This window comes from Mesorhizobium sp. B2-3-10 (assembly GCF_006442275.1).
Classification (GTDB): Bacteria; Pseudomonadota; Alphaproteobacteria; order Rhizobiales; family Rhizobiaceae; genus Mesorhizobium; species Mesorhizobium australicum.
Genome location: NZ_VFVT01000008.1, coordinates 220,987 through 273,970, shown reverse-complemented (window position 1 = coordinate 273,970; position 52,984 = coordinate 220,987). Strand labels below are relative to the sequence as shown.

Below are 52,984 nucleotides of genomic sequence, written 5' to 3'. Positions count from 1 at the left end.
GATTGGGGTCGCTTCCGTCAGCATGAAACCTTGCGGCCTGTTGGACGTTCATTGTCGGCCAACAGGAGAGTTTCATGGATCCGGCAACCGCGGCGGTGATGATCATGCTGTCGTGCAACGCGTCGCTCTGTCGGCCCATGGAGTCGCGCCCGGTCGTCTATTCATCGATGGCGCAGTGCCAAGCGGCGCTTGAAATCAGATTGGCACCCTGGCCGAGCGGCGAAATGGTCGGCCGGTGCAAGCAGGTCGACCGGATGGCGACCGGCTCGATTGCCCCGGAAGGCTATGCCTCGGTTCAAGTCACGCGTGGAATCGGCGGCGATGCGGTCACCACCAACTATTTCGTTCCGAGAGCCGACGACTGAATCAGAGGCCGGACGCCGGGGCTACCGGGCGGTTGATGACTTCGCCCGCGGACATCGGCAGGTGTTTGAGCCGGACCTCCTGAAACCATTTCATGGACCCCGCGTTGACGACCCGGGGCACCGCCAGACACTGGAGAGAGTCCATGACCGTCAATTGCCGCATATCCATCGACAACAGGCCTGACGCCACCAATGTTACTTTCCAGGCGGTGCCGCGCATTGGCGAGAGCGTGTCCCTGTCGGTCGACGGAAACCCACAGGATCTGCGGGTCTCGCGCGTCGTGCACGTTCCCAACGGTGGACTGGAAGGCGCCGCGATCATCGTCGAAGTGACGACCAGCATCCTCTAGGGATTGGTTCGCGCGGAGATGCCCGGAAAGCCTCACGCTACAGTGATCGGCGGCGATGAAACCTCATGCCGCCCAACGCGTCCCACGGGCTAAACATGGTCTAGGTTCCAATGCAAACTGCACGGTTCTCCAAGCCCGTCGTCGTTTCCGTAGGCGTTGCCGGAGGCATCCGCAACCTGTCCAACACACAACAGGCGATCGAACTCCTGACGACACATTGGCGCGATGCCGGCAGCCTGAAACATCAGTCCGCGCTGCGCGCCTGCCGCAGGGCACTGAGCGGCGACTTGCCCCCCGAAATCGCCAGGGAGGCCTTTGTCGAGGCCGCGCGCGAGGCGCATATCCTGGTCGAGCAGGTGCAGCCCGACAGGGAATAGGGGCGGTGTCCAGACCGGCGGATCGCCCTAGATGCCGAAACCCGGCGAAACACCATCGGCCTCGCTGCCGGCCTGCGCCACGATGATGGAGGCCAGCGGCGCGCTCAGCTGCCATTTGAGATGGCCGGGCGACCGCTCCAGAATGGCGGAGCCACCGAGCGACTGCGGCGCCACACGCTGCAGCACGACAGTGCCGAACCCCTTGCGCGTGGTCTGATCGCGCCGGTCGCCGGGATGCGGTTCGCAGTTTTCCTCCCAGGTCAGCTGGAATTCTCGTTCGCCCGCGGAGCCCGGAGCATGCGCTCCGGAGCCGATGGTCCAGGTAATCTCGACCCGGCCGCCTTCGCTGCCCAGCGCGCCATACTTTGATGAGTTGGTGCCCAGTTCGTGAAAGGCCATGCCGAGGTTCTGCACCGCGTTCGACTGCAGCGTCAGGACCGGGCCGGAGAGCAGGATCTGCTCCTCGAGGCCGAAGGGCTTGAGATGTTCCTGGATAAGGTCGAACAGGCTCGCCCCCGCCCACTCCGAGGTGACGAGCAGATCGTGCGACCGCGACAGTGCCATGATGCGGGCGCGGATCAATTCCTCGAACTCGCCCGGACCATTCGAGCGCTTGCTGGTCTCCCTGACCATCGACAGGATGACCGCGAACTGGTTCTTGACCCGATGGTTGACCTCCCGCATCAGCAGCCTGATCCGGCGCTCGCTCTCCTTGGCGGCGGAAATATCGCGGGCGATTTTCGAGGCGCCGATGATTTCGCCATCGCCGTTCTTGATCGGCGAAATCGTCAGTGAGACCGAAATCAGCGCTCCGTCCTTGCGCTTGCGCGTCGTCTCATAGCTCGCCACGCGGTCGCCGCTGCGAATCTTGCTGATGATCTCGGTCTCCTCGCTCTTGAGGTGATCGGGAATGAGCATGAGGACGGATTGGCCGATCGCCTCCTCGGCGGTGTAGCCGAACATGCGCTCCGCCGCCTGGTTCCAGCTTTGGATGACGCTGTTCAGGTCCTTGCTGATGATGGCATCGAAGGAGGAATCGACAATTGCCGCGAGCCGGGCGTCGGCAGTCGCCCCCTGTCTGTCGCTGCCATCGATGTCGTTCATCGCCACCCGCAATTGCATCTTTCCCGATCAGATAAGGCGCAAACGGATCAAGGCAATCGCCGGCGCGAGAATGGAAGGCTTACCGCGAAAGTTTTACTCCGCCTGTTCCGGCGGGGCCTTGCCGTCGCCATTGGGCAGGAGCACGCCGAATTCCTGCGACTTGGCGCCCACCTCGGCCGTCAGGAAGCCATCGGAGGCAAGGCCACGGCGCAGCAATTCGCGTACCGCCGCCGAGCGGCTGGGCATGCGTTTGTCGAAACGCCAGTTTTCCAGTGCGGCCAGTTCATCCTGGGTCAACATGATCTGCAGTCGTTCCGGGCGTTCCAGGTCAGCCATGTGCGCCTCCAAGCGCAAAGATCAGGCGAGTTAGTAACCGTCTCATTCTACTTACAGTTAGGAATTTCGGCATCCTGCGTCAAGCGCGGTCAGTGGGTGAATGCAGCGTCGTACCAAAGATGATCATCCAACGCAGGTTGCCCATTCGTGTAACTATGCTAACTAGCTGATTTTATTAATTCTTTTTCACTTTTAACTTGCCATGCGCCGCCATGGGGCGCATCCTGCCAGCTTGAGGAAACCAACTCGCTTTGGGAGGTTTCAATGCGATACGATTATTCCACGCGACTGCGTGAAGACGTCTATGCGAGCGTCCGCGCAGCGTTCAAGACCGCGGGTATCATCAACGTGTCGGTGGTGGCGGAAAGGATCAGGGTCAGGAACCTGGCCGAGAACGTCGCCCTCGAGGACATTGAACATCTGGTCCTGCAGGCTGCACAACTGGTTGGCGCTGCGATCGAATTCGACGCTTTGGGCAACGGATTGGCCCCGCCTGGAACCGGATTCGTCGAGAACCGTGATGAGAGCTCGATGATCCCTCTCGGTCTGCATCGATCAGGCTCGATGCAATAACCAGAAGCGCCAAGGTGCGACGGCTCCATGCGCCATGGAACCAGTCCGGCCTTCGGAGATTACCGCATCGTCCAGCAGAGGAGGATGTCGTGAAGGCCCTGCGCAGTCTGCTTGCCGAACTGTCGTCGAGCTGGCTCCAGCGCCGCAAGGCGCAAAAGTCATCCGCTGGAAATCCAGTCAAACCCGTGTCCCGCGTCCCCCGCCAGGCCGCGACGGTGAGGCCGGTACACAAGCCAAGGTCGCCCTCCTCCCGCGATGTCGCTTCCAATATGTGAACGACCGAGATCGACCCAGTCTCGGAGATCAACCGGCACCCACGGCTAGGTCGAGGCCGCCGAGGCCTTTTGGGAGGTGGCGCGCTGTCGCCGCATCCGGCGTTTGGCGACGAGCTTGAGGGCAATTGGCGGCTCGTTCGACAGCGCGCCGACCACTGCGTCCACCATGCCATGCGCCACGAAATCCGCGTTGATGTCACGGGCGAGCTTCGCGGCCGCTTCCTTGTCCTCATTGGGGCCCTGCGACCAGAACACGATTCCCACCCTCAACGCCGCTTTCGCCCGCTTCAGCCGGCGAACCAGAAACCGGGCATGCTTGACGGAATCCCGGTTCAGGAAGCCGACTACCACGGTATCGATGCCTTCGAGCTCGAGACGGCGGATGTTGGCGGGTTCCATATCGGCAAAGCCGGCCTTCGACACCGTCGTGCCCTGGACTTCCAGCACCTGTGCCAGCATCGCCGCGGCGGCATCGTCCAGTTCACCGCGCCCGCCTGTGCAAAGCACCGACAGATCCGTGCCGTCGGGCAGTTCGGTCTCGTCTTCGCCGGACCGATCCTTGTCATCCGGCTCCTCTTCGGCCGCCGGCGGGCCATCCTCTTCCTCTGCTTCCTCATGCGCACTGTCGTCGAGGTTTGCCACCATCACCAGGGCGCTCTCGGCCACCTGACGCCTTTGCTGGTCGCCCATGACACCGCGCGCACGGTCCTGCTCGCCCAGCAGCAGGGCGGGAATGGCCACCTTGTCGTAGAACTCGACCAGATATTTCTCTTCCAGCATCTCCTCGGCGTGATCCGTGGCTTCGTCAGGGTCACCGGCCAGCAGACGCTGGTAGAGGCGTGCGTGGGGTTCGAGCACGGGCTCGTTGCCAAACAGGACATCGAGGAACTCAAACTGCGGCACGTGCCTGCCCAGCACCACCAGACACACGGTGAGCGGTGTTGACAAAACCAGCCCGAGCGGGCCCCAGAGCCACGTCCAGAAGATAGCCGCAACGATGATGGCCAGCGATGACAGCCCGGTTCGCGAGCCATAAAGCCAAGGTTCCACGACATTGCCGGTGATCAGTTCCATCACCACGAACAGGGCGGCTGTCCACAGCACGAGCGACCAGCCTGGCGCCACGGCCAGCGCCAGGAACAGCGGCAGCAGCATGCCGATGGCCGGGCCGATATAGGGAACGAAACGCAGGCCAAGTGCCAGCAACCCCCACAGCAAGGCATTCGGAATGCCCAGGACCCACAGGCCGGCCGCGATTGGTACGGCATACACGATGTTGACGACCAATTGCATCAGCAGGTACCGGCCAACACGCTTGCCGGCATCCTGAAGCGCCTCGGTGGTACGGTGAAGGTCCCCATACCCGACAAGGCGGATGAAGCGGTCGCGCAAATCCTCCCGCTCCAGCAGCATGAAGATGACGACGACGATGATCAGCCCGGCCGATCCGAGCGGGCTGATCAGCGGCCCGACTATGTTCTGCAGAACCTCCAAGGGTCTTTCGCGCGAGACGATCTCGACCGGCACCGGTTCACGCGGCTTTTCCAGGGTGGCGGCCGGCGGCGGCGTCTCCTGCCTGTCGATCTCCTGGCCGACACGTTCGACCACCTTGCTCAACCTGGCAATGATCCCCCCCCCAACGCCAGTCTCCTTGAGCGATCGGACCTTGGTCAGGATGTTGGCCTGGTAGACCGGGATGTTTTGCGCCAGTTCGCTGACCTGCGTGGCGACGATGAAGCTGAACAGGGCAAGTGCGGCGAAAGCCCCCAATACGCTGACGATGACGGCGGCAATCCGGGGAACACCGGCCCGTTTGAGCGCGGACACAAGGGGGGCGAGCGCGAAAGTCAGCAACAGCGCGATCGCTATCGGCAGGAAAACCTCACGCCCGAAATACAGCGCCGCCACCGTGGTGACGATGGTGGCTACATTGGGCAACGACGTTCGGGGGTGCGGGGCGGCGGGCGAAAGAATATCCTCCAAGCCACGCGCGGGCGACGCCATTCCGTTTCGACGATTGGCCGCCATTCCGTGCCTCCCCTGCCAGCCCCATGATCGGGGATATAGAGCCGGCCAGCAACATTAGCCAGAGGTGGAAAGACACGCCGTCCAAAGGGCGGTTTGTCCGATGCGGCGGCCGCTGACTCGGATCAGCGCGCGCCGTGCCGCGCCAGCGCATGCTCGATCAAGATATCGATGACCTCGCTGTAGCCGATGCCGATCGCGGCCAGCGCCTTGGCGTACATCGATATGTCGGTGAAACCGGGCAGCGTGTTGACCTCGTTGACCAGCAGGGAGCCGTCGGCGCGCAGGAAGAAGTCGACGCGCGCCATCGCCTCGCAGCCGAGTGCCTTGAAGGCTTGCCCAGCCATTTCCCTCGCCCGGTCGATCACCGCTGCCGGCACATCGGCGGGCACTTTGACCACCGCGCCGTCGGCGTCGAGATATTTGGCCTCATAGGTGTAGAAGCCGTGCTTGCCGGCCGGGATGATCTCGCCGGGCAGCGACACCGTGAGCGAGCCGTCGGCCCGTTGCAGCACCGAGCACTCGATCTCGCGGCCGTCGACGAACTCCTCGATCAACGCCTTGCCGTCATAGCGGAAAGCCGTTTCGACAGCCTGGTCGAAACCATCCCTGTCGTTCACCTTGCTCACTCCGAACGACGAGCCCTGGCGCGCCGGCTTGGCGAAGAATGGCAGCCCCAGCGCCCCGGCGATCTCCTGGAAGGAACCGACGTCGTTACGATGGACGGTGACCGAGCGGGCGACGGCAAGCCCGGCTCCGTGCATGAGCCGCTTGGCGACATCCTTGTCCATGGCCGCGGCCGAGGCCAGGATGCCGCAGCCGACATAGGCGACGTCGGCAACCTCCGCATAGCCCTGCACCGAGCCGTCCTCCCCAAAAGGACCGTGCAGCACGGGGAAGACGACATCGACCGGCGCCAGGTCAGCCCGCGTTCCCATAGGCGACGCTGAGATCAGCCGGCCCTTGCCGCCGGGCAGCAGGGCTATCTCCACGCCATCCTGCGACACTGGAGCTCCCGCCCCTTCGCCGATGGCCTCGGACGCCGGCTGCAGCAGCCATCTGCCCTCCCTGGAAATGGCGATCGGCACCACCTCGTAGCGCGTCCGGTCGATCGCCTTCAGCACATTGGCGGCCGAAAGCCGCGACACGTCATGCTCGGCCGAGCGCCCGCCATAGAGGATCGCAACCCTGATCTTTCCGGTCATCGAAATCCCTCAACTGTCAAAATCAAGTGGCGACGGCAATGCCGCGATTGGCAAAGAAGCGGTCGAAAGCGGCTGGCGCCAACACTGCGTTGACCTGTGTGGCACTGGTATGGCCGGATGGGTTGTGAAAGCGGAACCCTTCATCCGAGGCGGCGGTGACCAGAACCAAATGTCCGCCCTTCGATGGCGGCTCGCGCTCGGGCCAGCGGATCGAACTGCTGACCGAAGCGATGAAGAACCGCGACCGGCCGAGGATCGACGGAATGTCCGCCGTCGCGACATCGGTCATCACCTCGGCATCGAGGCCGAATTCCGCCTTCACGAAGGTGACGAAGGGCGCATAGATCAGCCCCTTGATCGAGCCTTCATTGACGACATAGCCGCCATATGGAGTGCATCGCCTGGCCAGTTCGATCGTCGGCACGATCTCGCCGCGCGTCGCCAGGATCATCTTGAGACACGCCATGCCGCAGACATTGGCGGCCCAGGCCGTGTATTCATCGAGCGTGGCAGCGCCTGATCCCTGCCATAGCGGATCCCGCCGCAACGCGGCTTCGGCGCCGTCGGCGAGCACTGCCAGCGTCATGTCAGGCGTCTCCCACTGACTGAAAAACGGCACGGTTTCAGGCAATGGACTCATGCGAACTCCCCGGGTCTTCAACTCGTATACGAGCATACAAGATTGGAGAAAAGCCGCTCGGACCTGTCGAGGCGCGCGGCGTCTACTCGACCTTCGTCCAGCCAAAAACCAGCCAGGCGTATTTCGATTTTTCGTCGGGTTCGGCGGTATAGGTCATCTGGATGTCGCCGCCCTTGGCGTAGATATCAAGCCGGGGTGCCGTGTCCAGCTCCAGCCATAGCGAACTCTTGTTGAAGAACCAGGTTCCGCACCAGATGCAGGAACCTGATGCCGGGTCACCGGGCTGATGGAAATTGTAGCGGCCGTCCGCCGTGATCTCCAGATAATCGAACGCGCCGTAAAACGCGGTCACCGTCTGCTGGAACTCATTGGCGGCCGCTTCCTGTTCCGGCGTTGCCGCATCCTTCATGTCGCGCGGCGGCCGGATGGTCGCGCCGCTGAGTTGCCATTTGCCGACAAAGTCCTTCTGGGTCGGAAGATATTCCTCCTGAGCCTGCGCCGAAGATATATGAGAAATTGTTAATATGAATGGTGTGGCCATGCCCAAAATCGTAAGCAACGGCGCGGCGACACGGATCGCCCTGGCTGGTTTTTGCATAAAAATTGTTTCTCCACGGTGGGCAAGAGATGGTCTGTTCGGGATGTTATTGGGAAAGACCTCGCGCATTGCTTTGAGGTCGATTCCCGTCAGCCATTTCCCGGTTAGCACCGCGGCCACCAATCTGGCAACGCAAGGCACGGCTCAACAAGGCTGATCGGCGCCAGTCTCCACCGTCTCGTGCCGCTTGCGAAGGTGCCGGCGCGAGAAAGCCCGCTTGCGGCTGGCAGCCCTGTCATTGACCGGATGTGCCGGTTGTTTCCCGCCTTCTTTCGAGAGCGAAGAGGTCGGTCGGCGCACCGTGCGGCGTCACCTCGCCTTCGAAGCGAAAAACGTGTTTTTCCAGGACGCGCCGCGAAGGCGGCATCGGCCGTGCGACCAGTCCGATAACCCGCTCGGCATGCAGGTCGAAGGCAAAAGCCAGGTCGCGCCTTTCCAGTCGTGCCGCCGGCTCACTTCGTATTGATCACCGAAGCGGCCCGATAGGTGTCCATGGTCGCGCCGTTGCGGTCCTCGTCGAACAGCGTATCGCTGCCGAAGCTGGCGCGCAGGCCGATGACGACCTTGTTGGCTCTGGTGTCCTGCGTGGACGTTTCGAACTTCCTCCGCTCGAATTCATAGCGTCCGAACACCGCCCATGGCGTTTCGTCGAACCGGTACATGGCCTGCACGGCGGCACCGACCACGTCTTCGTTGGTGCCGTTGTAGTCGGTTCGGTTGAAGTCGAGCTCCGCATCGAGGCGAAGATTCTTCCGGACGAAGTAGCGCGCCACCGCGCGTATACCCCATTGGTCGCCATGAAAGTCGCTGATGGTGAGCTGGCCGACACTGGCCTGGCCATAGAGGGTCAGATTGCCGAAATAGAGTTGTGCTTCCGGGCCGACCGCATAGTTGTTTACGGTCACGCCGCTTTCGCCGACAGATGTGTAGGCGGCGAAAATGCCGGCGGCGAAACGGTCGGAATCGCGGTAGAAGCCATGGACCGCACCGCGCGTGTCATCCAGGGGATCGTAATGGCCCCAGATGCGGTCGTAGGTCAGGTCGCCCTGCAAATTCCAGCGCTCGGCAAACGGAATGTTGACGCGCACGGCGCCGCCGCCGGCCCGGGTCGTGTAGTCGTCGCCGACGAAGCGAAGCCCGCCGAGATAGAGCTCGCCGTAGCCCGAAACATGCGGCGTCACCACCGTCTCCGCTGCCAGCGGCTGCTGCGTATCGGCGGCGTAAGCGGAGGTCGCGGCGACCAGCGATGACGCGGCGAAGATTGAAAAGCGATGCATTAGAGCCCTCGAATGCGAATTTCCGGACCAGCGTCCGGCCGTGGAGATCAGAATTTGTACGCCACGCCGATCCGCAGATCCTGTGTCGTCAGTTCGATGGCATCCCGATTGAGGGGAGCGCCATTGGAGAAGGCGTGGCGCACGGAGGTGTGGCGGCCGAAATCGGCGAACCTGTATTCGCCCCGAACCACCCAATTGTCGGTGACGGCGTATTCGCCGCCGGCACCCAGCGTATAACCCGCGACGGTATCTCGGACGTCGGCATAGGGACCGCCCGGAATGTTGGTGGTCGTGTGTTTGTAGCTTGCCACCGCCAGGCCGCCGGTGACGAAAGGAAGCCAGCGATCGATCGCATAACCGGCTCTGAGGCGCACGGTGCCTACCGCCTCAAGCTCGAGCTCGCCACCAAAGGCGGGGTCGTCGACGCCGAGCGCCCGGTAGAGCGTCGTGTCGTTCACGCTTGCAAAGCTGTAGTCTCCCTCGACGCCAACAACCAATCCGCTGTCGAACTGCTTGTTGTAGCCGGCAAACACACCGCCGAAACCGCCGGACGGGCTGTAACCCCAGCCGTAATTGTCGAAGCTGCCCGGCGCGAAAGTCTGTCCGACCCTGGCGTCGCTCCGGGCATATCCGGCCTGTGCTCCGAGATAGCCGCCGGACCAGTTGTAGCTGGCCGCGACCGGCAAGGTCTCGGTGGGGTCGGCGGCCAACGCCATGCCGGCGGGAACGAAAAGAAAGGCAGTGGCGAGAAGAATCGTTTTCATTGCTTGTCTGCTGTCCCCGGGATGCTGCACCACGACCGACATGGTCAGTGGCGGTCAGTCGAAGCTACGGTGTTGCATTGATCGCCGGCGGCGTCTTGGGCTGGACAGCATCGGAATTGTCTTGGAGCGCGCCGCCGCACCCCGCCCGGCCGGTGTGGCCGTTCAGCATCAGCCGCGGCGCAGGCAAAACCCCGGCGCGGACGCCAGGGTTTTGTTCGAACCGGCGTGTCAGAACTTATAGCTGAGGCCGACGCGTAAATCGTGCGTCTTGAGATCGATGTTCGAAACCGTGCCAAGACCAAAAATCGGCACCGAGAGATCCTCTTTGCCAAAGTCGGAATAGCGATATTCGACGCGGGCGATCCATTTGTCGGTGAAAGCGTGCTCGACGCCGGCCCCAACCGTCCAGCCAAGATGGGTTTCGTCGTGGATTGTTACTGTACCGAGGGGACCACTGCTGACCACACTCATTTCATACTTGGCCGCTGCCACGCCGGCACTGATATAAGGCAACGTCCGATCGAACGCATAGCCGGCCCGCAGCCGGGCCGAACCCGACCACTTGAGTTCGCTCGACAACAACGCGCCGGCACCGGCGAAGGTCCCCACCGCATCGACATTGCTGTAGGCAAGGTCAGCCTCGGCGCCGAGCACGAAACGGTTCGCCAATTCCTGATTGACGCCGATATGGATGCCACCAATAAAACCGTCCGGATCGAAGGCAGCATTGACGTCGGTGCCCCCAATGCCGGCGCCGCCGATGAAGAGATTGGATTTCCCGGCTACGTAACCGAAGTGAACGCCGGCATAGAGGCCGGACCAGTCATAGCCGGCAGCAACCGGCAAGGTTTCGTTGACGTCCGCCGCGGACGCCATGCCGACCGGCGCAAGCGCGAGGATGGTGGCGAGAAGAATCGTTTTCACTGTTTGCTACCCCAATGATGTTGCTTCCCCCGGCCGTGGAAAATACTCCGCGGCGACCCGGGTATCGTCGAGGTTTTGCATTGTTCGCGGGCGGCGTCTTGGGCTGAGCCGCATTGGAATTGTCGTGGAGAGCGCCGCGGCACTCGGGGCGATCAGTGTGGCCGTTCGGCATCAGTCGATCGGTTCGAAGACAACTGATCCGACTCGCTTCGAGTCCTTGTCTTTGGTGCCGCGCTTCCGCCCGGAATTGCGAAAACAAGGAGTTAGAGCGGCCATCGATTCTGTGAGACGATGATTCGCTCTAACGGGCGGCGTTCGGCGTCGAGCCGAAGCGGCGGCGGAAACAGCGATTGAAGTAGGAGACGTCGGAAAAGCCGCTCAACAGCGCGATCTCGCTGACCCGCATGCGGTCGTTGCGCCGGTCACGCAGCATGCGGTGGGCCCTCTGCAGGCGCAGTTCGAGAATATGCTCGGCGAAACTCGAGCCCGTTTCCTGCAGGAGATCATGGACGTAGCGCGCGGAAAGCCGCAAACGCTGGGCGATATGCTGGGCCGAGATGCCGGGATCGGCGAAATTGTCCCGCATCGTCTGCAGGATGGCTTGCAGCCTTGCCGCGCGCAGGCCTCGCACGCCCGCCAGCTCGGCGATCTCGCCCTTGGCGCCCGTCGCCAATCCGATCAGGTCGACGATCGTTTCGGTGGCATGGGCGACAAGATCGGGCAAGAGCAATGCCGGCCCCGCTTCCAGGAAGCCGCAATAGCGCTTGAGCATGTCGAGCGCTTCATTGTCGACGCCGATGGTCAGCGCCAGGCGGTCCTCGACATGGGCGAAGGCATTTTCCATGATTTCGCGGGGCACCACGACATTGGTCCAGACATTGCGGTCGCCGCCGGTCATTTCCAGCGCTTCCGAAGCCGAGACCAGCGCGCCTTCGCCCCTGCCGATGCTGTAGTCGCGGCCGGTCTGCACACCGCTCAGCCTGGTGTCGCCATCGTTGACCAGCAGCAGATAGCCGTCGCGGCCGTCGTCGGCGATGTTGCGCGTCTTGCGGCTCGCATGCTTGATCGTCCCGGCCATCCGCCCGAGCACCAGCGGCCCGATGGCGGTGGCTTCGATATCCGCCTGGAACGGCACATTGCCGGAGATGGCATATTCGACCGACCAGATCTCGGCGACATGAATGTCCTGCCAGAGCGCGAAGCGCGCGCGGTCGTCGAGATGCGACGGCAGATCGAGCGAAGAGAAGACGTTCTTTTTCAACGAGCAACCGGCCTTTCCCGCGCACGCGTCTTCCCTGAAGCCGCACCGTATGGGACCGATTTGCCTCTTGTCCAGAGACGGCGCCATCCATGCTCCGCAGGACAATTTCAGTGCCGCCCAGGTCAAGAATCCGATCGGATTGGCCGGTGTGGCGTCCGAGTCTCCGAAATACCCCGGAAATGCGGCATCGGAATCACCTCGCCTCGACGCGGTCGATCCATTGCTCCTAGAACGTGATCTTCACCGACGCGGCGCTGCGGTTGGCCGGGCCGTGGTGGACGGCCTCGATGTTGTTGCCGTCCGGGTCGAGCAGGAAGGCGGCATAATAGCCGGGATGATAGGACCGCTCGCCCGGCGCGCCATTGTCCGTGCCGCCGGCTTCGAGCCCGGCCTTGTAGAAGGCATCGACCATGGCGTGATCCTGGCCTGGAAGGCCAGATGATGACGTCCGGTCAGCTTTCCCAGCGCGGCCCGGCTGTCGGCGCTGGAAATGAACAATTCGTCGGCCCAGAAATAATCCTCGCCGGTGCCGCCGATCGGGACACCAAGGACTTGGAAAACCGCCTCGTAGAAACGCCGGCTGGCGGGGAGATCCCGGACCACGAGCTGGAGGTGGTCGATAAGCCGGCCGCGATGCAATTCCTGGGTGTCCATGAAAGCGCCTCCTCGCAAGGCCTCGAATTTAGGCGCGGTTGGCAGGGCGTCAACGCGGGGCGCGTGCCTCTGCTGACAACCAGCGACAATTTTTCGAGGCCGAATGGAACTTTTGGGCCGATGGCAAGTTTGGTGGGGCGGCGGGAGAATGTCGGTTGGATTGTTTACAGAAGCTTGAAGCGCTGGTCGACGGCGCCAATGCCGATGCCATTGAGGAAGCGAACGCATTGCTGCTCCGCTTCAAGGACAGGTCCGAACAGACGACGCGGGCCATCGACGAGTTCATGCTGGACTTAAAGACATTGGTCTTCGTCGTCGAAGCCGGCGAAGAGGGTTTCCAAAAGCCGATCCGCAAGCTCGCCCGCGCCAGGCTTGCGAAGCTCAAGCAGCTGGTGAACGTGCCGGCTTAGGCGCCTGCCGCTCTTTGCTATTGCGCAATTCCTGGGGAAGGTGCTGCGCGCTTGTCCCGGTAAACCGTTTCACACTTTTCCTGGAATTTGCTCTACCCCTTGAGCAGCGCCGCCAGCCGGGGAATACCCTCGCTCACCGCGCTGCGGGTGGCCAGCGTGAACGACAGCCGCAGCGTGTTGCGCCCGGTGCCGTCGGCGTAAAAGGCGTTGCCCGGCACGAAGGCGACCCGCGCCTCCTTCACCGACCGTGCCAGGAGGTCCGTGGCGTCGGTGCCCTCCGGCAGCGTCACCCAGACGAACATGCCGCCTTCCGGACGGCTCCAGGTCACCCCCTCCGGCATGTTGGCGTCAAGCCCGCCAAGCAGGCCGTCGCGGCGCTCGCGGTAGGCGCCGATGAGTTTTTCCACCTGGCCGTCGAACACGGCTTCGGCGACGCGGTGCATCACCATCTGGTTGACGGACGGGCTGTGCAGGTCCGAAGCCTGCTTCATCAGCACCAGCCTTTCCACCACGCGGCGCGGAGCGCAAACCCAGCCGACACGCATGCCCGGCGACAGAATTTTCGAGAACGAGCCGCAATAGAGCGTGCGCGCCTTGTCGATGCCGCCGGACCTGATGCAGTCGAGCGCCAGGATCGGCGGCACACCCTCGCCGTCATAGCGCAGCGCCCGGTAGGCGGCATCCTCGATGACGGCGATGTCGAGCTCGCCGGCAAGGTCGAGCACTGCCTCGCGCTGCTTTCGGTCCAGCGTGTTGCCGGTCGGGTTGGCGAAATCGGGCACCAGATAGGCGAATTTCACCTTGCCGCCATGAGCGGCGGCGGCAGTGTGGTAGGCATCGGGCGTCATGTTGCCGCCCTCGGGCCGCAGCCGGTCGTAGCGCGGCTCGTAGGCGTTGAAGGCCTGCAGCGCGCCGAGATAGGTCGGCCATGTCACCAGCGCGGTATCGCCTGGCGACAGGAACAGCTTGCCGAGGTAATCCAGCGCCTGCTGCGAGCCGGAAGTGATGAAGATGTTGGCCTCGTCGCAGGCCACGCCGAGCTTGCCCATTTGCCCGGCGAGCCAGCGCCGCAGCGGCAGATAGCCTTCCGAAACCTGGTATTGCAGTGCTGCCCCCGCTTCCGGGCCGCCGAGCACGTCGGCATAGGCATCGCGGATGGCGTCCGCCGGAAACAGCGACGGATCGGGAATGCCGCCGGCGAAGGAGATGATGTCGGGCTGGTCGAGCAGCTTCAACAGCTCGCGGATTTCGGAGGCCTTCATGCGCGATGAGCGCGAGGCCAGAAGCTTCAAAAGGGTCACGACACGCCTCCCCGGACGTTTTTACAATAGGTCAACCTGACTGACCTATATCCGCTTTGCCAGGCGATTTGAATAGTGCCTGAAGGGCTTCCGCTATACGCCAGTCACCGCCAGGCCCGAACCGGCGAGGGTTTCCGCTAAAGGCTCTTCTTGTAACCAATATGGCTGGCACTGAAGCCGAGCCCTTCATAGAAGCGGTGCGCATCCGCTCGTCCCTTGTCGGTGGTGAGCTGCACAAGGCCGCAGCCCCGCGCCCGGCACTCGTCGATCGCCCATTCGAACATCTTCTTGCCGACGCCGTCGGAGCGCCTGTCGCTGACAACGCGAACCGCCTCGATCTGCCCGCGCCAGCCGCCCTTGCGCGAAATACCGGCAAGGAAGCTGATCTGCAGGGTGCCGATTACCTCCGCGCCATCCACGGCCACGGCAAGCAGCTGATTGGGATCGGTATCGATGGCGTCGAAGGCATCGATATAACCCTGCGCCAACGGCAACGAGGCGTCTTCGCGGGCGGCACCCAGCGGATCGTCGGCGAGCATGGCGACGATGGCTGGCAGGTCGGAGGCTTGCGCCTTGCGGAATTGGATGTCGGTCATGGACGTGAGATACGGCCGCCCGGCGCTGGCGGCAAGCCGCTGATGGAATGGATCAATGGGCGGCAGGACAATGAGGGGCGGCGCAACCTCTCGAGGTTCAATCCCCGTCGCCCGCGGGCTTCGCCTTGCCGCACTGCGCCAGCACCTTGCCGATTGCCCCACTGGAACCCTTCAGCGCAAAACTGATCGAACCATATTTGGCAGCGCTGACCGACACGTCCCCCTTGGACCGCAACAGGTCGAGCAGCGGGTCCCCCTTCTCCAGATCGACCACGAAATAATTGTACATCGCCTCCAGCTGCAGGGTTTTCGTCACCGTCTTGCCGTCGGCCTTGAAGTCGAAAGCGCCGCTGATGCCCGGCTCCAGTTGTTGGCCGCTGGCGCCCACATCGTAGCTCAGCACCGGTTTGTCGTAGCAATTGAGCATCAGATAGGCGTCGCCCTTCGGCCCGCCGCAGACCGAAGCGGTCAGCCCGCTGCCGCCCTCGTCTTCCTCCATCTTGGCGCTCCAGCCGCCGCAGGATGCAGCGAAGGCCGATTGCGCGCCAAGCGCCGCCGCCAAGGCACCGGCGGCAACGAGATTTCTTCTCATGACGTCCCCCTCCGGGCCATTTGCAGCGCCCGCCGGCAGCATATAGGAAAAGCCGTTGAATAGCGTTGCCTGAATGGCAGGGCCGCGCGCCTCGGAGAGAGCAGTGTTGAGAGCCTGTGTTCGCCTGTATCTTCCGACCGCCGCCCTGGTGGCCTTCCCGCTTGCGGCGCATGCCGAGTGGAAGCCTGTCGAGAAGGTCGAGACCTACGCCATTTCAGGCCAGTCCGGGCTCGAGCTCTACCGGTCGATCGGCGAGAACGGGCCGAATGTCGGCATTATCCGCGCCATTGCTCACACCAATTTTAAGCTGACCTGGACCAGGGATTATCAGCCGCGTGCCGGAGCCTGCGTGCTGGTCTCGGCCAAGCCAAAGCTCATCATCACCTACACCTTGCCCAGCCCCTCCTCGCCGCTGCCGTCCGCCATCCAGAAGAACTGGGAGGTTTTCCTCGCAGGCGTCAGCGCCCACGAAAAGGTGCATGGCGCGACCATTGTCGACATGGCGCGCAAGATCGAGGCGGCGACGGTCGGCCTCACCGTTCCCGACGATCCCAAATGCAGCAAGATCCGGGTCGAGATGACCAAACGCCTGTCCGCCCTTTCGCAGGCGCAGCGGCAGGCAAGCCGCGATTTCGACCGCATCGAACTCGGCCAGGGCGGCAATCTGCAAAAGCTCATTCTTGCCCTGGTCAATGGCGGCTGAGCCACCGCGCCTCGCGGCGCGGTGGCATATTCGCGGTTCGCTCCGCCCTAGCGGCTGAGATCAAGCGCGGCTGACAAATCCCCCATCGGCGGCTCGCCATTGGCGGCCAGCGCCTTGTCGCGGGCGACGATGCCCGTCAGCACCGGCAGATCGTAGCGCGCGGTGATGAAGCGCAGGATCGACGTCGTATCGTATTGCGTGTGGTCGACCGTGCCCATCCTGGCATAGGGCGAGACGATGAAGGCCGGGATGCGGTTGCCCGGGCCCCAGCGGTCGGCCTTGGGCGGCGCGACGTGATCCCAGAACCCGCCATTCTCGTCATAGGTGATGACGACCAGCATGTGGCTCCATTGCGGGCTCTTCTCCAGATGCGCGACGAGGTCGGCCAGATGCTGGTCGCCCGATGTCACGTCGGCATAGCCTGAGTGCTCGTTGAGATTGCCCTGCGGCTTGTAGAAGGCGACCTGCGGCAGCTTGCCGTCGTCGATCGCCTTGATGAACTCGACGCCATCCAGGCCGCCATCCCTGAGATGCTCGGTGCGCGCGGCGGTGCCGGGCGCGTAGGCGGCGAAATAGTTGAACGGCTGGTGGTGGAACTGGAAGTTCGGCACCGGCGTGGCGTTCTTGCCGTCGAGGGTAGCCTGCCAGGCGCCGGCGTACCAGGCCCAGTCGACCCCCTTCAGCGACAGGAGATCGCCGATGGTGATGTCGTGCTGCGGCGGCAGCGTGGTGGGCGCGGCCGGATCGGCCAGCGCCTTGTCGCCGCCCTCGGCAGGCTTGTTGGCGCTCGGCTGATAGGGCGGCTGCATGGTGTTGACGGCGTAGAAATCGGGCGTGATGGCGCCGTCATTGACGAATTTCGGCACGCCGCCCAGCGCCGACGGCGGCGAATTGTCGGCCACCTTCAAGGTCGTTCCGTCGGCCTCGACCACGGCGATCTGGCCCTTGATCGGACCGGTATCGGCATGCGGATAGACCGGCGTACAGGCGCAGGCGAGTTGGAAATGGTTGAGGAAGGAACCGCCAAAGGCGCCCTGGAAGAAATTGTCCGCCAGCACGTATTTCTTGGCTATCTGCCACATCGGCAGGATCGAGCCGTCATAATGGCCCATGACCAGCCCGCCGGAATCGGCCCAGGCGACGAATTTATCGTTCTTGCCGCCGTCGATCTGCATCTGCTCCTGGTAGAAACGGTGCCACAAATCGTGGGTGATGACATTGGTGCCTTCGTTGAAGCCCTTGGGATCGTCGATGGCGAAGGCGGCGTTGGCGAGATGCGCGGTCTGCGCCTCCGTCACCACGGGCGTGACGCCCTTTCCGGTCAGCCCGCCCCAGGCCGGCGGCAGTTCGGTCAGCGGCTTGCCGTCGCGGTCGAGCTGACGCGCCTGGTCGGCCGAGACATTGGCCAGTCCATTGGCGCCGGGGAAGCCACCATAAAGATTATCGAAGCTGCGGTTCTCCGCATAGATGACGACGACGGTGTCGATCTTGTCGAAGCCGGGAGGGGCGGCATTGGCGGCCGCAAGGGGAAACAAGGCCGAACCGGCCAGACAAAAGGAAGTGAGGAACTTGGGCCTCGTCATGGAAAGACCTCGTGGCTTGACTGTGGCTATGGGGCTTATGCGGCTATGGCGCGGGAACCATGGGCAGCTAACGTGGATGCCTTGTCACCTTTGTGACATCCGCCGCCGCGGCGAACACGGTTTCGTGAGCACTGGGAGCGGTCATCAATCCGTTGCACTGCGTTCTTATTTCCGGGCCAAAGCGGACCGTGCCCCATGATGATGAGACGATGGAAAAGCCTGGTGATCGCGAGTGCCGCGATCTCGACCTTTGGCTTTGCCGCACCCGCGAATACGGCGGGGCCGGATCCCGGTCCGCTGTCGCGTGCGCAAGCCTTCGCACGCGCCGAGGCGCTGACTGCCTTGGGGCGAAAAATGTTCTTCGACCCGGCGCTCTCGGCTTCGGGAAAACAGGCCTGTTCCTCCTGCCACGATCCGCGCCATGCCTTCGGTCCGGCCTCGGCATCTCCCGTCGAGATGGGCGGCCCGAACCTCGACCTGCCTGGCGTGCGCGCGGTGCCGTCGCTGCGCTACCTCGAGGCGGCGCCCGCCTTCACCGAGCATTTCCACGATTCCGAGGACGAGGGCGACGAGAGCGTCGACAATGGCCCGACCGGCGGTCTGACCTGGGACGGCCGCGCCGATCACGGTGTGGACCAGGCGAAAATCCCCCTGCTCTCGCCCTTCGAGATGGCAAACAAGGATGAAGCAGCCGTCTCCGCGGCCTTGCGCAAGTCAGCCTATGCCGACGAGTTCAAGGCAACCTTCGGCAACGATGTCTTCGACCGCCCGGGCGATGCCTTCGACGCCGCCGCCGAGGCGCTTGGCACGTTCGAGCAGAGCGCGGTCGACTTCTACCCCTATTCCAGCCGCTACGACGCCTTCCTCGCCGGCAAGGCGACATTGTCGGCGCGGGAACTGCATGGCCGCGCCCTGTTCGAGGACGAGGCGAAAGGCAATTGCGCCTCCTGCCACCTCAGCGAACCGGCCAATGACGGTGAGCCGCCGCAATTCACCGATTTCGGCCTCATCGCCATCGCCGTGCCGCGCAATCCGGCCATCCCGGCCAACGCCGACCCGACCTATGTCGATCTCGGCCTGTGCGGTCCCCTGCGCACCGATTTCCGTGGCCGCACCGACTATTGCGGCCTGTTCAAGACACCGAGCCTGCGCAACGTGGCGCTGCGCAAGAGCTTCTTCCACAACGGATATTTCCACACGCTGCGCGAAGCGGTGGCCTTCTACGCCAGCCGCGACACCGACCCCGGCCGCTGGTACCCGAAAAACGCTTACGGCACGGTCGACAAATATGACGATTTGCCAAAGGCTTACTGGCCGAACCTGAATCAAGACCCGCCCTTCGACGGCAAGAAACCCGGCGACAAGCCGGCGCTCGACGATGCCGAGATCGACGACATCGTGGCGTTTCTGCAGACGCTGACGGATGCGGATCAGGCGGCGAAGCGGTCGCAGTGAACTGGGAAGCCACGCCATAGGGGTCGCTAGTTGACCTGGCGACTAATCCGAAGCCCTCCCTCGCTTCGTCATCCTAGGGCGGAGCAAGGAGCGAAGCGACGCGGCGCAGACCCTAGGATCCATGCCGCGACGCTTGCGACGGACAAAACGGTGCCGAACCTGGCTCCAACCTCCGACGAAACGCCATCAAACCGCGACCAACCTGTTCCGCGAAACAGCTCGAACCATTCCGGATTGGTCTTCTCGATCAGTTCGATCTTCCATTGTCGCGACCAGCGCTTCAGCGATTTCTCGCGTTGAATGGCGTCACGAATGTCGAAATGTTCCTCGTACCAGACCAACCGCTGCACACCGTAGCGCCTGGTGAAGCGCGAACCTTCGCCGGATTTGTGCTCCGGCATGCGGCGACCGAGATCGTTGGTGACACCGATGTAGATGGTGCCGCCCTTCTGGCTCGCGGTCATGTAAACATAGCCGGTCATGCGTTGACGGTAACCGCCAACCCGTCCGGGGACTATCCTCGTTCGCCGTCTTTTTTCGGCCCACGTCGCGGCATGGATCCTAGGGTCTGCGCGGCGTCGCTTCGCTCCTTGCTACGCCTAGGATGACGAAGGGAGGGAGGGCTTCGGCTAATCTGAGAGGTATGAGATCGCCGCCAGCCGCCTCTCACAGCGCCCGGATCACACCCCCATCCACGCGGATATTCTGCCCGGTAATATACCCTGCCCCGTCCGACGCCAAAAACGCGATCGTCGCGGCGATCTCCTCTGATGTGCCATAGCGCTGCATCGGCACGTTGTCGCGGCGCTCTTCGGTGGCGGGCAGGCTGTCGATCCAGCCGGGCAGCACATTGTTCATGCGCACATTGTCGGCCGCGTAGGTGTTGGCGAAAATCTTGGCGTAGGCGGCAAGGCCGGCGCGGAACACGGCCGAGGTCGGGAACATCGCGTTCGGTTCCGCCACCCAGGCCGTCGAGATGTTGATGATGGCCCCGCCCTTCTGCTTGACCATCTGCGGCGCCACGATGCGCACCGGCCGGATGACGTTCATCAGGTAGACGTCCATGCCGGTGTGCCACTGCTCGTCCGTGATCTCCAGGATCGGCGCGCGCGGTCCATGGCCGCCGCTGTTGACAAGCACGTCGATGCGGCCATAGCGCTCCAGGGTCAGGTCGGCGAGCCGCTGCAGATCGTCATTCGACTGGTTGGAGCCGGTGACGCCGAGCCCGCCAAGCTCCTTGGCCAGCGCCTCGCCCTTGCCGGACGAAGACAGGATGGCGACCTTGAAACCATCCGCCGCCAGCCGCTTGGCCGCCGCCGCCCCCATGCCGCTGCCGCCGGCCACGATGACGGCTGTCTTTTCTACACTCATCGGATTTCCTTTTCAGATTGGCGGGAGCTACGGTTTCAGCGGTCCTATAGCCGGTTTCGCCGCGCAGTTCGAACGAGAAAGCCTGAATCGAGCTGCAGAAAACTTGCGCGGTGAGCTGCGCCCTATCCTTCAACCGTCTCCAGCTCGCTCAGCAGCGTGCCTTCCATGTCGGGCTCGTCGCCGGAGCAGACGCACAGCATCTCGGCGTCGCCCTCGCCCACCGACAGATAGGCGTGGCCCATGGTGGAATCGATGTAGACGCTCTCGCCCGCTTTCAGCCGCACCGGCGCGTACTGGTCGGTATGCAGTTCGATCTCGCCCTTGAGCACGATCAGGAATTCCTCGCCGGCATGCCTGGTCAGCGGGCCGAATTCTTGCGGCGTGCGGGCGCGCGCATAGGCGTGAATCGGCACCATGCGCTTGCGCACCAGGTCGGTGGCGAGATACCGGTAGTCATAATTTCGGGTCAGCTGGCGCAGCGTGTTGGACTGCGAGGTGACCGAGCGGCGGGTGCGCGCTGCCGGCTGCTTGCGGTCGCCGCTGAGCAGTTCCGTCACATGGATGCCGAGCCCCTCGCAGATCTGCAGCAGCTTGTCGTAGGTCAGCGACATCTGGTCGTTCTCGACCTTGGACAGCGTCGACACCGCGACGCCGGTCAGCGCGCTGACCTCCTGCAAGGTCCAGCCATGGGTTTTTCTCAAAGCCCGCAGACAATCACCGAGATTGGGTTGCTCCGACATTGCCAGCTCCAAGGCGCGGGATCGCGCCGCTCCACCCTAGGTAGTCGAACTCCCCGCAGCCATCAACAACACCGAAATTTTCTTATACGCTAAATATTGACTGGATACGAAATTATTTTTACGACTGATGAATGCAGTCAAAGTCCTTCCAAGAGATTGTCGTCATCGGCGGCGGCATTGCCGGCCTCTCACTTGCCGCCGAGGTGGCGGGCTGGGCCGAAGTCACCGTCATCGAGCGCGAGCCGCATCTTGGCTACCACGCCAGCGGACGCTCCGCCGCTCTGTTCACCGAGACCTATGGCAACCGCCTCGTGCGCGGGCTGACGCTGGCCAGCCGGCAGGCAATCGTCGAGGGCGGTTTCGTCGCCCACCGGCGTGGCGCGCTGCATGTCGGATGGACCGGTGACGATGCCGCCATCGACAAGCTGGCTCGTGATTTGCAGGCGCTGGTGCCGTCAGTGCGCCGCCTCTCGGCGGCCGAGCTCCACGCGCTGGTTCCGGTCATTGCCCAGCAAGCCACATGCGGCGGCGTCTATGAGCCGGACGCGGTGGATGTCGACACGGACAAGATGCTTGCGACCTGCGCGTCCAAGCTCAAAGCCGGCGGCGGCACCATCCGCACCGGCGAGGAGGTCCGCGCCATTTCACGCGACGGCAGCGCTTTTAGGGTTGAAACAAGCGCCGGCGTCTACTCGGCTGACATCGTCGTCAACGCCGCCGGCGCCTGGGTCGATGTCGTCGCCGGCATGGTGGGACTCCCGGGCCTCGGCTTCCAGCCGAAACGGCGCACCGCCTTCCTGTTCGATCCGCCCGCCGGGTTGGACATCGCCGGCTGGCCGCTGGTGGTCGACCTGCACGAGCAGTTCTACTTCAAGCCCGATGCCGGCAGATTGATCGGTTCGCTCGCCGACGAGACGGATTCCGAGCCTTGTGATGCGTATCCCGAGGATATCGACGTCGCCATCGCCGTCGACCGCATCGAACAGGCGACGTCTATGCGCATCGGCCGCCCGTCGACGCCGTGGGCGGGCCTGCGTACCTTCGCTCCCGACCGCACGCCGGTCGCCGGCTTCGACCCGCGCCTGCCCGGCTTCTTCTGGCTCGGCGGCCAAGGTGGCTACGGTTTTCAGGTGTCGCTGACGCTGGCCAGGCTGAGCGCGGCGCTGATGCGCGGCGAGCCCCTGCCCAACGACGTCACCGCACTCGGCGTCACCGCTGGGGCGCTGGCGCCCGATCGCTTCCTTACCCCGGCGACGACGCCATGAAGTTCCTTCCCTCAACCCCGAATGTGTCATCAGGAGCGTTTGCGATGAAATCTCTGCGCGCGGTGCTTGCCCCGTCCCTTCTGGCCACGTCCCTCCTGGCCACGTCCGTTCTGGCCTCATCCATCCTTCTCGGCGGACAGGCCTACGCCAAGACGCTGGTCTATTGCTCGGAAGCCAATCCCGAGACCTTCAACCCGGCGATCGGCATCGCCGATTCCACCATGGACGCCGCCGCCAAGACGATCTTCAACCGGCTGGTCGAGTTCAAGCCGGGCACCACCGAGGTCGGCCCGGCGCTCGCCGAAAGCTGGGATGTCTCGTCGGATGGCAAGGCCTACACTTTCCATCTCAGGCACGGCGTGAAGTTTCAGTCGAACGAGCATTTTTCGCCCACGCGCGACTTCGACGCGGACGACGTGCTCTACACCTTCAACCGCCAGCGCGACGCCAACAATCCCTATCACAAGCTTGGCGGCGGCTCTTACGAGTACTTCAACGCGCTGGGCATGGGCACGCTGATCGACAGAATAGACAAGGTCGACGACTACACCGTGCGCTTCACGCTGACGGCTCCCAACGTCACATTCCTGGCCGGGCTGGCACTCGACTATCTCTCCATCCTGTCGCTGGAGCAGACCGAAAAGATGGTCGCGGCCGGCACGCCGGAGCTGATCGACAGCATGCCGGTCGGCACCGGACCGTTCGTGCTTGAGGCCTATGTGCCCGACAGCCAGGTCCGCTACGCCGCCAACAAGGATTACTGGCGCGGCGCGCCGAAGATCGACACGCTGGTCTTCGCCGTCACGCCCGAGCCGACCACCCGCGTCGAGCGCATCAAGGCCAATGAATGCCAGGTCGCCGCCCCGCCGCCGCCAAGTGCCGTCGCCGACCTGCGCAGCGATCCCGACATCACGGTTCTCGATCTCAAGGGCCAGAACATCGGCATTCTCGGCTTCAATGTCGAGCACCAGCCGCTGGGCGACGTGCGCGTGCGCACGGCACTGGCCAAGGCCGTCGACCGCAAGGCGATCGTCGATGCGGTCTATGCCGGCGCCGGCACGGTGGCCGGCAGCGTCGTGCCGCCGGCGCAGCTCGGCGCCGTCACCGATGCCGGCATCGAGTACGATCCCGATGGCGCCAAGAAACTGCTCAAGGAAGCGGGCCATGAAAGCGGCCTCAAGATCAGCCTGTGGGCGATGCCGGTGTCGCGCCCCTACAATCCCAACGCCAAGCGCATGGCCGAGATGATCCAGGCCGACTGGGCGAAGGTCGGCGTGCAATCGGAGATCGTCAGCTTCGAATGGGGCGAATACCTCAAGCGCACCGCGGCGGGCGAACAGGACGCCTTCCTGCTCGGCGGCAGCAGCGACAATGGCGATCCCGACAACATGCTGAGCTATCTGCTCTCCTGCGACGGCGTGAAGGGTGGCTCCAACCGCTCGCGCTGGTGCGACAAGGATTTCGAGAAGCTGCTCGACGAGGGCCGCGTTGCCGCCGACCCGAAAGAGCGCGCCGCGATCTATGGAAAGGCGCAGGCCATCCTGAAGGCCGAGGTGCCGGTGGCGCCGATCGCCCATTCGATGGTGGCGATCCCGATCCGCAAGAGCGTGCTGAATTACGTGCTCGACCCCTTCGGCCGGCAGAATTTCGCCGCCGTCGATATCGCGGACTGAGGCTTGTCGCGCTGGGTACCCCCCTCATCCGGCCGCTACGCGGCCGATTTTGCGAAGATCCCGCGATCCACAAAAAGCGAGACCACCATGCCAAAAGACCTGAACGCTCTTCTCGCCACCTACATCGCCGATGGCGCGGTGGGTGCGTCGCTCGCCTATGCCAGGGGTGACACCACACCAACCGCCCTCACATCAGGCCTCGCCGATCGCGCGCTGGGCACGCCCGTCACGTCGGACCAGCTGTTCAAGATCGGCAGCTGCACCAAGACCTTCGTCGCCGCGGCCCTGGTCAAGCTCGCCGAGACCGGCAAGCTCGACCTCGGCGCGCCGATCGCCTCCTGGTTCCCGGACCTGCCTGGCGCCAAAACCATTTCGGTACGCCAGCTGGTCAACCATCGCAGCGGCCTGCCGGAATTCGAATATTACATTCCGATGGACCCGAGCCGGCAATGGACGCCGCAACAGCTGGTCGACATCGCCTTCGCCTCCGACAAACAGAAGCCACCGGGCGGACCGGCCGTCTACAACAACACCGGCTATGTCCTGGCCGGCATGGTGATCGAGGCCGTCACCGGCCAGAAGCTGGGCGCCTATGTCAGAAGCGCGGTCCTTGAGCCACTCGGCCTGAACAACACCTGGTCGCCGGCGACCGAGGCCTTCCCCGATAAATCGATGGTGCGCGGCTATTACCACCGGCCGCCGCGGGCGCCGAACGCGCCCACCGACATCGCCTCGGGCGGCGAGATGTGGCAAATGGACGGCGTGCTGCCTTACTCCAATGAACTGCAGGATTCCTCCGACTCCTTCCCCTTCGGCGCCGCCTATGGTTGCGGCGACATGGTGTCGACGCCGTCAGACATGGTGGGCTTCATGCGCGGCCTGTTCTCCGGCGGACTGTTGTCACCGCCGGTCTTCGCCGAGATGTTCGAACACCGCGTGCCGGCGAGTTTCCCCGGCACCCGCATGCGCGAGACGGGCGCGGGCATGTTCCAGAGCACCTATGCGGACCGCGCCTTCTACGGGCACCAGGGCAGCATTCCGGGCTATGTCGCCGTCATGCTGCACGATCCCGAGACGGACCTCACCATCGCCATGACCAGCAATGTCGGCTCCGGCAATCGCCTCTCCTTCCAGGCGAGCGGCATGCATCCGGTGGTGGATCAAGCGATCGCGACAATCTTGCGGCTGTGATCTTAGGGAGGGGTAGGAAATCGAACTGCTGCCGTCAGAGGGCCTCACGCGATCTATGCGCGGACGTCAGCCATCTCTGCGCCTCTCGAAGAGCTGGAGGTATCGTTCGAACACGAAAAACCGATTGCGTCTTTGGCCGGTGACTTCGATTAGAACGCCGTGGCTTATGAGATCGGCAATCAATGACGTAGCCGTGTTTGTCGTCGTGTCCAACAGAATGGTGACACCCTTCACGTCGACCAATGGTTGCCTGTAGAGATGTCTTACAAGTTGTTGCGCGTTTCCTTGACGGCGATGGCTGAAGCGCGGCAGCGTTTCCCGTTCTATCCGCTCTTTAAGCACCAGAATTTTGCGGAACACGTCAGCAGACGCACGCGCTGTCTCTTCAACTCCGTGGAGAAAGAAAATCAGCCAGTCGCGCATATGGTTGCCCTCGCGTACGGCCATGAGGTGATCGATATACGCTGTCTTGTTGCGCTCGAAATAGTCGGACAGATAGAGCGCGGGTTTGACAAGAAGCCCCTGCGAGGCGAGGTAAAGCGAAATCATCAGGCGGCCCAGCCGCCCGTTGCCATCCAGGAACGGATGGATGGTTTCGAATTGATAGTGGGCGATCGCAATGCGGATGAGTGGCGGTACGCGCAGGCTGTCGGCATGGATGAATTTTTCCATATCGCTCATGAGCTCGGGAACATGCTCGTGATGCGGGGGCACGAAGACCGCGTTTCTTAGACTCACGCCAATCCAGTTCTGACTGGTTCGAAATTCGCCGGGTTGCTTGGTGTCGCCGCGCACCCCCTGCATGAGGATGGCGTGAGTTTCCTTCAGTAGCCTGTTGGAGAAAGGCAGGCGCTCCAGGCTGGTAATGGCGCTATTGATCGCTTGGATATAGTTCTGCACCTCCTCCCAGTCGTCGCGTGCCTCAGGAGACAAATCTTCGAGCTGCTTGAAAGCGTCCTCGATATTGGTGTGGGTGCCTTCGATCCGGCTGGACTGGGTTGCTTCCTTCGCAACGTACATGCTGATGAAAAAATCGATGTCGGGAACGAGTTGTGCGAATGCATTCAATTCACCCAATGCTCGATCGGCGCGGCCAAGCACCTCTATGATGTTCGGGTCGGAGACGATCCAGGGATGATTGATCGAGGTCGGCACGAAGCTGCGATGTTCCAACCGCTTTTCGTACTGCCCCGCCTTGTAAGACGACAAATCCATATTCAGAAACGTCCACGATTTCTACAATAAGAAAATCGTTATGTCAGATTCGACCAACTTCCAAAAGCTATTTCAATTTCTCACCGGGTTTCTGAAATAAGGGTTCGGCTATTTCAGAAACTTCCGTATTGTGGCTTCGACGGGCCAGCGGCCTGCACCCGGTCGTCGATCGGGCGATCCGCATCATTCTCGACTGACCGCGTTCAGCCGCCCTGCCGCGACGATGGATCGGGCAGGCCCGGCAGCATCTGGCTCAGCACCCGGTCGCGAAGGAAGAAATGGTGGAAGATGGCGGCGGCCGCGTGCAGGCCGGCGATCCACATCATGACGTCGCCGAGCGTGCCGTGGATCTCCGCCAGCGGCGCGCCCCAGCTGCCCGAAAACGGACCGATAGCTCCCAGCCCATAGACAGTGACCGGGTGGCCGCCGAACAAGGCGCCGACCATGGCTGTCGCCGGAACCGCGAACAGCAGCGCGTAGAGCGCCCAATACGTTGCCTTCGAGGCGACCTCCATCCAGGACGGCATGGCCGGGGCATCGGGAATGCGATCGAACCGGCGCCAGATCAGGCGAACGACCAGCAAGCAGAAAACAGTGAAGCCGAGCGACTCGTGCAGCAGCAGCGTCGACGCCCTGGCCGCTGAATAGACCCGCTCCGGCGGACCGCCCGCCGAGACCAGGAAGGCAATGAGCACCAGCAGTGCCGTCAGCCAATGAAATGCCTGGGCGAGACGCCCATAGCGGGTTGTCGTGCCGGACAGCGACATGCGGGAGCTCCGAAACGGTTGGATATCTCCCCTCGCCCGCGAATGTGGCCTTATTTCAGCTGTTCCTCAATCGCCTTGCCCGAGCGAATGGCATCGCCGAGTTCGCCGGCGCGCGGCCCGACAAGGTTCAGCTCATACTCGTGGAGCGGAAATTCGCGGCGGCCGCGGCCACGATATCGGCATTGTCCCTCGCCACCGTTCCATCGGCGAGTGTCTTGCCGTCCTCCAGCCCGACCCGTGTCGACCAGCGCTTTTGCCGCGCAAGGTCCACGAACGGCCAGACCGTGCCGTCGACGCCGTGCAGCAGGATCTGCCGCCGCACGCTCGCGCGTTCGAGAATGGCGGCGATGCCGTGCGCCTCGTCGAGGGCTGCAGGCAGGTCCGGTATGTCGATCTCGATCAGGATGCGCAGTACGCGGCCGTGATCGGCGAGCGTCACGAAGCGCTCGGCATCTTCCGTCGTGGCCAGCCCCGCCTCGATGCCGATGCCCTGCTTGCGCAACAACTCCATCACGGCGGGCGCGTCGGTTTCTGAAAGATTGACCGAGGCATAGTCGGGCAGTTCCCGCCAGGCGGCGATCGCCGCGCGGGTGCGCGCCACATCGTTCTCGATCCAGGCGCCGGTCGAGATCCCGATCAATGTGCCCGGACAGGCCTGGCGCACGGCAAGGACCGTCGCATCCACCGCCGCCAGGCTTTCGCGCCCGTCGGCGCCGCGCGGATGGATGTGCAGTTCGGCGGCACCCGCGGCGACGCAGGAAGCCGCATCGCCGGCCACTGCCTGTGCCGTCAGCGGCAGCCTGGGATGGAAATCGCGCGAACGCGCGCCGTTGATGCAGGCTTGGACGATCATCGATTTCACCTCGGGCAAAAGAGCGCAGTCTAGACAAGCCGCCAAACCGCGCAAAGCCGGCAGGGCCGTCACTCCTGACACGATGGCGCCGCCAGCAGCACGGCGTTCGCCGGCATTTGAATAAAAGGCGCCTGTGGATATTTACCCCACCTTGCGCCAGGCAGGCCAATATCCATCAGGGCGGGATCATGGAGGGAACCATTGACCAGTGATTTTTCAGCCGCCCGTCTCCATCTCGAACGCGCCTACCATTATCTGCGCGGCAATGACGAGACGAGCCGCGCCACATGCGAGGCCCTCGACCTGTTGATCGAGATGGTAGCGGAAGCACAACACAGAAAGCCGGAACCCGGGGTGCTGGAATTTCCGCGAGCATCGGCACGCCGACTCGGCTGAACAGCACGCGTGCCGTTGGTTCAGCCCGCGCGGATCAAATCTTCGTCTTCACGCAATGTCGCTCCAGGCCGCTTTTGGAGCGACACGCATTTGATCCGTCAGGACGCCCTGCGTCTCGATGCGGCGCCGGCCATTCGCGCCGCCTGCGCCACGACCCGCTCCAGCGGTTCGGGCCGGTGCAGCAGAAAACCCTGACCGAACTCGACGCCCATATCGCCCAGCATGGCCACCGTATCCTGCCGCTCGATCTTCTCGCCCACCACGGCGCAGCCGAGGCTGCGGGCAATGCTGGTGATGGCCAGCACGATCTCGCGGTCGAAGCGGCTTTCGGTGACGTGCTCGATGAAGGAGCCGTCGATCTTGATGGCGTCGACCGGAAAGCGCCTGAGATATTCGAACGAACTCATGCCGGCGCCGAAATCGTCGAGGCTGACCCGGCAGCGCCGCTCGCGCGCCTTGCGCACGAATGCCTCGGCGGCGTCGAAATTGGTGACGGCGGCGGTTTCGGTGATCTCGAAGCCGATGCCGGAATGCGGCGCCCCGGTCTCCTCGATGACCCGGTCGACAAAGTCCCATAGTCCTGGGTCGCTCAGCGTCTGCGCCGACAGGTTGAAGCCGAGCGTGATCGCGCCGGACTTCATCGCCGCGCCGTGCCGAGACAGGGCGGTGCGGATGATCCAGCGGTCGAGCCGCGCGGCAACGCCGAAACGCTCCGCCGCCGGAATGAACTCGCCGGGCGGGATCAGCCGGCCGCCCTGTCCGGCAAGCCGCGCCAGCACCTCGACATGGCGGCTCTCTTCCCAGGGCCTGCCCAGCCGGTGGATCTGCTGGCCGAACAATTTCAGCCTGCCGTCATCCATGGCGTCGACCGTGTCGGCGGCGAGCCGCGCCGCATTGAGGCCGGCCGAACCGGAGACGGCATCGGTCGAAAACAGCGCGAAGCGATCGCGCCCGGCGGCCTTGGCCGCGTAGCAGGCATCGTCGGCGCAGGCCAGCGCGTCGGCAACCGTGGTGGCACGGTCGCGGACGACGGTGATGCCGATGCTGGCCGCCAGCCGGCGCGACGTCGCGGCAAGGCCGAGATCGGCGTCGCGCACGGCCGCCAGGATGGCGCCGGCCAGACCTTCGGCTTGCACGGCGTCGCAATCGGGCACCATCAGGGCGAACTCGTCGCCGCCGAGCCGCGCCGCATGCGCCGATGGCGGCAGGCAGCGGCCGATACCCGCCGCGACGCTCTTCAGCGCCAGATCGCCCGCGGCATGGCCGGCGAAATCGTTGAGGGCCTTGAAGTAGTCGAGGTCGACATAGAACACCGCCAGCGGCACGGCCGTGGCGATATGGTGGGCGAGCAGACGGTCGAAGGCGGCGCGGTTCCAAAGGCCGGTCAGCGCGTCGTGGCGGGCGGCGAAGGCAAGCTCCTGTTCGCGCAGCTTGTCCTCGGTGATGTCGCGCACGGTCCCCAGCACCTGGCCGGTGGCACCGGCGGCGGCGATGAAGCGCAGCAGCGATTCGACATGGCGGATCTGGCCGTCGCGCTTGATAATGCGGTACTGCGCGGCGATGACGCCGTCGGTTCCCAATGGCACCCTGTGGGCGCGTTCGGCGGCGTCCTTATCGTCGGGATGCAGGTAGCTGTGCCAGAGATCGGCCGTCACCTCGTCGGTCACTGCGACGAGGCCGAATATCTCTCTTGTGCGCGCGTCCCAATAGCTCTTGTTGGTAGCGATGTCGTAGTGCCAGATGCCGGTGCCGCTGGCGGCGAGCGCCAGGCGAAAGCGGATATTGACCTGTTCGAGCGCGGCTTCGGCCGCCTTCTGCTTGGAGATGTCGGTCTGCACGCCCATCAGCCTGAGCGGCTTCCCGTCGGCGTCGCTCTCGACGATGCCGCCTCGGTCGAGCACCCAAACCCAGTGGCCCTGCTTGTGCTTGAGCCTGAGTTCGGTCTCGATGGCGTCGGTCAGCCCGGCAATGTGGCGGTCGCCGCTGGCCTGCGCCCGTTCCCGGTCGTCGGGATGGGTAAGCTGCAGCCACAGGTCACTGGTATTGGCGAGTTCGCCGTCCTCGTAACCCAGCATCCGGGCCCAGGTCGCCGAATAGAAGCAGTCCCCGGTGCTGAGATCCCAGTCCCAGACGCCAAGATGGGCGCGCTCCAGGGCCTTGGCCCAGAACGCTCCGCTGCGACTTTTCTTATCCTGACCCGCCATTCGTCCGTTTTGCCCGCTCCACCCGCGGCAATCTGCGGCAAAACCAGAAAAGAAACCGTTACCGGCCGCGGAAGAGGGGATGTCCACGCTCCCAGCGACAGTCTTGGCATCGGCCTTTCGATTGGCGGGCAAGAACCGGAGTTTGGCGCGCCTCGATTGGTCATAGGAATGGCCGTGTTCACCAGCCGGTGATCACAAAGCAAGACAGGAAAAGGACCTCCCAATGACCAGGCAGGAAGACAACAAGGCCGTCGTCGTCAGATGGTTCACCGACTTCTGGGGTGAAACCTGCGACCTCTCCGTCGTCGACGCCGTCGCGGCCCCCGATATGCTGCTCAAATACTCGCTGCACGAGCCGCGCCGCGGGCGCGACGACATCAAGGCCTTCATGACCGATTTTCGCGCAGCCTTCCCGGATCTCAACTTCTGGGCGACCGCCGATCTCATCGCCGAGGGCGACTACGTCGTCGGCCAATGGGAGGGCGGCGGCACGCATACCGGCCCGGCCTTCGGCGATTTTCTCATCGGTTCGCTGCCCGCCGCCACCGGCCGCACGATGCGCTTCACCGGCACCACGGTGCTCAAGGTGATCGACGGCAGGATCGTCGAGGAAATCGGTCTCGACGACGGCGTCACCGCCCTTACCCAGCTCGGCCTCATCAAGCCCGCCTGAGAAATCTCACGCAGAACCGAGGTGGGGGCCAGGCGGCATTGCCGCCGCCTGGCTATGCCGCTTACTGGCTCGGCGCCATCGCGTGTTCGCACGACACTTTCGGGTTCATGTCGGCGAACGTGCCGGTCGGGTTGCCTTTCCAGGCCCAGACATGCAGTTCGTAGAACTCACCCAGGCCATAGCGGTTGGGCGCGCTGTTGAAGTTGAACAGCTGTCCCTCGAGCGACGCCGGCCCCTTCGAGGTGATGTATTCGACCGCCACCAGCTTCAGCGTGCCGTCGGCCATCGGCTCGTACATCACCGCTTCGGGACGGGCGATGTCGATCTTGTCGTCCTTCAGGTACCCGCCATTGACATAGTGGATGCCCATGGCGCCGCCGGTGATGCCGCTGGCGCAGGGAATGGGCGCATAGCCTTCCGCCGTCGCGGCGTTGACATCGAGAAACCGGCTGTTGGCGGCCCGCACCTTTTCGGCCAGCGGATTGGCACCGGACGCGGTTTCAGCCGCCTCCTGATGCGCCTGGGCAAAGGTGGTGCAGGCGGCCAGAATGGCCCCTGCCACGAAAAGTCCGTTGCGAAAATCGCGTATCATGTTTGTTCCATTCTTCTTGAAAAAGCACAGCGGGCCGGCCGCCGAAAATACGGAGGCCCGGCAGGCAAGCGCCGTGGCTGTTGTTGCTTGGTGATCCCGGATACGGTGCAAGGAATGCCGGGAGAGATCATCCCTTCGGCAGATACGGGATCGTTCCGGCCAGATCGGTGTCGTCGATCAGCTGGAAACGGCTGTCGCTGCCGCCCTGGCGGGCCGAAACGAAGGGCGCGTAGGCCGGATCGGTGGTGAAGGCGCGCGCCGCTGCTTCCGACGGGAACGCCATCAGGGCGATCAGCGTGGTGTCGAGCGGCTTGCCTTCGAGCGTCTTCACATTGCCGCTGCGCGACAGATATTTGCCGCCATGCTTGTGGACGAGGTCGTGCACCGAGGCGGCATAGGCCGGCACCCATTTCGGGTCCTTCATCTTGATGTCGGCGATAACGTAAGCAGTCATTGTCGTCTCCTGGCTGCGGCGCACAGGGATATCCCGTGCAACCGTCCAGAGGGCTCGCATAGCGGGACCCGAGCCGACCAGTCCGCGATCTGTATTAGGCCGGTACAGTTTCTGTACTCGCCGCTTCAATCACGAAGGACTAATGTTGCCCGCAGGTTCTAGGGAGAGGCACGGTCATGACCCAGCACGGATACAAACAGTTCTGCCCGCTATCGATGGCCGCCGAGGTGCTGTGCACCCGCTGGACGATGGTGCTGATGCGTGAGCTTGTGGCCGGTTCGACCCGTTTCAACGACTTGCGCCGCGGCGTGCCCAAAATGTCGCCGACCCTTCTGTCGCAACGGCTTAAGGAGCTCGAGCTGGCGGGGATCATCGAGCGCAAGGAGGTCCCGGGAGAAAAAGGAATTTTCGACTATCGGCTGACGGAAGCCGGCCGCGATTTGCGCCCGGTCGTCGAGGCGATGGGCTTCTGGGGGCAGAAATGGGTCGAGTCCCGGCTGTCCCTCAAGAACCTCGATCCGTCGCTGCTGATGTGGGACATGCGGCGCAATTTGAACCCCTCGCCGCTGCCGGAAGGACGAACGGTGATACAATTTCTGTATCAGGAACTCCCCGCCTCCAAACGCTCCTGGTGGCTGATCGTCGAAAAGCACGGCGAAGTCGATCTGTGCTGGTACGATCCGGGCTTCGACGTCGACCTCTATGTCTCGACCGACCTGCACACGATGACGGCGATCTGGATGGGAGTGCTCACCGTCGAGAAGGCCGGCCCGAAGGTCGCCCTGACCGGCGACCAGGCCATCGGCAGGAAGATGCAGGCCTGGCTGGGGCTGAGCCCGTTCGCGGTGGAACCCAAACGCGCGGCGTAGGAGCCGGTCCCGTCTGTGCAGGCGTCTCGGCTGCGCTCACATGCAACATCCCGGTTCCAATCACGCGTGCGCCTCCTGACAGTTGTCAGGAAACGGGTGGCGAGGCCGGCTTTTGGCGGCTTCAATGCCGGCCATGTTCATCACCCTGGCCAAACATCTGCAACCCGCGCCGCTGCCGGTGGCCGACGATCCACGCTGGGCGCGCATTGTCGCCCGCGACAAGTCGGCCGACGGCGCATTCTGGTATTCGGTGGCGACGACCGGCGTCTATTGCCGGCCCTCCTGTCCGTCGCGGCGCGCCAACCCCGCCAATGTCCAGTTGCACGACACTTTACAGGCGGCGAAGGCGACAGGCTTTCGCCCATGCCGGCGCTGCAATCCGGAAGGCCCTTCGCTCGAGGCCGCCAACGCCGCGATGATCGCCGACGCCTGCCGCAGGATCGGGCAGAGCGAGGTTGAACCGTCGCTGATCGAACTGGCCGATGCCGCCGGCCGCAGCCCCGGCTATTTCCACCGCATTTTCAAGGCGGTCACCGGGCTGACGCCGAAGGATTATGCAGCGGCCCGGCGTGCCGCCCGGGTCCGCCAGGGCCTGGAAGACGGCGGCAGCGTGACATCGGCGATCTACGATGCGGGCTTCAATTCGAGCGGGCGCTTCTACGAGAAATCGACCGGCATGCTCGGCATGACGCCGACGCGCTATCGCGCCGGCGGCGCCAACGAAGAGATCCGCTTCGCCGTCGGCGAAACCTCGCTCGGCACCATCCTGGTCGCATCGAGCCGGAAAGGCGTCGCCTCGATCCTGCTCGGCCAGGACCCCGACGCGCTGGTGCGCGACCTGCAGGACCGTTTCCCCAAGGCGCGGCTGGTCGGTGGCGACAGCGACTACGAGGCGCTGGTGGCCCGCGTCGTTGGCCTCGTCGAGGCGCCGGCGCTCGGTCTCGACCTGCCGCTCGACGTGCGCGGTACCGCGTTCCAGCAGCGCGTCTGGCAGGCCTTGCGGGACATCCCGGCTGGCCGCACGGTTTCCTATGCCGAGATCGCCGGCCGTATCGGCGCGCCGAACGCAACCCGCGCCGTCGCCGCCGCCTGTGCCGCCAACGCCCTCGCGGTCGCCATCCCTTGCCACCGTGTGATCAGGAAGGATGGCGTCCTGTCGGGCTATGCCTGGGGCGCCGAGCGCAAACGCGCGCTGCTCGACCGCGAGGCCGGCGATGCTGCGGACAATGCCTCGCGGTCCTCGCGGGCCTGACGGCAATGCGCGCGATGGCCAGTTCTTCCACCACCGGTGCGAACGGTCAGGTCGCCAACGGCGCTGCCGTCAGCCTGGAGGACGCGAAGGCGCTGGTGTTGGCCGTCATCGGCACGCTTGTCGAGGATGGCAAGGCCGAGTGGAGCCGCACGACGACCGGCGAGTTCGAGCTGCGGCTGATATCAGGCGAAGTTTTTTTGCTGGACGAGGTCGGCGTCACCCGTGTCGCTTGAGGCGGTCCAAACCGCACTTGCTTTCGCCGTTCAGCCTCCTGGATTGAATTTGAAAGCAAGCATCGGAGTGAGCGGCACCAGCCAGTTCGTTAGGGTCAAGGCATAGACAGGAGTGAAGGCAATGAACCACATTCAAACCGATATGCAGGCGACAACCACCAGCGTCCTTGACACCATCAGCTACGCCATCGGCCAGTCCGCGCTTGGAAACATCCTGGCGGCGCGCAGCCCCATCGGCGTCTGCGCCATCCTCATCGGCTCCGACGCCGGCACGTTGCGGCAGGACCTCGCCAACCGCTTCCCCGGCAGGGTGCTGCTCGAAGACGCGGCCGGCCTGCGCGATGATCTCGCGGCGATAGCGCGCTTCATCGAAACGCCCGGCGCCGGTCTCGACCTGCCGCTCGACATGCGCCACGGCACGCCCTTCCAGCAGCGCGTGTGGGAGGCGCTGCGCGCCATCCCATGCGGTGCCACCGTCACTTACACCGCCCTAGCCCGGCGCCTCGGCATGCCGGATGGCGCCCGCGCCGTGGCGACGGCCTGTGCCGCCAACGCCGTCGCGCTAGGCATTCCTTGCCACCGGGTGTTGCGCGCCGACGGCTCGCTGTCCGGCTACCGCTGGGGCATCGAGCGCAAGCGCGCCTTGCTGGAAAGGGAGGCCGCGATATGAACGCCGACGCCAGGGTCGCGCCACCGCTGGTCGCAGCCGCCGAGACACGCATCACCGCCTATGACTGGCCGGCGCTCGCCACCGAGCTCGACAGCTTCGGCTGCGCGGTGATGGAAAAGCTGCTCTCGGCCGATGAGTGCCGGCAACTCGCCGGCCTCTATCCCCAGGAGCAACATTTCCGCAGCCACATCCACATGGCCAGGCACGGTTTCGGCAAGGGCGAATACCGTTATTTCCGCTATCCCTTGCCCGATCTGGTCGGCGGCCTGCGCGGCGCGCTCTATCCCAGGCTGGCCGCGGTCGCCAACCGCTGGAACGAGCGCATGGGGATCGCCATGCGCTACCCCGCGACGCATAGCGCGTTTCTCGACCAGTGCCATGCCGCCGGTCAGGTCAGGCCGACGCCGCTTTTGCTGCAATATGTGCCCGGCGACTTCAACTGCCTGCACCAGGACCTCTATGGCGACCTCGCCTTCCCGCTCCAGGTGGCGATCCTGCTTTCCGAGCCGGGCGAGGATTTCACCGGCGGCGAGTTCGCGCTGACCGAACAGCGGCCGCGCATGCAGAGCCGGGTCGAAGTGGTGCCCTTGCGCCAGGGCGATGCGGTGGCTTTCGCGGTCCACAACCGGCCGGTGCAGGGCACGAAGGGCAATTACCGCGTCAACCTGCGCCACGGCGTCAGCCGCCTGCGCTCCGGCATGCGCCACACGGTCGGCATCATTTTTCACGATGCGAAGTGAGCGCCGGCTCATGCTCCCAATAGGGCGGATCGCCGAAAGCGTTGCGCAGCCATGCGGTAAGTGCGCGCAGTTTGGCGGATCCGCGCCGATCCTCGGGACAAGCGATATAGATGGTGGCTCCTTCAGGCTCCGCACCCACATCGACGACCGTCAATCGCTTGTCGGCGATCTCGGTGCGGATGAAGTAGGCGGGGAGCAGCGCCAGGCCCAGGCCGGCAAGCGCGGCGTCGCGCATCAAAATCCCATTGTTGACGCGCAGCGCGGTTTCCGGGCGGATCGTCACCAGCCGCCGCGAAATCTTGAACCGCCAGTCGGCGGCACCTCGGATGGAATAGATGATGCCCTTGTGGCGCTTCAAGTCATCGGTGGTCACCGGCAACCCGAATTGCTCGGTATAATCCGGCGAGGCCACCAGGAAGCGACGGCTGGAAGCCAGCTTCTTGACGATGACAGGTCCATCTTCGACGACCGGCCCATGACGCACAACGGCATCGTAGCCATCGGCCACCATGCTGACGAAACGATCCTCAAGATCGAGCGTCAGTTCAATTCCCGGGTGCTTGGCCAGGAAGCCATATAGCGCCGGGCCGAGATGGAGGATGCCGAAACTGGTCGGCGCCGATATCCTGAGCGGCCCGGCGAGTTCGCCGCGGCGCTCGGCGATTTCGGCGCGGGCATCGGCCACCTCCTGCATGATGCGCTTGGCGCGCTCGTAAAAACCTCGTCCCGCCTCGGTGATGGAGAGTTTGCGGGTGGTGCGGTCCAGCAGCTTTGTGCCGAGGCCGCGCTCCAGTTCCGACAGTCGCTCGCTGATGACGGATTTCGACAGGCTCATGCGCCTGGCCGCTTCGCTGATCGAACCGGATTCCGCTACGGCGACAAACGCGGCGGCCGATTCGAGCTTCAGCATTGTTCGGCTTTCCCAAATTCACCATCAGGCGACAGCCACCTAACGAAATCAAGGACATGGTGCCATAATTGTGCAGGTCGCGATACCGCGGTCACAGAACAAAAGCTCGGAGAGTGCAGCATGTTTCGTCCGTTCGTTGTCGTGCTTGGTCTGCTGGCCATGAGTGTTCCGGCCTCTGCGCGCGTTGTCGCGTTTCCGGCCGGCTTCAAGACGCAGACGATCGAGACCAACGGCACCAGCCTGAACGTCCGTGTCGGCGGACAAGGGCCGGCGGTCGTGCTGCTGCATGGTTTCGCCGACACCGGCGACATGTGGGCGCCGGCTGCGATAGCGTTGATGAAGGACCACACCGTGATCGTGCCGGACCTGCGCGGCATGGGCCTTTCGGCGCATCCCGACGACGGCTACACGAAGAAGAACCAAGCCGTCGACATCGCCGGCGTGATGGACGCGCTGAAGATCGACAAGGCCGACCTGGTCACCCATGACATCGGCAACATGGTCGGCTATGCGCTGGCCGCGCAGTATCCGAAGCGCATCACCAAATGGGTTGTCATCGACGCGCCGCTGCCGGGCATAGGCGACTGGGACAAGATCAAGCAGAGCCCGCTGCTGTGGCATTTCAACTTCCGCGGCCCCGACATGGAACGGCTGGTGGCGGGCCGCGAGCGCATCTACCTCGACCGCTTCTACAACGAATTGTCGGCCGATCCCAAGAAAATCGACGAGGCGACGCGCGTCCACTACGCCAAGCTTTACGCCCGGCCACATGCCATGCACGACGCCTTCGAGCAGTTCAAGGCATTCGACCAGGATGCGATCGACAATCAGGCGATGCTCACCACGGGCGGCAAGCTGACCATGCCAGTGCTCGCGGCGGGTGCGGAAAAATCGGCCGGAACGACGCAGGCCGACATCTTGCGGTTGGTCGCCAGTGACGTGACCGGAGCCATCGTGCCTGCATCGGGCCATTGGATCATGGAGGAAAACCCGGACGCCACCGTCACGCTGATTACAGACTTCCTCGCCAAGTAACAGCACCGCTTCAGCCACCGCTGCGGGCTCAGCCAGGGCCGACCTTTGTAACGATGAAGCCGAGCGGGAGCGCGCCCAGCAAGGGTGCGGCCCGTCGCGGCAATGGGAGACATTCTATGCCGTTAACGCATTTCCTGGCTCTGGGAACCGCCGTTCTCCTGACGGCGACAGCACCGGCGTCAGCCGCCGATGTCCCGAAGAAAACGGTCGTCCTGGTGCACGGCGCGTTCGCCGACGGATCGAGCTGGAGCAAGGTCATTCCCTTGCTGCAGGCCAAGGGGCTCAATGTGGTGGCTGTGCAAAATCCGTTGAGCTCGCTTGCCGCCGATGTCGACGCAACCATGCGCGTCATTGATGCCCAGCCGGGTCCGGTCATTCTCGTCGGTCACTCCTGGGCCGGCGTCGTCATCAGCCAGGCCGGCGTGAACGACAAGGTCAAGGCGCTGGTCTACGTCGCCGCCTTCGCGCCAAAGGGCGTGTCGATCAACGAGCTTGGCAAGGGTCAGCCGCCGCCCTGGGCAAGCGCGCTGCAACCCGACAGCGGCGGCTATCTCAGGTTGAGCGCCGAGGGTGTCGCCAAATATTTCGCGCAAGACCTGCCGCCGGCGGAAATCGGGGTGATCGCCGCCACCCAGGGACCAGCCTTCTCCGGTATCTTCGACGAAAAGCTCACCGCGGCCGCGTATGAGACAAAGCCGAGCTGGTACATCGTCGCCAGGCACGACAGAATGATCCCGCCGGCGGCCGAGGCCGCGATGGCGAAGGCGATCGGCGCCAAGGTCACCGAGTTGCCGACCAGCCACGTCGCCATGCTCGCCAAGCCCCGCGAAGTCGCCGATGTTATCCTGGCGGCGGTGGACTCGGTGAAGTAGGCAGGGAAACGATACCGGCGAGGAGGCCAGGATAGATCCCCTCCGCGTTTGCCATCTCCAGGATCCACGGGCAGGCATAATAGTCGCTGATGCTGTCGATCACCCCGCCCGTGGCGCCGATCCGGACCAGATATGCCTGCCGCCAGACCTCGCCATATTGCCTGTCGACGACCAGCACCATCTCCCCTTCGAACGCGCCTGGCCGCACGCGCCAGGGCAGTTCGCTGCGCTCATATTCGACGAAGTAGGGCGAACCCGACAGCAAGCCGCTGTAGCAGTCCGACACCTGGAGGCGTGCATCGGCGCTGGTCAGTGCCCGCACGCCGTCCCAGTCCCTGGCGTTGAAGAGCGCGACATAGCGATCAAGCAGCCGCTCCAGCTCGGGATCGTGTGGCGGCGCCGCGGCCGGTTGCGCGGGTAGAGCGGCGAGCTTGGCGCGGCCGCGATTGAGCGCCGATTTGACGCCGCCCGGTGTCGAGCCGACCAGCTCGGCGATCTCCTCCAGCGAATGGTCGAAAACGTCCTTGAGCAGCACGCAGGCGCGCTCCTTCCGTGGTAGATGCACCACCAACCGCTCGATGGCGCGGCCGGCGCCCGGACCGGCCGGCTCGACCGGCTGCACCACGTCGTTGTCGGCATAGAAGGCTTCGGCCGCGTGCCGCGTGCGGCGATTGCGGATGAAATCGATGCACCTGTTATGCGCGATGCGAAACAGCCACGGCCGCAGCGCCTGCGCATCGTCGAGCAACTCGATCTTGCGATAAGCCTCGAACAGCGCCTCCTGCATGATGTCCTCGCCATCCAGCGCCGAGCCGGTCATGCGGGCGCAATAGCGATGCAGCCTGACGCGCAGATGCGAAACCGTCTCCAGGAACGCGGCATAGCGCAGGTCGAACACGCGGTCGGGCTCAGGCCAGGCCCGCATGCCTTGTGCCGTGTCGGGGGATTTGCGGATCTGCTGGTTCATCGCGGCACGTAGGTCAGGGTCACCACGCCATTGGCAAAACGGTTGATGTCGACCAGTTCGAGATCGATCGGCCCGACGTCGTCGAAGGCGCGCTTGCCCTGCCCGACCCATGTCGGCACGATCGACAGATGATACTCGTCCACCAGCCCAGTGGAAAGCAAGGTGCGGTCGAGCTGCGACACGCCATATTTCAGGATGTCGCCCCCCGGCTGGCGTTTCAGCGCCGCGAGCGCCTCGGCGACGTCGCCCTCGATCAGCGCGGCATTCCACGACACCGTCTTCAGCGTCGTCGAGGCGACCAGCTTCTTCAGGCCGTTGATGCGGTCCATGTACGGACCCTTGGCCCCGGGCCAGCGCGCGAAGAACATCTCGTAGGTGGCGCGGCCAAGCAGGAAGAACTCGACGTTCGAAAGCGCCTGCAAGGCATGGTCCACATTCTCTCCGACGAAGAATGGCGAGGCCCACGTCATCGGCGCCTCGATGACGCCATCCAGCGAGACGAAACTCGACACGATCAGCCGCCGCATGCTCACGCGGCCTTTTCGCTGGTCTTCTCACCGGCGGCCGGCAGCCCCAGTCTCGGCCGCACCCAGGCGGCGAAGCGGGCAATGGCGTCATCGGCCTCCGGCGCCCGCCCTGCCATCATCTGGAAGGAGTGGAGCATGCCGTCAAAGACGTCGAGCCGCGTCTCGACCCCCGCCTGCCTCGCCCGCTCGGCGAACATGCGGCTTTCGTCGACCAGCGTCTCGTCGGCGCCGGCCTGCAGGAAGACGGGCGGAAAGCCGGAGAGGTCGGCGTAGAGCGGGCTGACTTCGGGATCGCGCCGATCGGCATCTCCGATGAAGTTGGCCGCCAGCCAGTCGACGGCTTCCCTCGCGAAAGCCGGGTCCTTGTCGCGGTTGGTCTCGTAGCTGGCGCCGGTCAATGCCATGTCGAACCAGCCGGAGATGATCAGCGTGGCGACCGGCAGTGGCCGCCTTTGCGCGCGCAGCCGCTGCAGGACGCCATAGGTCGGCACCGCGCCGCAGGAGTCGCCGGCGATCACGATCCGCTTGGGGTCGAAGCCTTGGTCGACGAGCCAGTCCCAGGCCGATGTCGCGGCCTCGAGCTGGGCCGGATGCTTCGCTTGGTGCGCCAGCGGATAGTCGTAGAGCAGCGCCCGGCAGCCGATGGCCTTGGCGAGATGACCGACCAGCTTGCGGTGCGTGTAGATCGAGCCGCCGATGAAGCCGCCGCCATGCGCGTAAAACAGCACCCGCTGCTCGTCGGCGCCTTTCGGCACGACCCACATCGCCGGCACGCCGCCGGCGTCGACGTCGATATAATCGACGCCGCCCGGTTCGCCGGTCAGCGCCGTCCAATTGACGTCGTTGTAGTCGATGACCGCCTGCGGGCTGGTCAACTTGCCCGCATTGGCCGCGAGCGCGGCGTAGTGGTTCCTGTTTGCCTGACTTTGCATGCTCGCCATGAGTGTTTCTCCGTGGTTGCCGATCGCGGTCCGGCGCGACCTTCAGGCAAGAGACGGACGGGCAGGCAAAAAGGATACGTGCCGACCTGCGTTTTTTCGGCGGCCTACGCCCCGCCCCGCAACATCGCCGCGTGGCGTTGGGCGAATTCGACGAACGGCGTTGCGCGCACGCCGAACATCTCGTGGGTGGCCAGATGCACCCGCGATTTCGGCCGCCGCAGCCGCTCGGCCAACTGCTCGTCCAGCGCATCGGCGAAGTCGGCGGGAACGCCGGCGCCCAGCAGGTTGCGCCGCCGCTCTTGCGGGCTGATGTCGACGTAGCGGACCGGCTTGCCGATCGCCTGCGAAATCCGCGCCGCGATGTCGCTCATCGTCAGCGCTTCGGGTCCGGTCATGTCGAGGCTCTCGCCTTCATGGCCGCCATCGCGCAGCAGCCGGACGGCGACCTTGGCGATGTCCTCGACATCGACCGGCGACAGTTCGGTGCCGCCAAGCGCCAGATAGAAGGCGCCCTCGGCGGCGATGGTCGGCGCGTCGCGCAGATAGACCTGCATGAACTGGCTGGGGCGCAGATGCGTCCACGCCATGCCGGCTCCTTCGAGATAGCGCTCGACCTCCTCATGCATGCGCGTGAAGCGGAACTTCGTCGCGTCATAGCCGATGTTGGATTCGGCACCGGAAAACTTCACCACGTGCGCGACGCCGGCCTGCTTGCAGGCGTCGATAAAACGGCACTGCGTCTCGACCATGTCTTGCGCGGCGGTCGAAATCATCAGCACGCGATCGACACCATCGAGAGCCGCGCCAAGCGTCTCCGCCCGGCGCATGTCGCCGTCGACCAGCTCGACGCCGGCAAGTCCGCCGAGCCCTGCCGCGGATGCCCGGTTAAGATCGCGAACCAGCGCCCTCACTTGATGCTTCTGCCGCGCGGACTCGCGCACGATTGCCTTGCCGTTCAGGCCGGTGGCGCCTGTCACCAGGATCATCTGTCTCTCCATTCAGCGTTGATGCGGCCGCCCTTCCGGCGACCCACCTTGAAGACGAAGAGAAGCGGGCAAAGGATTCCGGCCAAACGTCTTTTTACCGGCGTGCGGCCTGCACGCCGGTAATCAGCCCGCTGGCGCGTAGCGGCTGACCACCATGCCGCAGCCATAAGCCTTCGAGCCAAGCAGAAGCAGGTTTCGGAACCCGCCTTGGTCGAAGATGCGGCGGCCGGCGCCCAGCACGGCCGGATTGACGAACAGCTGGAACTCGTCGACCACCCCGGCCGCGATCAGCGCCGACGCAAAGCCGGCCCCGCCGAAGACGGCCATGTCGCCGCCCTCACCCGCCTTCAATGCGTTGACTTCGCGCGGCAGGTCGCCGCTCACCACCGTCGTGCGCTCCCATCGCGAGGTCTCGAGCCTGTCGCTCGGCACCACCTTGCGCGCTTCGACGATACGCTGGGCGAAGGCATAGAACGGATCGGCCGGGTATTTCCGCGCCGCGTTGCCCCAATGGGTGAGGTAACCTTCCTCAGCCATCTTGCGGCTGAGCAGGATGGTGTCGATGCCGGCAAACACCGCGTTGAAATCACGCTTCAGCTCCTCGTCCCAACCGATGTCGTCGCCCCATCCCCAGAGTTGCCAGGGGTGGTTCTCATTGGCACCGACAAAGCCGTCGACCGACATCTGCATCTGAAGGATCAGCTTTTTCATCGGGTTCTCCTCGTTTCCGGATTCCAGGCAGGAAGGATCACGCCGCGCTTTGCGAACGGGCAAAGGCTTGTGCCCAGCTCTCGAAAGTGGTCGGCGTGGCGTTGCGGATTGACGGTGCCTCAAGTGCCCAGCGTTCACCCTTGTTGAAACTCGCCGCCGTTTCGCCGAGCGCATCGGCAAAGCTCGGTGACAGGCCGTTGGCGATCATCCCGGCGCGCGCCTCAGTGAATGGAGCCGCCTTGTAAGTGACCTGCCTCCCCATCGCGCTGCCCAGGATCGCGGTGGCCTGCTCGAAGGTATAATAGCCGCCGCCATGCAATTCGATGATCCGCTCGCTTGGAAAACGCGTGGCGTCCAGCAGCGCGGCGGCGCGCTGGCCGAGATCGCTGGCAGCAATCAAAGGCATCGGCAGATCGCCCCGGAACGGCGTCATGAAGATGCCGGAAGCGGCCTGCTGGACAAAGCCCATGCCCTTGGCGAAGTTCTCCATGAAGAATGAGGCGCGCAAAAACACCAGTTCGTCGAGGCCGAGCGGCGCCAGCCGGTCCTCCATCAAGACGGCGCCGAGCGAAGTTCCCATCCTGAGATGGGCGTTGAGGCCGCTGAGCAGCACGACGCGGCGCACGCCTGACTTCGCGATCGCCGCCGCCAGCCGCGCGCCGACTTCATCTTCGAAGCGATGAAGATCCGGCGCCGTGACGTCGAACGGAATCATTACATAGGCGCTGTCGGCGCCGGAAAAGGCGGAGGCGAGCGCGTCGCTATCGTCAAGCGCGACACCCAGGCTGCGCGCCACGCCGCGCACAATATGCCCCCGCTCGGTCAGGACCTGTGCGACCGTCTTGCCAACCTCGTTGGTGGCCCCGATGACCACGACGGTTCTTGGTGTGCTGATTTTCGCGACGGCCTGGCTCATGACGTCCTCCTGCTGGCCAAGTTGCGATCTAACGATTTACTTTTGGAAGCGTTTGACCGACGGAAAGAACGATGTCAATAGTAAAGTGATTTAAAAATGGAACCATAGAGATGTCAACGCGTGAAAGATCCGGTTGCCCGATCAGCCTGTCGCTGGAACTGCTCGGCGATCGCTGGACGCTGCTCATCATCCGCGACCTGGTCTTCGCCGGCAAAAAGCATTTTCGCGAGTTCCTGCAATCCGATGAAGGCATCTCCTCGCGCACATTGGCTGAGCGGCTGCAGACGCTGCAGGACGAAGGCATCCTCACCCGCAGCGACGACCCTAGCCACGGGCTGAAAGCGATCTACCGGCTGACCGAAGCCGGCATCGATCTCCTGCCGGTGCTGGCCACGCTCGGCGCCTGGGGCAGCAGGCACCGCAAGTCCGACGACAAACTCGCCCGCATCGCCGACGAACTGGCGGCCGGCGGCGAGCCGGCGCTGGAACGGATGAAGGCGGCACTGCGGGCGGAGCATGTTGTCTAGGAAGTGGCGCTGCCTCCTTCCGCCCTGTGGAAAAGGAGGCACTTTACGCGCCTCGGTTACGCCCAAAGGACACCGATGCAGCAAAAACCCAATTGACAACGATCTCTGTTTGTTCACTATATGTTTCTGTCTATCAGCAATCGCGGATGAGCGGAACAGGATGGAAACGACGGCCACCATCCTGCATGCCGATCTCGACGCCTTCTATGCCTCGGTCGAGCAACTGCTCGACCCGTCGCTGCGCGGCAAGCCGATCGCGGTTGGCGGCGGCGTGGTACTCGCCGCCTCTTACGAAGCGCGCGCCTTTGGCGTGCGCGGCGGCATGCCTGGACGCAAGGCGCGCGAGCTTTGCCCGCGATTGATCTTCGTCGGCGGCAATTTCAGCCACTACCAGCAGCTGGGCGACGCGGCGATCAAGGTGCTCGACGATTTCACGCCGGTGGTCGAACGCATCTCCATCGACGAGGCCTTCGCCGATGTCGCCGGCTGCACGCATCTGTTCGGCTCCCCGCGGGAAATCGCGACGGCGATCCGCGGCCGTGTGCGGGCCGAACTCGGCCTGCCGATCTCGATCGGCGTGGCGCGCACCAAGCATCTGGCCAAGATCGCCTCGCAAGTCGCCAAGCCAGACGGGCTGGTGGTGGTCGAGCCCGGCACCGAGCTTGCCTTTCTGCACGATTTGCCGGTCTCGCTGATGTGGGGCGTCGGCCCGGCAACCAGGGCGCGCTTGGCCGAGATCGGCGTCGAGACCATCGGCGAGCTGGCCCGGACCCACAGCGGCGCCCTGACCCGGCTGCTAGGCCCCGCGGCCGGCGAAAAGCTCGCGGCGCTGTCGTGGAACCGCGATCCGCGCAAGCTGCAGACGAAGCGCCGGGCGCACTCGGCCGGCGCGCAATCGGCGCTCGGGCAAAAGCCGGCCGTGGCGCGAGTGATCGTGCCGACACTGCTGCATCTGGCCGATCGCGTCGCCAGCCGGCTGCGCGCCAAGAACCGCCCCGGCCGCACGGTAACCGTGCGCGTGCGCTTTGCCGATCTCAGCGCCGTCACGCGCTCGATCACGCTGGAACAGCCGATCTCGGCGACCGCCATGCTGGCCGAGATCGCAGGGGATTTGGTGCGCGGCGTGCTCGCCGAGCATCCCCGGGAGAAAACGATCTCGCTGCTGGCGATCTCGGTCTCGCACCTGGAGGAGAGCGCCGAACTGCAGCTCGACCTGCCGCTCGGCCTCGCCGACGAGAAGCGCCGCCCGGGCAGCCAAAAAGGCCTCGCGCGCTTCGGCGCCGACCGCGCCATCGACAAGATCCGCCAGCGTTTCGGCAAACAGGCGGTCGGCTACGGTACGGTGGCCCTGGAAGCGGCCCGCTCGGTGCCCGACGCATTCAGGGAACTGGCGGAAAAGGAGCTTTGAGTGGAAAAGGGACTGTCCCCGACGGCGCGCCAACCGACACCATGGCGCGCTTCGCTACTGTCGGGCCGACGCTGCACCGACCCCATAGAGTTGCCCGCCTCCCGGCACGGCGCCTGTTTCCGTCCCGCCGCGCTCTGTAAACACAAGGCCGGAGCCCGGCACGAGATCGCGGATTGTGCGCGACGTAACGATCTCGCCCGGCAAGGCTTGGTCGAGCATCAGCACTGCTTGGTCGATGGCGGTGCCGGTTAAATCACCGTCTTGCTTTTCGCACTCGCCAATATGCACCGCGGCACGGACGCCGAGGCCGGATGGCTTCAAACCGTCGCGGATCGCCATGGCGCATTGGATCGCCCGCGTCGGACGCTGGAAGGCAGCGAGGAGGCCATTCGCGTTGCGCCGTATCTCCCTGCCCTGGGCCAGTTGGACTTGATCGCAGATCGCGTCGACATATCCCCGCCTCAAATCCTGGCCATCGGGGGACGCGGATGGCGAGGTGATGTCCACGCAGAGAATGGTGACCAGCACACGCTCGCCGGGTGCCGCCGGCAAGGTGCCGCTGACAAAGGACTGAATCTCATCGATCAGGCGATCGGAGCCTTCCCCCCAGATGACATGGTCGTTGCCCGCGAGCTCGATGTAGCTCGCTCCCGGTATGTGTCTCGCCAGGTAGCGCCCCTCCTCGGCCTTGACCCAGCGATCGCCCGTTCTCTGAACGATTAGCGTTGGAACGTGGATGGCTCCCAGTATCTCCCGAACGTCGATTTCGGTGCTCCAGTACCACAGCGAGATCGCATCGGCGGGCGAAGCTGAATTGCGCAGGAAGGCCGCGAACCATTCGCGCTCGAATGCATCGTTCATCAGGCTGGGCGCGGCATTGCTGAGGTCGGCCGGCTCTCCCCATTCGCGCTCGATGGCGACGAGTTCTCTTTCCACCTGCGCCTTGGTTTTGGCCCAGGGGTAGTCCGGCGCCCATACACCTCGGGCATAGGTCCCGTTCAAGATGAGGGCTGCCGTGCGTTCAGGATAGGTCGCGGCAAACAGCATGCACATGCTGCCGCCCTCGGAGCTGCCGAACAGGACGGTACGCTTCGAACCGACCGCGTCCAGGACCGCGCGCACGTCTTCCATACGCTCTTCGAGCGTCGGCAGGCCGACATTGCGATCCGACAGTCCGGTGCCACGCTTGTCCATCCGGATCAGCCGGCAAAAAGAGCCGAGACGGTGCAGGACATGCGCCAGCCTGGGCGATGCCCAGGCAAGGTCGAGATTGGAAACCCAGCCTGGCACATAAATGAGGTCTACGGGGCCGTTGCCCGTTACCTGATACGCGATGTTGCTGCAAGCCGATTTGACATAGTGGGTCGGCGGCGATGCAGCCTGAGCACCGGGCGCAACCGGCCCGGCGGCTGCTGGAGCAGCCGACGCCGTGCGTCGGGCCCGAAGCTGTTCATAGAGCTGCCTCGTTTCCGGTTCCGGCTGAACACGTAGCTGCCGCTGCAAGGCGTCGCGGCAGAGCTCATATTGTTTCAGCGCCAAATTGACGCGGCCCTGGGCCGCACAGGCCCGCATCAAGGCCCGGTGGACGTCTTCACGCAGCGGCTCCCAGGCTAGCAAGCGTGTCGCCGCCTGCACGCAGGACGCCAGATCGTTCTGCGCGAAGTAATGCGCGACGAGCTTTTCCAGCACCAAGACGGCCGTGGCCCGCAGCCGTGCGCGTTCGATCCGCAGCCAGTCCTCGAAGGGTTCCTCCTTCAGGCTGAAGCCATCGAGGAGATCGCCTCGATAGAGGCTGATGGCCTGCTCAAGCTGCTCGGGTGCCGCCTCGGCGGCCAGCACCTCGAACCGGGCGACGTCGAAATCGAGATCATCCAGCGCCAGCATGATGCTGTCGCCATCGGTCAGGAAGCGAACGCCATGGGCCGAGGGCATAGCCTTCCTCACGACAGAAAGAGCCTGCCGAAGGTTCATGCGTGCCTGCGGCTCGCCGGTGTCGCCCCACAGCAGGGCGGCAAGCTTTTCGCGCGAGAGGGAATGCCCCGAATGGATCGCAAGATAGGCGACCATGGCGCGCGCCTTGCGGGTGAAGGACGGGGCCACGGCACCGCCAGCGAAATCGAACCCACCCAACAGTGAGAGGCGCGCCATCGGATCCACCACAGCTTCAGCGGCAATCCTTTACCGGTGCCGATACCAATTCAACCGGCTTTCCGCGTCGCGCGACGCTTTTCACGATTTCGTCACGCTGGCGCGAACGCGATTCCGACGGGTGTGTCGCACGGTGCTGCTGACAACTGTCATGGAGAATACCATGCTGCTCCCGCACCCAACAGACTGGCCGCTCCTGTTTTACGGCGATCCCTGGCTTACGTCGCGGTCTCCGGACCGGGTCGCGCCGCAGCGCCACGACCTGGCGCTGGCGGGGTACCTGGACAAACAGGCGGCCAACCGGGAGGCGATGAATCGCCGGCCAGGCCTCCTCGGCCGCCTTGTCGACAAGATCCGCCAGCCTTTCGGCAAACAGGCGGTCGGCTACGATACGGTGGCCCTGGAAGCGGCCCGCTCAGTACCCGACGCATTCAGGGAACTGGCGGAGAAGGAATTGTGAGCGGAGGAGCCCTCCCCGTCGCTCACGCTTTGCGGATCGACGTCCCGAACCAGGCGGCGCGGTGGTCGTCACCAGCGCCGGCTTTCAATAGGTCTTCTTCACGGCACGCCCGTTGGGCGGCGGAGTCAGTTTGCGGATCGTCGACATCGCTGCAATGATCGAGGGAAAGAGCGGAGGCGCCCGATGTTCGGGGCCTTCTAAAGAGAGTTGCCGGGTGACTGTCCTCGACAAGGCAAAGCAATGGGCGAGAGCCATCAAACGCGATGTGATGGCCCTGTGGCTGGCCGCCCGCGATCCTCGCGTTCCCTGGTACGCCAAACTTGCCGCCGGCATCGTCGCCGCCTACGCGCTCAGTCCCATCGATCTGATACCCGATTTCATTCCCGTACTCGGATATCTGGACGATCTGATCATCGTGCCGCTTGGCATCCTGCTCGCGGTGAAGTTGATCCCCGCCGATCTGATGGCGGAGTTTCGCGCGGAGGCCATTCGCCGATCGAGGCCGACCAGCCGCGGCGGCCTCGCATTCATCGTCGGAATTTGGGTTCTGATGGCCGCCGCGCTCATCTGGTTATTCTGGCCAGATCGCTCGGCCTGATATGGATTTCAGGCTGGGCGTTTCCCGTCGCCCGGCAGACCACGAATGAAGTTGGTCGCCTGGTCGAAAGGTTCCCCACGTCAAAGCCTAGCGGTGCCGAAAATCCGGTCCCAGAATAGCGACGTCACGCCGAAATTGGCGTTGTCGTCGATATGGTGGTGCACCGCGTGGCGGCGCTTGAGCGTGTAGAGATAGCTCGGATGGGCCGGATGCCAGTGATGGATCATGTGGTGGACGCTGATGTACCAGAGATAGCCCAGCATCAACCCGCAACTCACGGCGCTGGCGGTCGCGAAGTCGGAGACCATCCAGACGGGCAGGAACGCCACCAGCGCGTGCACGCCCAGGCTGAGCCAGGTGGGCGTGCCCACCGGACTGCGCTCCTCGACATGGTGACGGTCGTGCAGGTCCCGGATCCACGGGACGTGGTGCAGCACGAAGCGGTGCAGCACATATTCGATCAGCGTCCACAGGCCAAGGCAGATCAGCATCGTGCCGACCCAGTCCGGCGCGCTTTCTTCTCCGGCCTCGATCAGTCCGGCCACCCCCAATATGGCGATCACCAGGGGATAGACCACGAAGTCGCTGTAGTAGCCGATCAGACCCAGCTGCATTCGGACGCCTCACCTGATTTTCGACGCCGCCCCAGAAACGATGCTATCAGTTTGCCGGACTCGCGTATGAGGTGCAATGCGGATGCATCTGACATAGCGTCGCAATTTCCAGGTGCAAGATCGGCAGCCATGATCGCTCAGAATCGGCCGGCTTCGCACCGGTGCCGCAAACGGACATGCAAACATGGCAAAACGCAGCGCGGGTCTGCTGATCTATCGCCGGAGCGATGATGGTATAAGGGTGCTGCTGGTTCATCCGGGCGGCCCCTTCTGGGCAAAGAAGGACGATGGCGCCTGGTCGATCCCGAAGGGCCTCGTCGACGGGGATGAGGACGAATTGGCGGCGGCACGACGCGAGACCGAGGAAGAGCTCGGCATGAAGGTCGAAGGCCCCTTCGCTCGCCTCGGCGACTACAGGCAGCCGGGCGGCAAGATCGTCATCGCCTGGTCGGTCGAGACCGACATCGATGTGGCCGCCATCAAGAGCAACACCTTCACCATGGAATGGCCGCCGCGGTCCGGATCGATGAAGGAATTCCCGGAGGTCGACAGAGCCGGCTGGTTCACCTTGGCCGAAGCCGGGGTGAAGATTCTGCAGGGTCAGCGCCCGATGCTGTCGGACTTGGCGGAACAGTTGGATATCGAATAATTGCCGACGGCAAAAGCCGCCGATCTCCCCTCGGAGGTCGGCTGTTCATCCCGCAAACCTGGCCGCGGTCCAAGCCCCGCCTGCAGCATTCGACTCCACCGCGGCGGCGACGAACTTCACGCCGCGCGCCCCGTCGATCACGTCGGGCACTTGCGCCGCGCGGGCCGGATCCACCGCGCCGCCCGAGCGGTGGGCGCGGATGATGTCGGCGGCGTCGCGGTAGAAATTGGCGAAGGCCTCGATATAGCCCTCCGGATGCGCCGCCGGCATGCGCGACACGCGGCGGGATTCCTCCGTCGAGCCATGGCCGCCGCGCACCAGCGTGCGGGTTTCCTCGCCATATCTGGAAAAGCGCAGTTCCTCCGGCCGGCCGCCCGACCATTCGAGCCCGGCCCTGTCGCCATAGATGCGCACGGAGAGGTCGTTGTAGTGGCCGGGCGATGTCTGGCTGGCCAGGATCGTGCCGCGTGCCCCATCGGTCCAGCGCACCAGCACATGGGCATTGTCGTCGAGCCGGCGTCCGGGCACCGCGGTGAAGAGGTCGGCCGACACCGTCTCGGCCTCGCGGCCCGAAATGAAGCCTGCCAGGTTGAAGGCATGCACGCCGATATCGGCCAGCACCGCCGACTGCCCCGCCCTCGCCGGATCGGTGCGCCATTCCGCCTGCTTCTGGCCGTCGGCGTCGATCGGCCTGGTCAGCCAGTCCTGGATGTAGGCGCCATGCACCGACACGATCCGGCCAAGCTCGCCCGCCATCACCATCTCGCGCGCCTGGCGCACCATCGCGTAGCCGGTGTTGTTGAGCGTGACGACGAAGCGGCGGTTTTTCGCCCTCGCGAGTGCAACCAGTGCCTCGGCGTCGGCCAGCGTCGTCGACAGCGGCTTGTCGCAGATCACGTCGATGCCGGCCTCGAGGAAGGCGGTGGCGATCGGCGCGTGCAGATGGTTGGGCGTGACGATGACGACCGCCTCTATGCCATCCGGCCGCGCGGCCTCCGCTTTGGCCATGGCGCGGTAATCGGCATAGCTGCGCTCCGGCGCGATGCCGATCTCGGCGGCCGAGGCGGCGGCATTGTCCGGGTCGGACGACAGCGCGCCAGCAACCAGCGCGATCTGGTCGTCGAGGCGCATGGCCAGCCGGTGCACGGCGCCGATGAAGGCATTGCGGCCGCCGCCGACCATGCCGACGCACAGACGCTGGCGCGTCGATCCATCCGATGTTGCATAGACCATGTTTTCTCCTCGGGGCTGATCAATAGCGGGGTCGTCATCCCAGGGCGTAGCAAGGAGCGAAGCGACGCGCGTAGACCCAGGATCTGCGCGGCTGCTTCGCCATGGGATGACGAAATCGCCGAGCCTCGCCCTATCCTCATCGAACACCATTTCCAAAATCCATATTGTAAAACGATCGTATCGCGCTAGCCTGAATTCATGAGCGGGGCGAGAAAACCATCCGGACGATCCAGTGCCGACGAGGCAGCGACGCGCAAACGCGGCCGTTCGCTGGCGGCACTTGGCTATATACAGCCGCGAACCTATGAGGAGCTGCGCGCGGTGCTGTCTTCCGGCACCGTGCATTTTCCCAAGCGCCTGCGCCAGGTGGCGATCTTCCTGTGGCAGCACCCGAGCGAGGTGGCGCTCGGCACCATTGCCCAGGTGGCGGCACAGGCCGGCGTGCAGCCCTCGACGCTGGTTCGCTTCGCCCAGATCTTCGGCTATTCCGGCTTTTCCGATTTCCAGGGCCTGTTCAAGGACCACGTCAAGGGATCGTGGCCGGAAGGCCGCGGCGAGCAGCGCGCCGAGGCCGAGCCCAATGCCGCCACGCATTTCCTGCGCGGCATGGTTGGCGCCTCGCAGGCCTCGCTCGGCCGCATCGAAAGCGGCCTCGATATCGAAAGCTTCGAGAAGATGGTGGCGACGCTGGCCAAGGCGGACCTGATCTACGTCATCGGCTCCAAGCGCGCCTTCCCCGTCACCACCTATCTGTCGCTGACGCTTTCGCAGCAAGGCGTGCGCAATGTGCTGGTCGACAATGTCGGCTCGACTGCGCTCGATCAGGTCGGCTGCATTGGCGCACGCGACGCCGTGCTGGCGGTGTCCTTCAGCCCCTACAATTCGATCACGCCGGACCTGGTGGCCGTCGCGCATGAGCGCAAGGCGCGCATCGTCACCATCACCGACAGCACCTT

General features: G+C 64.2%; 57 protein-coding genes and 2 pseudogenes (1 of these 59 cut by a window edge). 25 read left to right on the top strand and 34 right to left on the bottom strand.

What is annotated here, in order from left to right; genetic code table 11:
- The first annotated feature begins 74 nt into the window (after window positions 1-74).
- The 3 genes from FJ943_RS23755 (at window position 75) to FJ943_RS23745 (ending at window position 1,092) form a co-directional block, all read left to right on the top strand.
- The gene (locus tag FJ943_RS23755) at window positions 75-365 is read left to right on the top strand and encodes a hypothetical protein (RefSeq protein WP_140725405.1); all 291 of its coding nucleotides are present in this window, start codon (window positions 75-77) and stop codon (window positions 363-365) included.
- 143 nt (window positions 366-508) lie between these two features.
- On the top strand, window positions 509-715 hold the full coding sequence (locus FJ943_RS23750; protein WP_015317029.1) for a hypothetical protein: 207 nt from the start codon (window positions 509-511) through the stop codon (window positions 713-715).
- A gap of 110 nt (window positions 716-825) precedes the next feature.
- Complete coding sequence (locus FJ943_RS23745) at window positions 826-1,092, top strand: DUF982 domain-containing protein (RefSeq protein ID WP_140725403.1); 267 nt, start codon at window positions 826-828, stop codon at window positions 1,090-1,092.
- 27 nt (window positions 1,093-1,119) lie between these two features.
- Here the strand turns inward: FJ943_RS23745 and FJ943_RS23740 are convergent, their stop codons facing one another.
- Window positions 1,120-2,196 carry a PAS domain S-box protein gene (locus FJ943_RS23740; RefSeq protein ID WP_041163410.1) on the bottom strand — a complete coding sequence of 359 codons (1,077 nt, stop codon included), beginning with the start codon at window positions 2,194-2,196 and terminating at the stop codon, window positions 1,120-1,122.
- A gap of 93 nt (window positions 2,197-2,289) precedes the next feature.
- Window positions 2,290-2,532 (bottom strand): hypothetical protein, encoded by a 243-nt coding sequence (locus FJ943_RS23735; RefSeq protein ID WP_015317026.1) that lies wholly within the window; start codon window positions 2,530-2,532, stop codon window positions 2,290-2,292.
- Window positions 2,533-2,796: 264 nt separating this feature from the next.
- On the opposite strand from FJ943_RS23735, the gene FJ943_RS23730 reads away from it, so the two are divergent.
- A complete protein-coding gene (locus FJ943_RS23730) occupies window positions 2,797-3,105 on the top strand; it encodes a hypothetical protein (RefSeq protein ID WP_140725400.1) in 309 nt (102 codons plus the stop codon).
- A 320-nt stretch (window positions 3,106-3,425) separates the two neighbouring features.
- Here the strand turns inward: FJ943_RS23730 and FJ943_RS23725 are convergent, their stop codons facing one another.
- The 9 genes and pseudogenes from FJ943_RS23725 to FJ943_RS23680 form a co-directional block, all read right to left on the bottom strand.
- Window positions 3,426-5,408, bottom strand: a complete 1,983-nt coding sequence (locus tag FJ943_RS23725) for an AI-2E family transporter (protein ID WP_140725397.1) — start codon at window positions 5,406-5,408, stop codon at window positions 3,426-3,428.
- 122 nt (window positions 5,409-5,530) lie between these two features.
- On the bottom strand, window positions 5,531-6,610 hold the full coding sequence (locus FJ943_RS23720) for a D-alanine--D-alanine ligase family protein (protein ID WP_140725396.1): 1,080 nt from the start codon (window positions 6,608-6,610) through the stop codon (window positions 5,531-5,533).
- 22 nt (window positions 6,611-6,632) lie between these two features.
- Window positions 6,633-7,250 carry a C39 family peptidase gene (locus FJ943_RS23715; protein WP_140725393.1) on the bottom strand — a complete coding sequence of 206 codons (618 nt, stop codon included), beginning with the start codon at window positions 7,248-7,250 and terminating at the stop codon, window positions 6,633-6,635.
- Between the two features lie 82 nt (window positions 7,251-7,332).
- Window positions 7,333-7,791, bottom strand: coding sequence for a hypothetical protein (locus tag FJ943_RS23710; protein ID WP_224642243.1), 459 nt, complete (start codon window positions 7,789-7,791; stop codon window positions 7,333-7,335).
- Between the two features lie 509 nt (window positions 7,792-8,300).
- A complete protein-coding gene (locus tag FJ943_RS23700) occupies window positions 8,301-9,125 on the bottom strand; it encodes an outer membrane beta-barrel protein (RefSeq protein ID WP_140725390.1) in 825 nt (274 codons plus the stop codon).
- 47 nt (window positions 9,126-9,172) lie between these two features.
- Window positions 9,173-9,889, bottom strand: coding sequence for an outer membrane protein (locus tag FJ943_RS23695; protein ID WP_140716235.1), 717 nt, complete (start codon window positions 9,887-9,889; stop codon window positions 9,173-9,175).
- Window positions 9,890-10,117: 228 nt separating this feature from the next.
- A complete protein-coding gene (locus FJ943_RS23690) occupies window positions 10,118-10,765 on the bottom strand; it encodes an outer membrane protein (RefSeq protein WP_224583711.1) in 648 nt (215 codons plus the stop codon).
- 349 nt (window positions 10,766-11,114) lie between these two features.
- Window positions 11,115-12,074: an AraC family transcriptional regulator gene (locus FJ943_RS23685; RefSeq protein WP_041163409.1), complete on the bottom strand. Its 960-nt coding sequence runs from the start codon at window positions 12,072-12,074 to the stop codon at window positions 11,115-11,117.
- Between the two features lie 226 nt (window positions 12,075-12,300).
- Window positions 12,301-12,728, bottom strand: a pseudogene (locus FJ943_RS23680) (VOC family protein).
- Window positions 12,729-12,766: 38 nt separating this feature from the next.
- Here FJ943_RS23680 and FJ943_RS23675 point away from each other — a divergent pair.
- Entirely contained in the window at window positions 12,767-13,138 is a 372-nt protein-coding gene (locus FJ943_RS23675) for a hypothetical protein (RefSeq protein WP_246671928.1), read from the top strand.
- 92 nt (window positions 13,139-13,230) lie between these two features.
- On the opposite strand, the gene FJ943_RS23670 is transcribed toward FJ943_RS23675, so the two are convergent.
- The 3 genes from FJ943_RS23670 to FJ943_RS23660 all read right to left on the bottom strand — a co-directional run bounded on the left by FJ943_RS23670 (window position 13,231) and on the right by FJ943_RS23660 (window position 15,627).
- Window positions 13,231-14,400, bottom strand: coding sequence for a PLP-dependent aminotransferase family protein (locus FJ943_RS23670; protein WP_174361995.1), 1,170 nt, complete (start codon window positions 14,398-14,400; stop codon window positions 13,231-13,233).
- 176 nt (window positions 14,401-14,576) lie between these two features.
- The gene (locus FJ943_RS23665; protein ID WP_140725380.1) at window positions 14,577-15,035 is read right to left on the bottom strand and encodes a GNAT family N-acetyltransferase; all 459 of its coding nucleotides are present in this window, start codon (window positions 15,033-15,035) and stop codon (window positions 14,577-14,579) included.
- 97 nt (window positions 15,036-15,132) lie between these two features.
- A complete protein-coding gene (locus tag FJ943_RS23660) occupies window positions 15,133-15,627 on the bottom strand; it encodes a hypothetical protein (RefSeq protein WP_246671927.1) in 495 nt (164 codons plus the stop codon).
- A 106-nt stretch (window positions 15,628-15,733) separates the two neighbouring features.
- On the opposite strand from FJ943_RS23660, the gene FJ943_RS23655 reads away from it, so the two are divergent.
- Window positions 15,734-16,330 (top strand): DUF922 domain-containing Zn-dependent protease, encoded by a 597-nt coding sequence (locus tag FJ943_RS23655; protein ID WP_246671931.1) that lies wholly within the window; start codon window positions 15,734-15,736, stop codon window positions 16,328-16,330.
- 47 nt (window positions 16,331-16,377) lie between these two features.
- On the opposite strand, the gene FJ943_RS23650 is transcribed toward FJ943_RS23655, so the two are convergent.
- The gene (locus tag FJ943_RS23650) at window positions 16,378-17,913 is read right to left on the bottom strand and encodes an acid phosphatase (protein WP_140725374.1); all 1,536 of its coding nucleotides are present in this window, start codon (window positions 17,911-17,913) and stop codon (window positions 16,378-16,380) included.
- Window positions 17,914-18,111: 198 nt separating this feature from the next.
- Between FJ943_RS23650 and FJ943_RS23645 the strand changes: the two genes are divergently transcribed.
- Window positions 18,112-19,368, top strand: a complete 1,257-nt coding sequence (locus tag FJ943_RS23645) for a cytochrome-c peroxidase (protein WP_246671930.1) — start codon at window positions 18,112-18,114, stop codon at window positions 19,366-19,368.
- Between the two features lie 197 nt (window positions 19,369-19,565).
- Here FJ943_RS23645 and FJ943_RS23640 read toward each other — a convergent pair.
- From FJ943_RS23640 to FJ943_RS23630, 3 genes and pseudogenes are all read right to left on the bottom strand, one after another.
- A pseudogene (locus FJ943_RS23640) lies at window positions 19,566-19,850 on the bottom strand (GIY-YIG nuclease family protein); the annotation flags it as partial.
- 184 nt (window positions 19,851-20,034) lie between these two features.
- Complete coding sequence (locus FJ943_RS23635) at window positions 20,035-20,739, bottom strand: SDR family oxidoreductase (protein WP_140618041.1); 705 nt, start codon at window positions 20,737-20,739, stop codon at window positions 20,035-20,037.
- A 122-nt stretch (window positions 20,740-20,861) separates the two neighbouring features.
- Complete coding sequence (locus FJ943_RS23630) at window positions 20,862-21,479, bottom strand: XRE family transcriptional regulator (protein WP_015317007.1); 618 nt, start codon at window positions 21,477-21,479, stop codon at window positions 20,862-20,864.
- 131 nt (window positions 21,480-21,610) lie between these two features.
- Here FJ943_RS23630 and FJ943_RS23625 point away from each other — a divergent pair, with 131 nt between their 5' ends.
- The 3 genes from FJ943_RS23625 to FJ943_RS23615 all read left to right on the top strand — a co-directional run bounded on the left by FJ943_RS23625 (window position 21,611) and on the right by FJ943_RS23615 (window position 25,608).
- The gene (locus FJ943_RS23625) at window positions 21,611-22,744 is read left to right on the top strand and encodes an FAD-dependent oxidoreductase (RefSeq protein WP_140725368.1); all 1,134 of its coding nucleotides are present in this window, start codon (window positions 21,611-21,613) and stop codon (window positions 22,742-22,744) included.
- Between the two features lie 44 nt (window positions 22,745-22,788).
- On the top strand, window positions 22,789-24,417 hold the full coding sequence (locus FJ943_RS23620; RefSeq protein WP_140725365.1) for an ABC transporter substrate-binding protein: 1,629 nt from the start codon (window positions 22,789-22,791) through the stop codon (window positions 24,415-24,417).
- Window positions 24,418-24,504: 87 nt separating this feature from the next.
- On the top strand, window positions 24,505-25,608 hold the full coding sequence (locus FJ943_RS23615) for a serine hydrolase domain-containing protein (protein WP_015317004.1): 1,104 nt from the start codon (window positions 24,505-24,507) through the stop codon (window positions 25,606-25,608).
- 66 nt (window positions 25,609-25,674) lie between these two features.
- On the opposite strand, the gene FJ943_RS23610 is transcribed toward FJ943_RS23615, so the two are convergent.
- The 3 genes from FJ943_RS23610 to FJ943_RS23600 form a co-directional block, all read right to left on the bottom strand.
- On the bottom strand, window positions 25,675-26,823 hold the full coding sequence (locus tag FJ943_RS23610) for a Fic family protein (protein WP_140725362.1): 1,149 nt from the start codon (window positions 26,821-26,823) through the stop codon (window positions 25,675-25,677).
- A 203-nt stretch (window positions 26,824-27,026) separates the two neighbouring features.
- Window positions 27,027-27,590, bottom strand: coding sequence for a cytochrome b (locus FJ943_RS23605; protein ID WP_140716259.1), 564 nt, complete (start codon window positions 27,588-27,590; stop codon window positions 27,027-27,029).
- 127 nt (window positions 27,591-27,717) lie between these two features.
- Entirely contained in the window at window positions 27,718-28,443 is a 726-nt protein-coding gene (locus tag FJ943_RS23600; RefSeq protein WP_140725359.1) for a 3-keto-5-aminohexanoate cleavage protein, read from the bottom strand.
- Window positions 28,444-28,644: 201 nt separating this feature from the next.
- Between FJ943_RS23600 and FJ943_RS23595 the strand changes: the two genes are divergently transcribed.
- Window positions 28,645-28,839, top strand: coding sequence for a hypothetical protein (locus FJ943_RS23595; protein WP_023774040.1), 195 nt, complete (start codon window positions 28,645-28,647; stop codon window positions 28,837-28,839).
- A 98-nt stretch (window positions 28,840-28,937) separates the two neighbouring features.
- Here FJ943_RS23595 and FJ943_RS23590 read toward each other — a convergent pair whose 3' ends face one another.
- Window positions 28,938-31,043, bottom strand: coding sequence for an EAL domain-containing protein (locus tag FJ943_RS23590; RefSeq protein WP_140725357.1), 2,106 nt, complete (start codon window positions 31,041-31,043; stop codon window positions 28,938-28,940).
- Window positions 31,044-31,266: 223 nt separating this feature from the next.
- Between FJ943_RS23590 and FJ943_RS23585 the strand changes: the two genes are divergently transcribed.
- Window positions 31,267-31,716 (top strand): ester cyclase, encoded by a 450-nt coding sequence (locus tag FJ943_RS23585; protein WP_140725354.1) that lies wholly within the window; start codon window positions 31,267-31,269, stop codon window positions 31,714-31,716.
- A 61-nt stretch (window positions 31,717-31,777) separates the two neighbouring features.
- Here the strand turns inward: FJ943_RS23585 and FJ943_RS23580 are convergent, their stop codons facing one another.
- Both FJ943_RS23580 and FJ943_RS23575 read right to left on the bottom strand, forming a co-directional pair.
- On the bottom strand, window positions 31,778-32,308 hold the full coding sequence (locus FJ943_RS23580; protein ID WP_181174614.1) for a hypothetical protein: 531 nt from the start codon (window positions 32,306-32,308) through the stop codon (window positions 31,778-31,780).
- A gap of 127 nt (window positions 32,309-32,435) precedes the next feature.
- Window positions 32,436-32,762 carry a DUF1330 domain-containing protein gene (locus tag FJ943_RS23575; RefSeq protein ID WP_015316997.1) on the bottom strand — a complete coding sequence of 109 codons (327 nt, stop codon included), beginning with the start codon at window positions 32,760-32,762 and terminating at the stop codon, window positions 32,436-32,438.
- Window positions 32,763-32,938: 176 nt separating this feature from the next.
- Here FJ943_RS23575 and FJ943_RS23570 point away from each other — a divergent pair, with 176 nt between their 5' ends.
- The 5 genes from FJ943_RS23570 to FJ943_RS23550 all read left to right on the top strand — a co-directional run bounded on the left by FJ943_RS23570 (window position 32,939) and on the right by FJ943_RS23550 (window position 36,526).
- The gene (locus tag FJ943_RS23570) at window positions 32,939-33,631 is read left to right on the top strand and encodes a helix-turn-helix domain-containing protein (RefSeq protein WP_140725352.1); all 693 of its coding nucleotides are present in this window, start codon (window positions 32,939-32,941) and stop codon (window positions 33,629-33,631) included.
- Between the two features lie 133 nt (window positions 33,632-33,764).
- Entirely contained in the window at window positions 33,765-34,883 is a 1,119-nt protein-coding gene (gene ada / locus FJ943_RS23565) for a bifunctional DNA-binding transcriptional regulator/O6-methylguanine-DNA methyltransferase Ada (protein ID WP_140725550.1), read from the top strand.
- Window positions 34,884-34,897: 14 nt separating this feature from the next.
- Window positions 34,898-35,116 (top strand): hypothetical protein, encoded by a 219-nt coding sequence (locus tag FJ943_RS23560; RefSeq protein WP_224526894.1) that lies wholly within the window; start codon window positions 34,898-34,900, stop codon window positions 35,114-35,116.
- A 121-nt stretch (window positions 35,117-35,237) separates the two neighbouring features.
- Window positions 35,238-35,786: a methylated-DNA--[protein]-cysteine S-methyltransferase gene (locus FJ943_RS23555; RefSeq protein ID WP_140725349.1), complete on the top strand. Its 549-nt coding sequence runs from the start codon at window positions 35,238-35,240 to the stop codon at window positions 35,784-35,786.
- Complete coding sequence (locus FJ943_RS23550; RefSeq protein ID WP_140618029.1) at window positions 35,783-36,526, top strand: 2OG-Fe(II) oxygenase; 744 nt, start codon at window positions 35,783-35,785, stop codon at window positions 36,524-36,526. The genes FJ943_RS23555 and FJ943_RS23550 overlap by 4 nt, the downstream gene beginning before the upstream one ends.
- On the opposite strand, the gene FJ943_RS23545 is transcribed toward FJ943_RS23550, so the two are convergent.
- Window positions 36,504-37,436, bottom strand: a complete 933-nt coding sequence (locus FJ943_RS23545; RefSeq protein ID WP_140725347.1) for a LysR family transcriptional regulator — start codon at window positions 37,434-37,436, stop codon at window positions 36,504-36,506. The two genes, FJ943_RS23550 and FJ943_RS23545, sit on opposite strands and share 23 nt — an antisense overlap.
- Window positions 37,437-37,556: 120 nt before the next feature.
- Here FJ943_RS23545 and FJ943_RS23540 point away from each other — a divergent pair, with 120 nt between their 5' ends.
- Entirely contained in the window at window positions 37,557-38,471 is a 915-nt protein-coding gene (locus FJ943_RS23540; RefSeq protein ID WP_140725345.1) for an alpha/beta hydrolase, read from the top strand.
- 116 nt (window positions 38,472-38,587) lie between these two features.
- Entirely contained in the window at window positions 38,588-39,343 is a 756-nt protein-coding gene (locus FJ943_RS23535) for an alpha/beta hydrolase (RefSeq protein ID WP_140725342.1), read from the top strand.
- Here the strand turns inward: FJ943_RS23535 and FJ943_RS23530 are convergent.
- The 6 genes from FJ943_RS23530 to FJ943_RS23505 all read right to left on the bottom strand — a co-directional run bounded on the left by FJ943_RS23530 (window position 39,312) and on the right by FJ943_RS23505 (window position 44,391).
- The gene (locus FJ943_RS23530; protein ID WP_140725340.1) at window positions 39,312-40,310 is read right to left on the bottom strand and encodes a sigma-70 family RNA polymerase sigma factor; all 999 of its coding nucleotides are present in this window, start codon (window positions 40,308-40,310) and stop codon (window positions 39,312-39,314) included. The genes FJ943_RS23535 and FJ943_RS23530 overlap by 32 nt on opposite strands.
- Window positions 40,307-40,837 carry a dihydrofolate reductase family protein gene (locus FJ943_RS23525; RefSeq protein WP_140725548.1) on the bottom strand — a complete coding sequence of 177 codons (531 nt, stop codon included), beginning with the start codon at window positions 40,835-40,837 and terminating at the stop codon, window positions 40,307-40,309. Before FJ943_RS23525 ends, FJ943_RS23530 begins: the two co-directional genes overlap by 4 nt.
- A gap of 2 nt (window positions 40,838-40,839) precedes the next feature.
- A complete protein-coding gene (locus tag FJ943_RS23520; RefSeq protein WP_140725337.1) occupies window positions 40,840-41,778 on the bottom strand; it encodes an alpha/beta hydrolase in 939 nt (312 codons plus the stop codon).
- Window positions 41,779-41,882: 104 nt separating this feature from the next.
- Entirely contained in the window at window positions 41,883-42,764 is an 882-nt protein-coding gene (locus FJ943_RS23515) for an SDR family oxidoreductase (RefSeq protein WP_140725334.1), read from the bottom strand.
- Between the two features lie 123 nt (window positions 42,765-42,887).
- On the bottom strand, window positions 42,888-43,475 hold the full coding sequence (locus FJ943_RS23510; protein WP_140725331.1) for a dihydrofolate reductase family protein: 588 nt from the start codon (window positions 43,473-43,475) through the stop codon (window positions 42,888-42,890).
- Between the two features lie 37 nt (window positions 43,476-43,512).
- Window positions 43,513-44,391, bottom strand: coding sequence for an NmrA family NAD(P)-binding protein (locus FJ943_RS23505; RefSeq protein WP_140725329.1), 879 nt, complete (start codon window positions 44,389-44,391; stop codon window positions 43,513-43,515).
- A 110-nt stretch (window positions 44,392-44,501) separates the two neighbouring features.
- Here FJ943_RS23505 and FJ943_RS23500 point away from each other — a divergent pair, with 110 nt between their 5' ends.
- Window positions 44,502-44,918, top strand: coding sequence for a helix-turn-helix domain-containing protein (locus FJ943_RS23500; RefSeq protein WP_140725326.1), 417 nt, complete (start codon window positions 44,502-44,504; stop codon window positions 44,916-44,918).
- A gap of 160 nt (window positions 44,919-45,078) precedes the next feature.
- The gene (dinB, locus tag FJ943_RS23495; protein ID WP_140725324.1) at window positions 45,079-46,326 is read left to right on the top strand and encodes a DNA polymerase IV; all 1,248 of its coding nucleotides are present in this window, start codon (window positions 45,079-45,081) and stop codon (window positions 46,324-46,326) included.
- A gap of 54 nt (window positions 46,327-46,380) precedes the next feature.
- Here the strand turns inward: dinB and FJ943_RS23490 are convergent, their stop codons facing one another.
- Entirely contained in the window at window positions 46,381-48,474 is a 2,094-nt protein-coding gene (locus FJ943_RS23490; RefSeq protein WP_140725321.1) for an alpha/beta fold hydrolase, read from the bottom strand.
- A gap of 163 nt (window positions 48,475-48,637) precedes the next feature.
- Here FJ943_RS23490 and FJ943_RS23485 point away from each other — a divergent pair, with 163 nt between their 5' ends.
- The gene (locus FJ943_RS23485; protein WP_140725318.1) at window positions 48,638-48,934 is read left to right on the top strand and encodes a hypothetical protein; all 297 of its coding nucleotides are present in this window, start codon (window positions 48,638-48,640) and stop codon (window positions 48,932-48,934) included.
- 214 nt (window positions 48,935-49,148) lie between these two features.
- Window positions 49,149-49,532, top strand: coding sequence for a YkvA family protein (locus FJ943_RS23480; protein ID WP_140725545.1), 384 nt, complete (start codon window positions 49,149-49,151; stop codon window positions 49,530-49,532).
- Between the two features lie 80 nt (window positions 49,533-49,612).
- On the opposite strand, the gene FJ943_RS23475 is transcribed toward FJ943_RS23480, so the two are convergent.
- Complete coding sequence (locus FJ943_RS23475) at window positions 49,613-50,146, bottom strand: sterol desaturase family protein (RefSeq protein ID WP_140725315.1); 534 nt, start codon at window positions 50,144-50,146, stop codon at window positions 49,613-49,615.
- A gap of 184 nt (window positions 50,147-50,330) precedes the next feature.
- On the opposite strand from FJ943_RS23475, the gene FJ943_RS23470 reads away from it, so the two are divergent.
- Window positions 50,331-50,795, top strand: a complete 465-nt coding sequence (locus FJ943_RS23470; protein WP_140725312.1) for an NUDIX domain-containing protein — start codon at window positions 50,331-50,333, stop codon at window positions 50,793-50,795.
- 45 nt (window positions 50,796-50,840) lie between these two features.
- On the opposite strand, the gene FJ943_RS23465 is transcribed toward FJ943_RS23470, so the two are convergent.
- On the bottom strand, window positions 50,841-52,028 hold the full coding sequence (locus FJ943_RS23465) for a Gfo/Idh/MocA family oxidoreductase (RefSeq protein WP_140725309.1): 1,188 nt from the start codon (window positions 52,026-52,028) through the stop codon (window positions 50,841-50,843).
- Between the two features lie 198 nt (window positions 52,029-52,226).
- Between FJ943_RS23465 and FJ943_RS23460 the strand changes: the two genes are divergently transcribed.
- On the top strand, window positions 52,227-52,984 hold the 5' portion of the coding sequence (locus FJ943_RS23460; RefSeq protein ID WP_140725306.1) for a MurR/RpiR family transcriptional regulator. The gene runs 136 nt beyond the window's last position; only the first 758 of its 894 coding nucleotides appear in the window; the start codon lies at window positions 52,227-52,229; its stop codon lies off the right edge, out of view.

What these genes read in the sequence shown, in the direction of transcription:
- FJ943_RS23700 (WP_140725390.1), bottom strand. Translation starts at nt 9,125, where the DNA reads ATGCATCGCTTTTCAATCTTCGCCGCGTCATCGCTGGTCGCCGCGACC.
- FJ943_RS23610 (WP_140725362.1), bottom strand. Translation starts at nt 26,823, where the DNA reads ATGGATTTGTCGTCTTACAAGGCGGGGCAGTACGAAAAGCGGTTGGAA.
- FJ943_RS23605 (WP_140716259.1), bottom strand. Translation starts at nt 27,590, where the DNA reads ATGTCGCTGTCCGGCACGACAACCCGCTATGGGCGTCTCGCCCAGGCA.
- FJ943_RS23750 (WP_015317029.1), top strand. Translation starts at nt 509, where the DNA reads ATGACCGTCAATTGCCGCATATCCATCGACAACAGGCCTGACGCCACC.
- FJ943_RS23745 (WP_140725403.1), top strand. Translation starts at nt 826, where the DNA reads ATGCAAACTGCACGGTTCTCCAAGCCCGTCGTCGTTTCCGTAGGCGTT.
- FJ943_RS23725 (WP_140725397.1), bottom strand. Translation starts at nt 5,408, where the DNA reads ATGGCGGCCAATCGTCGAAACGGAATGGCGTCGCCCGCGCGTGGCTTG.
- FJ943_RS23550 (WP_140618029.1), top strand. Translation starts at nt 35,783, where the DNA reads ATGAACGCCGACGCCAGGGTCGCGCCACCGCTGGTCGCAGCCGCCGAG.
- FJ943_RS23485 (WP_140725318.1), top strand. Translation starts at nt 48,638, where the DNA reads ATGCTGCTCCCGCACCCAACAGACTGGCCGCTCCTGTTTTACGGCGAT.
- FJ943_RS23560 (WP_224526894.1), top strand. Translation starts at nt 34,898, where the DNA reads ATGGCCAGTTCTTCCACCACCGGTGCGAACGGTCAGGTCGCCAACGGC.
- FJ943_RS23525 (WP_140725548.1), bottom strand. Translation starts at nt 40,837, where the DNA reads ATGCGGCGGCTGATCGTGTCGAGTTTCGTCTCGCTGGATGGCGTCATC.
- dinB (WP_140725324.1), top strand. Translation starts at nt 45,079, where the DNA reads ATGGAAACGACGGCCACCATCCTGCATGCCGATCTCGACGCCTTCTAT.
- FJ943_RS23630 (WP_015317007.1), bottom strand. Translation starts at nt 21,479, where the DNA reads ATGTCGGAGCAACCCAATCTCGGTGATTGTCTGCGGGCTTTGAGAAAA.
- FJ943_RS23670 (WP_174361995.1), bottom strand. Translation starts at nt 14,400, where the DNA reads ATGAAGGCCTCCGAAATCCGCGAGCTGTTGAAGCTGCTCGACCAGCCC.
- FJ943_RS23500 (WP_140725326.1), top strand. Translation starts at nt 44,502, where the DNA reads ATGTCAACGCGTGAAAGATCCGGTTGCCCGATCAGCCTGTCGCTGGAA.
- FJ943_RS23665 (WP_140725380.1), bottom strand. Translation starts at nt 15,035, where the DNA reads ATGACCGACATCCAATTCCGCAAGGCGCAAGCCTCCGACCTGCCAGCC.
- FJ943_RS23620 (WP_140725365.1), top strand. Translation starts at nt 22,789, where the DNA reads ATGAAATCTCTGCGCGCGGTGCTTGCCCCGTCCCTTCTGGCCACGTCC.
- FJ943_RS23590 (WP_140725357.1), bottom strand. Translation starts at nt 31,043, where the DNA reads ATGGCGGGTCAGGATAAGAAAAGTCGCAGCGGAGCGTTCTGGGCCAAG.
- FJ943_RS23710 (WP_224642243.1), bottom strand. Translation starts at nt 7,791, where the DNA reads ATGGCCACACCATTCATATTAACAATTTCTCATATATCTTCGGCGCAG.
- FJ943_RS23530 (WP_140725340.1), bottom strand. Translation starts at nt 40,310, where the DNA reads ATGAACCAGCAGATCCGCAAATCCCCCGACACGGCACAAGGCATGCGG.
- FJ943_RS23635 (WP_140618041.1), bottom strand. Translation starts at nt 20,739, where the DNA reads ATGAGTGTAGAAAAGACAGCCGTCATCGTGGCCGGCGGCAGCGGCATG.
- FJ943_RS23695 (WP_140716235.1), bottom strand. Translation starts at nt 9,889, where the DNA reads ATGAAAACGATTCTTCTCGCCACTGCCTTTCTTTTCGTTCCCGCCGGC.
- FJ943_RS23735 (WP_015317026.1), bottom strand. Translation starts at nt 2,532, where the DNA reads ATGGCTGACCTGGAACGCCCGGAACGACTGCAGATCATGTTGACCCAG.
- FJ943_RS23520 (WP_140725337.1), bottom strand. Translation starts at nt 41,778, where the DNA reads ATGGCGAGCATGCAAAGTCAGGCAAACAGGAACCACTACGCCGCGCTC.
- FJ943_RS23570 (WP_140725352.1), top strand. Translation starts at nt 32,939, where the DNA reads ATGACCCAGCACGGATACAAACAGTTCTGCCCGCTATCGATGGCCGCC.
- FJ943_RS23535 (WP_140725342.1), top strand. Translation starts at nt 38,588, where the DNA reads ATGCCGTTAACGCATTTCCTGGCTCTGGGAACCGCCGTTCTCCTGACG.
- FJ943_RS23475 (WP_140725315.1), bottom strand. Translation starts at nt 50,146, where the DNA reads ATGCAGCTGGGTCTGATCGGCTACTACAGCGACTTCGTGGTCTATCCC.
- FJ943_RS23625 (WP_140725368.1), top strand. Translation starts at nt 21,611, where the DNA reads ATGCAGTCAAAGTCCTTCCAAGAGATTGTCGTCATCGGCGGCGGCATT.
- FJ943_RS23600 (WP_140725359.1), bottom strand. Translation starts at nt 28,443, where the DNA reads ATGATCGTCCAAGCCTGCATCAACGGCGCGCGTTCGCGCGATTTCCAT.
- FJ943_RS23515 (WP_140725334.1), bottom strand. Translation starts at nt 42,764, where the DNA reads ATGATCCTGGTGACAGGCGCCACCGGCCTGAACGGCAAGGCAATCGTG.
- FJ943_RS23720 (WP_140725396.1), bottom strand. Translation starts at nt 6,610, where the DNA reads ATGACCGGAAAGATCAGGGTTGCGATCCTCTATGGCGGGCGCTCGGCC.
- FJ943_RS23690 (WP_224583711.1), bottom strand. Translation starts at nt 10,765, where the DNA reads ATGGCGTCCGCGGCGGACGTCAACGAAACCTTGCCGGTTGCTGCCGGC.
- FJ943_RS23545 (WP_140725347.1), bottom strand. Translation starts at nt 37,436, where the DNA reads ATGCTGAAGCTCGAATCGGCCGCCGCGTTTGTCGCCGTAGCGGAATCC.
- FJ943_RS23580 (WP_181174614.1), bottom strand. Translation starts at nt 32,308, where the DNA reads ATGATACGCGATTTTCGCAACGGACTTTTCGTGGCAGGGGCCATTCTG.
- FJ943_RS23740 (WP_041163410.1), bottom strand. Translation starts at nt 2,196, where the DNA reads ATGAACGACATCGATGGCAGCGACAGACAGGGGGCGACTGCCGACGCC.
- FJ943_RS23730 (WP_140725400.1), top strand. Translation starts at nt 2,797, where the DNA reads ATGCGATACGATTATTCCACGCGACTGCGTGAAGACGTCTATGCGAGC.
- FJ943_RS23540 (WP_140725345.1), top strand. Translation starts at nt 37,557, where the DNA reads ATGTTTCGTCCGTTCGTTGTCGTGCTTGGTCTGCTGGCCATGAGTGTT.
- FJ943_RS23555 (WP_140725349.1), top strand. Translation starts at nt 35,238, where the DNA reads ATGAACCACATTCAAACCGATATGCAGGCGACAACCACCAGCGTCCTT.
- FJ943_RS23715 (WP_140725393.1), bottom strand. Translation starts at nt 7,250, where the DNA reads ATGAGTCCATTGCCTGAAACCGTGCCGTTTTTCAGTCAGTGGGAGACG.
- FJ943_RS23490 (WP_140725321.1), bottom strand. Translation starts at nt 48,474, where the DNA reads ATGGCGCGCCTCTCACTGTTGGGTGGGTTCGATTTCGCTGGCGGTGCC.
- FJ943_RS23615 (WP_015317004.1), top strand. Translation starts at nt 24,505, where the DNA reads ATGCCAAAAGACCTGAACGCTCTTCTCGCCACCTACATCGCCGATGGC.
- FJ943_RS23465 (WP_140725309.1), bottom strand. Translation starts at nt 52,028, where the DNA reads ATGGTCTATGCAACATCGGATGGATCGACGCGCCAGCGTCTGTGCGTC.
- FJ943_RS23510 (WP_140725331.1), bottom strand. Translation starts at nt 43,475, where the DNA reads ATGAAAAAGCTGATCCTTCAGATGCAGATGTCGGTCGACGGCTTTGTC.
- FJ943_RS23575 (WP_015316997.1), bottom strand. Translation starts at nt 32,762, where the DNA reads ATGACTGCTTACGTTATCGCCGACATCAAGATGAAGGACCCGAAATGG.
- FJ943_RS23650 (WP_140725374.1), bottom strand. Translation starts at nt 17,913, where the DNA reads ATGACGAGGCCCAAGTTCCTCACTTCCTTTTGTCTGGCCGGTTCGGCC.
- FJ943_RS23755 (WP_140725405.1), top strand. Translation starts at nt 75, where the DNA reads ATGGATCCGGCAACCGCGGCGGTGATGATCATGCTGTCGTGCAACGCG.
- FJ943_RS23660 (WP_246671927.1), bottom strand. Translation starts at nt 15,627, where the DNA reads ATGAGAAGAAATCTCGTTGCCGCCGGTGCCTTGGCGGCGGCGCTTGGC.
- FJ943_RS23505 (WP_140725329.1), bottom strand. Translation starts at nt 44,391, where the DNA reads ATGAGCCAGGCCGTCGCGAAAATCAGCACACCAAGAACCGTCGTGGTC.
- ada (WP_140725550.1), top strand. Translation starts at nt 33,765, where the DNA reads ATGTTCATCACCCTGGCCAAACATCTGCAACCCGCGCCGCTGCCGGTG.
- FJ943_RS23585 (WP_140725354.1), top strand. Translation starts at nt 31,267, where the DNA reads ATGACCAGGCAGGAAGACAACAAGGCCGTCGTCGTCAGATGGTTCACC.
- FJ943_RS23645 (WP_246671930.1), top strand. Translation starts at nt 18,112, where the DNA reads ATGATGAGACGATGGAAAAGCCTGGTGATCGCGAGTGCCGCGATCTCG.
- FJ943_RS23470 (WP_140725312.1), top strand. Translation starts at nt 50,331, where the DNA reads ATGGCAAAACGCAGCGCGGGTCTGCTGATCTATCGCCGGAGCGATGAT.